The 54,178-nt window shown below is 66.7% G+C and carries 63 protein-coding genes and 2 other RNA genes (2 of these 65 cut by a window edge); 20 read left to right on the top strand and 45 right to left on the bottom strand.

Going from position 1 to position 54,178, the window contains the following annotated elements; all coding sequences use genetic code 11:
* From addB to CLG96_RS17850, 7 genes are all read right to left on the bottom strand, one after another.
* A protein-coding gene (addB, locus tag CLG96_RS17880) for a double-strand break repair protein AddB (RefSeq protein WP_107970114.1) crosses the window boundary here: on the bottom strand, positions 1-462 show its start. The gene continues 2,496 nt to the left of window position 1, outside the view; the window shows 462 of its 2,958 coding nt (coding positions 1-462); its start codon is at positions 460-462; the stop codon falls past the left edge of the window.
* Between the two features lie 58 nt (positions 463-520).
* Entirely contained in the window at positions 521-1,288 is a 768-nt protein-coding gene (locus CLG96_RS17875) for a nucleotidyltransferase family protein (protein ID WP_107970112.1), read from the bottom strand.
* On the bottom strand, positions 1,285-2,238 hold the full coding sequence (locus CLG96_RS17870) for an aminoglycoside phosphotransferase family protein (protein WP_107970110.1): 954 nt from the start codon (positions 2,236-2,238) through the stop codon (positions 1,285-1,287). The genes CLG96_RS17875 and CLG96_RS17870 overlap by 4 nt, the downstream gene beginning before the upstream one ends.
* Positions 2,235-2,681: a tRNA (adenosine(37)-N6)-threonylcarbamoyltransferase complex ATPase subunit type 1 TsaE gene (gene tsaE / locus CLG96_RS17865; protein ID WP_107970108.1), complete on the bottom strand. Its 447-nt coding sequence runs from the start codon at positions 2,679-2,681 to the stop codon at positions 2,235-2,237. The genes CLG96_RS17870 and tsaE overlap by 4 nt, the downstream gene beginning before the upstream one ends.
* On the bottom strand, positions 2,678-5,047 hold the full coding sequence (locus CLG96_RS17860) for a sensor histidine kinase (RefSeq protein ID WP_107970106.1): 2,370 nt from the start codon (positions 5,045-5,047) through the stop codon (positions 2,678-2,680). Before CLG96_RS17860 ends, tsaE begins: the two co-directional genes overlap by 4 nt.
* Positions 5,048-5,293: 246 nt before the next feature.
* The gene (ahcY, locus tag CLG96_RS17855; RefSeq protein WP_107970104.1) at positions 5,294-6,706 is read right to left on the bottom strand and encodes an adenosylhomocysteinase; all 1,413 of its coding nucleotides are present in this window, start codon (positions 6,704-6,706) and stop codon (positions 5,294-5,296) included.
* Between the two features lie 142 nt (positions 6,707-6,848).
* Positions 6,849-7,409, bottom strand: coding sequence for a YqgE/AlgH family protein (locus CLG96_RS17850; RefSeq protein ID WP_107970102.1), 561 nt, complete (start codon positions 7,407-7,409; stop codon positions 6,849-6,851).
* 168 nt (positions 7,410-7,577) lie between these two features.
* Here CLG96_RS17850 and CLG96_RS17845 point away from each other — a divergent pair, with 168 nt between their 5' ends.
* The 3 genes from CLG96_RS17845 (at position 7,578) to CLG96_RS17835 (ending at position 10,689) form a co-directional block, all read left to right on the top strand.
* On the top strand, positions 7,578-8,060 hold the full coding sequence (locus CLG96_RS17845; RefSeq protein WP_107970100.1) for a peroxiredoxin: 483 nt from the start codon (positions 7,578-7,580) through the stop codon (positions 8,058-8,060).
* An 11-nt stretch (positions 8,061-8,071) separates the two neighbouring features.
* Positions 8,072-9,520: an AMP nucleosidase gene (locus CLG96_RS17840; protein WP_107970098.1), complete on the top strand. Its 1,449-nt coding sequence runs from the start codon at positions 8,072-8,074 to the stop codon at positions 9,518-9,520.
* 113 nt (positions 9,521-9,633) lie between these two features.
* Positions 9,634-10,689 (top strand): SDR family oxidoreductase, encoded by a 1,056-nt coding sequence (locus CLG96_RS17835; protein ID WP_107970096.1) that lies wholly within the window; start codon positions 9,634-9,636, stop codon positions 10,687-10,689.
* 7 nt (positions 10,690-10,696) lie between these two features.
* On the opposite strand, the gene CLG96_RS17830 is transcribed toward CLG96_RS17835, so the two are convergent.
* From CLG96_RS17830 to CLG96_RS17785, 11 genes are all read right to left on the bottom strand, one after another.
* Positions 10,697-11,470 carry an alpha/beta fold hydrolase gene (locus CLG96_RS17830; protein ID WP_107970094.1) on the bottom strand — a complete coding sequence of 258 codons (774 nt, stop codon included), beginning with the start codon at positions 11,468-11,470 and terminating at the stop codon, positions 10,697-10,699.
* A 67-nt stretch (positions 11,471-11,537) separates the two neighbouring features.
* A complete protein-coding gene (locus tag CLG96_RS17825; protein WP_243395856.1) occupies positions 11,538-12,263 on the bottom strand; it encodes a DUF2238 domain-containing protein in 726 nt (241 codons plus the stop codon).
* Positions 12,264-12,267: 4 nt separating this feature from the next.
* Complete coding sequence (locus CLG96_RS17820) at positions 12,268-13,296, bottom strand: aspartate-semialdehyde dehydrogenase (protein ID WP_107970092.1); 1,029 nt, start codon at positions 13,294-13,296, stop codon at positions 12,268-12,270.
* Positions 13,297-13,480: 184 nt separating this feature from the next.
* Complete coding sequence (locus tag CLG96_RS17815) at positions 13,481-15,706, bottom strand: S9 family peptidase (RefSeq protein ID WP_107970090.1); 2,226 nt, start codon at positions 15,704-15,706, stop codon at positions 13,481-13,483.
* A gap of 125 nt (positions 15,707-15,831) precedes the next feature.
* A complete protein-coding gene (gene rplS, locus CLG96_RS17810) occupies positions 15,832-16,212 on the bottom strand; it encodes a 50S ribosomal protein L19 (RefSeq protein ID WP_107970088.1) in 381 nt (126 codons plus the stop codon).
* Positions 16,209-16,952 (bottom strand): tRNA (guanosine(37)-N1)-methyltransferase TrmD, encoded by a 744-nt coding sequence (trmD, locus tag CLG96_RS17805; RefSeq protein WP_107970086.1) that lies wholly within the window; start codon positions 16,950-16,952, stop codon positions 16,209-16,211. The genes rplS and trmD overlap by 4 nt, the downstream gene beginning before the upstream one ends.
* Positions 16,949-17,485: a ribosome maturation factor RimM gene (gene rimM, locus CLG96_RS17800; RefSeq protein WP_107970302.1), complete on the bottom strand. Its 537-nt coding sequence runs from the start codon at positions 17,483-17,485 to the stop codon at positions 16,949-16,951. Before rimM ends, trmD begins: the two co-directional genes overlap by 4 nt.
* On the bottom strand, positions 17,430-17,585 hold the full coding sequence (locus CLG96_RS18880; RefSeq protein WP_165799693.1) for a hypothetical protein: 156 nt from the start codon (positions 17,583-17,585) through the stop codon (positions 17,430-17,432). Before CLG96_RS18880 ends, rimM begins: the two co-directional genes overlap by 56 nt.
* A gap of 126 nt (positions 17,586-17,711) precedes the next feature.
* On the bottom strand, positions 17,712-18,089 hold the full coding sequence (gene rpsP, locus CLG96_RS17795) for a 30S ribosomal protein S16 (protein WP_107970084.1): 378 nt from the start codon (positions 18,087-18,089) through the stop codon (positions 17,712-17,714).
* Between the two features lie 42 nt (positions 18,090-18,131).
* Positions 18,132-19,610, bottom strand: a complete 1,479-nt coding sequence (gene ffh, locus CLG96_RS17790; protein ID WP_107970082.1) for a signal recognition particle protein — start codon at positions 19,608-19,610, stop codon at positions 18,132-18,134.
* Between the two features lie 151 nt (positions 19,611-19,761).
* Positions 19,762-20,340 carry a DUF924 family protein gene (locus CLG96_RS17785; RefSeq protein ID WP_107970080.1) on the bottom strand — a complete coding sequence of 193 codons (579 nt, stop codon included), beginning with the start codon at positions 20,338-20,340 and terminating at the stop codon, positions 19,762-19,764.
* Between CLG96_RS17785 and dapF the strand changes: the two genes are divergently transcribed.
* Genes dapF through CLG96_RS17765 form a run of 4 tightly spaced genes read left to right on the top strand, consistent with a single transcriptional unit; the run spans position 20,339 to position 23,964 of the window.
* On the top strand, positions 20,339-21,145 hold the full coding sequence (dapF, locus tag CLG96_RS17780; RefSeq protein WP_107970078.1) for a diaminopimelate epimerase: 807 nt from the start codon (positions 20,339-20,341) through the stop codon (positions 21,143-21,145). The genes CLG96_RS17785 and dapF overlap by 2 nt on opposite strands.
* The gene (gene mtaB / locus CLG96_RS17775; protein WP_107970076.1) at positions 21,142-22,395 is read left to right on the top strand and encodes a tRNA (N(6)-L-threonylcarbamoyladenosine(37)-C(2))-methylthiotransferase MtaB; all 1,254 of its coding nucleotides are present in this window, start codon (positions 21,142-21,144) and stop codon (positions 22,393-22,395) included. The genes dapF and mtaB overlap by 4 nt, the downstream gene beginning before the upstream one ends.
* Positions 22,392-23,330, top strand: a complete 939-nt coding sequence (gene ftsY, locus CLG96_RS17770; RefSeq protein WP_107970074.1) for a signal recognition particle-docking protein FtsY — start codon at positions 22,392-22,394, stop codon at positions 23,328-23,330. The genes mtaB and ftsY overlap by 4 nt, the downstream gene beginning before the upstream one ends.
* Before the next feature lies 1 nt (position 23,331).
* Entirely contained in the window at positions 23,332-23,964 is a 633-nt protein-coding gene (locus CLG96_RS17765) for a septation protein A (protein ID WP_107970072.1), read from the top strand.
* A 153-nt stretch (positions 23,965-24,117) separates the two neighbouring features.
* Here CLG96_RS17765 and CLG96_RS17760 read toward each other — a convergent pair whose 3' ends face one another.
* The 3 genes from CLG96_RS17760 to pspF form a co-directional block, all read right to left on the bottom strand.
* Complete coding sequence (locus CLG96_RS17760) at positions 24,118-24,747, bottom strand: superoxide dismutase (protein ID WP_107970300.1); 630 nt, start codon at positions 24,745-24,747, stop codon at positions 24,118-24,120.
* A 234-nt stretch (positions 24,748-24,981) separates the two neighbouring features.
* A complete protein-coding gene (locus tag CLG96_RS17755; protein WP_107970070.1) occupies positions 24,982-25,548 on the bottom strand; it encodes a tetratricopeptide repeat protein in 567 nt (188 codons plus the stop codon).
* A gap of 67 nt (positions 25,549-25,615) precedes the next feature.
* Positions 25,616-26,653, bottom strand: coding sequence for a phage shock protein operon transcriptional activator (gene pspF, locus CLG96_RS17750; RefSeq protein ID WP_107970068.1), 1,038 nt, complete (start codon positions 26,651-26,653; stop codon positions 25,616-25,618).
* A 179-nt stretch (positions 26,654-26,832) separates the two neighbouring features.
* Here pspF and CLG96_RS17745 point away from each other — a divergent pair, with 179 nt between their 5' ends.
* From CLG96_RS17745 to CLG96_RS17710, 8 genes are all read left to right on the top strand, one after another.
* Positions 26,833-27,348 carry an energy transducer TonB family protein gene (locus tag CLG96_RS17745; RefSeq protein ID WP_107970066.1) on the top strand — a complete coding sequence of 172 codons (516 nt, stop codon included), beginning with the start codon at positions 26,833-26,835 and terminating at the stop codon, positions 27,346-27,348.
* A gap of 81 nt (positions 27,349-27,429) precedes the next feature.
* Positions 27,430-28,098: a phage shock protein PspA gene (pspA, locus tag CLG96_RS17740; protein ID WP_107970064.1), complete on the top strand. Its 669-nt coding sequence runs from the start codon at positions 27,430-27,432 to the stop codon at positions 28,096-28,098.
* A gap of 4 nt (positions 28,099-28,102) precedes the next feature.
* Entirely contained in the window at positions 28,103-28,402 is a 300-nt protein-coding gene (pspB, locus tag CLG96_RS17735) for an envelope stress response membrane protein PspB (protein ID WP_107970062.1), read from the top strand.
* Between the two features lie 44 nt (positions 28,403-28,446).
* Entirely contained in the window at positions 28,447-28,830 is a 384-nt protein-coding gene (gene pspC, locus CLG96_RS17730; RefSeq protein WP_107970060.1) for an envelope stress response membrane protein PspC, read from the top strand.
* Positions 28,831-28,934: 104 nt separating this feature from the next.
* Positions 28,935-29,228 (top strand): hypothetical protein, encoded by a 294-nt coding sequence (locus CLG96_RS17725; protein ID WP_107970058.1) that lies wholly within the window; start codon positions 28,935-28,937, stop codon positions 29,226-29,228.
* A 24-nt stretch (positions 29,229-29,252) separates the two neighbouring features.
* Positions 29,253-29,516, top strand: coding sequence for a hypothetical protein (locus CLG96_RS17720; RefSeq protein ID WP_107970056.1), 264 nt, complete (start codon positions 29,253-29,255; stop codon positions 29,514-29,516).
* A 17-nt stretch (positions 29,517-29,533) separates the two neighbouring features.
* The gene (locus tag CLG96_RS17715; RefSeq protein WP_107970054.1) at positions 29,534-29,776 is read left to right on the top strand and encodes a hypothetical protein; all 243 of its coding nucleotides are present in this window, start codon (positions 29,534-29,536) and stop codon (positions 29,774-29,776) included.
* A 110-nt stretch (positions 29,777-29,886) separates the two neighbouring features.
* Complete coding sequence (locus tag CLG96_RS17710) at positions 29,887-30,300, top strand: SufE family protein (protein ID WP_107970052.1); 414 nt, start codon at positions 29,887-29,889, stop codon at positions 30,298-30,300.
* Between the two features lie 97 nt (positions 30,301-30,397).
* On the opposite strand, the gene CLG96_RS17705 is transcribed toward CLG96_RS17710, so the two are convergent.
* The 13 genes from CLG96_RS17705 to CLG96_RS17645 all read right to left on the bottom strand — a co-directional run bounded on the left by CLG96_RS17705 (position 30,398) and on the right by CLG96_RS17645 (position 41,862).
* On the bottom strand, positions 30,398-30,706 hold the full coding sequence (locus CLG96_RS17705; protein WP_107970050.1) for a hypothetical protein: 309 nt from the start codon (positions 30,704-30,706) through the stop codon (positions 30,398-30,400).
* Positions 30,703-31,230 carry a J domain-containing protein gene (locus CLG96_RS17700; protein WP_107970048.1) on the bottom strand — a complete coding sequence of 176 codons (528 nt, stop codon included), beginning with the start codon at positions 31,228-31,230 and terminating at the stop codon, positions 30,703-30,705. Before CLG96_RS17700 ends, CLG96_RS17705 begins: the two co-directional genes overlap by 4 nt.
* Positions 31,231-31,281: 51 nt before the next feature.
* On the bottom strand, positions 31,282-33,267 hold the full coding sequence (locus CLG96_RS17695; RefSeq protein ID WP_107970046.1) for an energy transducer TonB: 1,986 nt from the start codon (positions 33,265-33,267) through the stop codon (positions 31,282-31,284).
* Between the two features lie 64 nt (positions 33,268-33,331).
* Positions 33,332-33,709, bottom strand: an RNA gene (gene rnpB / locus CLG96_RS17690) — RNase P RNA component class A.
* A 7-nt stretch (positions 33,710-33,716) separates the two neighbouring features.
* Entirely contained in the window at positions 33,717-34,415 is a 699-nt protein-coding gene (locus tag CLG96_RS17685; protein ID WP_107970044.1) for an N-acetylmuramoyl-L-alanine amidase, read from the bottom strand.
* Positions 34,412-35,344 carry a DMT family transporter gene (locus CLG96_RS17680; protein ID WP_107970042.1) on the bottom strand — a complete coding sequence of 311 codons (933 nt, stop codon included), beginning with the start codon at positions 35,342-35,344 and terminating at the stop codon, positions 34,412-34,414. The genes CLG96_RS17685 and CLG96_RS17680 overlap by 4 nt, the downstream gene beginning before the upstream one ends.
* 52 nt (positions 35,345-35,396) lie before the next feature.
* Positions 35,397-36,248 (bottom strand): CheR family methyltransferase, encoded by an 852-nt coding sequence (locus tag CLG96_RS17675; protein WP_107970040.1) that lies wholly within the window; start codon positions 36,246-36,248, stop codon positions 35,397-35,399.
* Positions 36,239-37,348, bottom strand: coding sequence for a chemotaxis-specific protein-glutamate methyltransferase CheB (gene cheB / locus CLG96_RS17670; RefSeq protein ID WP_341476962.1), 1,110 nt, complete (start codon positions 37,346-37,348; stop codon positions 36,239-36,241). Before cheB ends, CLG96_RS17675 begins: the two co-directional genes overlap by 10 nt.
* Positions 37,349-37,353: 5 nt before the next feature.
* Positions 37,354-37,719 carry a response regulator gene (locus CLG96_RS17665; protein WP_107970038.1) on the bottom strand — a complete coding sequence of 122 codons (366 nt, stop codon included), beginning with the start codon at positions 37,717-37,719 and terminating at the stop codon, positions 37,354-37,356.
* 86 nt (positions 37,720-37,805) lie between these two features.
* Positions 37,806-38,237 (bottom strand): chemotaxis protein CheW, encoded by a 432-nt coding sequence (locus tag CLG96_RS17660; protein ID WP_107970036.1) that lies wholly within the window; start codon positions 38,235-38,237, stop codon positions 37,806-37,808.
* The gene (locus CLG96_RS17655; RefSeq protein ID WP_107970034.1) at positions 38,237-40,603 is read right to left on the bottom strand and encodes a chemotaxis protein CheA; all 2,367 of its coding nucleotides are present in this window, start codon (positions 40,601-40,603) and stop codon (positions 38,237-38,239) included. The genes CLG96_RS17660 and CLG96_RS17655 overlap by 1 nt, the downstream gene beginning before the upstream one ends.
* A 77-nt stretch (positions 40,604-40,680) precedes the next feature.
* Positions 40,681-41,313, bottom strand: a complete 633-nt coding sequence (locus CLG96_RS17650) for a histidine phosphotransferase family protein (RefSeq protein WP_107970032.1) — start codon at positions 41,311-41,313, stop codon at positions 40,681-40,683.
* Positions 41,314-41,460: 147 nt separating this feature from the next.
* A complete protein-coding gene (locus CLG96_RS17645) occupies positions 41,461-41,862 on the bottom strand; it encodes a M67 family metallopeptidase (RefSeq protein WP_107970030.1) in 402 nt (133 codons plus the stop codon).
* A gap of 17 nt (positions 41,863-41,879) precedes the next feature.
* Between CLG96_RS17645 and CLG96_RS17640 the strand changes: the two genes are divergently transcribed.
* The 3 genes from CLG96_RS17640 (at position 41,880) to mtgA (ending at position 44,705) form a co-directional block, all read left to right on the top strand.
* Positions 41,880-42,839 carry an RluA family pseudouridine synthase gene (locus CLG96_RS17640; RefSeq protein ID WP_107970028.1) on the top strand — a complete coding sequence of 320 codons (960 nt, stop codon included), beginning with the start codon at positions 41,880-41,882 and terminating at the stop codon, positions 42,837-42,839.
* Positions 42,840-42,906: 67 nt separating this feature from the next.
* Positions 42,907-43,815 (top strand): RNA polymerase sigma factor RpoH, encoded by a 909-nt coding sequence (gene rpoH / locus CLG96_RS17635; protein WP_107970297.1) that lies wholly within the window; start codon positions 42,907-42,909, stop codon positions 43,813-43,815.
* Between the two features lie 155 nt (positions 43,816-43,970).
* A complete protein-coding gene (mtgA, locus tag CLG96_RS17630; RefSeq protein WP_107970026.1) occupies positions 43,971-44,705 on the top strand; it encodes a monofunctional biosynthetic peptidoglycan transglycosylase in 735 nt (244 codons plus the stop codon).
* Positions 44,706-44,715: 10 nt separating this feature from the next.
* On the opposite strand, the gene CLG96_RS17625 is transcribed toward mtgA, so the two are convergent.
* The 7 genes from CLG96_RS17625 to CLG96_RS17595 all read right to left on the bottom strand — a co-directional run bounded on the left by CLG96_RS17625 (position 44,716) and on the right by CLG96_RS17595 (position 49,626).
* Positions 44,716-44,895: a hypothetical protein gene (locus tag CLG96_RS17625; RefSeq protein WP_107970024.1), complete on the bottom strand. Its 180-nt coding sequence runs from the start codon at positions 44,893-44,895 to the stop codon at positions 44,716-44,718.
* Between the two features lie 12 nt (positions 44,896-44,907).
* On the bottom strand, positions 44,908-45,243 hold the full coding sequence (locus CLG96_RS17620; RefSeq protein WP_107970022.1) for a YbaB/EbfC family nucleoid-associated protein: 336 nt from the start codon (positions 45,241-45,243) through the stop codon (positions 44,908-44,910).
* Positions 45,240-46,862, bottom strand: a complete 1,623-nt coding sequence (locus CLG96_RS17615; RefSeq protein ID WP_107970020.1) for a DNA polymerase III subunit gamma/tau — start codon at positions 46,860-46,862, stop codon at positions 45,240-45,242. Before CLG96_RS17615 ends, CLG96_RS17620 begins: the two co-directional genes overlap by 4 nt.
* 108 nt (positions 46,863-46,970) lie before the next feature.
* Positions 46,971-47,068: signal recognition particle sRNA small type (gene ffs / locus CLG96_RS17610), an RNA gene on the bottom strand.
* Between the two features lie 52 nt (positions 47,069-47,120).
* Positions 47,121-47,465, bottom strand: a complete 345-nt coding sequence (locus CLG96_RS17605; RefSeq protein ID WP_107970295.1) for a 2Fe-2S iron-sulfur cluster-binding protein — start codon at positions 47,463-47,465, stop codon at positions 47,121-47,123.
* Positions 47,462-48,616, bottom strand: a complete 1,155-nt coding sequence (locus tag CLG96_RS17600) for a cysteine desulfurase family protein (RefSeq protein ID WP_107970018.1) — start codon at positions 48,614-48,616, stop codon at positions 47,462-47,464. Before CLG96_RS17600 ends, CLG96_RS17605 begins: the two co-directional genes overlap by 4 nt.
* On the bottom strand, positions 48,574-49,626 hold the full coding sequence (locus CLG96_RS17595; protein ID WP_107970016.1) for a cysteine desulfurase family protein: 1,053 nt from the start codon (positions 49,624-49,626) through the stop codon (positions 48,574-48,576). Before CLG96_RS17595 ends, CLG96_RS17600 begins: the two co-directional genes overlap by 43 nt.
* Positions 49,627-49,727: 101 nt before the next feature.
* Here CLG96_RS17595 and CLG96_RS17590 point away from each other — a divergent pair, with 101 nt between their 5' ends.
* On the top strand, positions 49,728-50,375 hold the full coding sequence (locus CLG96_RS17590; protein ID WP_107970014.1) for an alpha/beta hydrolase: 648 nt from the start codon (positions 49,728-49,730) through the stop codon (positions 50,373-50,375).
* 175 nt (positions 50,376-50,550) lie between these two features.
* Here the strand turns inward: CLG96_RS17590 and CLG96_RS18875 are convergent, their stop codons facing one another.
* From CLG96_RS18875 to petA, 4 genes are all read right to left on the bottom strand, one after another.
* On the bottom strand, positions 50,551-50,721 hold the full coding sequence (locus tag CLG96_RS18875; RefSeq protein ID WP_165799697.1) for a hypothetical protein: 171 nt from the start codon (positions 50,719-50,721) through the stop codon (positions 50,551-50,553).
* Positions 50,722-50,817: 96 nt separating this feature from the next.
* Positions 50,818-51,639, bottom strand: a complete 822-nt coding sequence (locus tag CLG96_RS17585) for a cytochrome c1 (RefSeq protein ID WP_107970012.1) — start codon at positions 51,637-51,639, stop codon at positions 50,818-50,820.
* Positions 51,640-51,661: 22 nt separating this feature from the next.
* Positions 51,662-52,948 (bottom strand): cytochrome b, encoded by a 1,287-nt coding sequence (locus CLG96_RS17580; RefSeq protein ID WP_107970010.1) that lies wholly within the window; start codon positions 52,946-52,948, stop codon positions 51,662-51,664.
* Between the two features lie 11 nt (positions 52,949-52,959).
* Positions 52,960-53,553 carry a ubiquinol-cytochrome c reductase iron-sulfur subunit gene (gene petA / locus CLG96_RS17575; RefSeq protein ID WP_107970008.1) on the bottom strand — a complete coding sequence of 198 codons (594 nt, stop codon included), beginning with the start codon at positions 53,551-53,553 and terminating at the stop codon, positions 52,960-52,962.
* A 210-nt stretch (positions 53,554-53,763) separates the two neighbouring features.
* On the opposite strand from petA, the gene CLG96_RS17570 reads away from it, so the two are divergent.
* Positions 53,764-54,178 carry the 5' portion of a tRNA (cytidine(34)-2'-O)-methyltransferase gene (locus tag CLG96_RS17570; RefSeq protein ID WP_107970006.1) on the top strand. Its footprint extends 35 nt past the window's final position, so the window shows 415 of its 450 coding nt (coding positions 1-415); the start codon lies at positions 53,764-53,766; the stop codon falls past the right edge of the window.

The following is a 54,178-nucleotide window of genomic DNA, read 5'->3' as shown; positions in this document are numbered from 1 at the left end:
AACGGCATCGGCGAGGCGGCGAGGCTCGATGCCCTCGACCAGAAGCTGGTCGAGCGTGCGGGCGAGATCAGCGGCGAGACGGATCGCTTCGGCGGCATCGACGGGATCGCCGGCTTCTTCCCGCGCCTGCTCGACGAGGCGGGCAAGGAGCAACTGGCGCGCGACGGGCTCGATCGCGGGGGGAATATCCTCCTCGCCATCCGCCGCGAGCGGATCGAGCGCGGCGCCGAGCCGGTCGTCCAGCTCGGGATCGCCGATCGCGACGAGACGGGGCAGCAGCAGGCCCTGCCCGGAGCGGCGGACGAAGGCGTCGCTGATCGCGCGCGCGGCGCGGTTGTTGGGGATCAGGATCGTGCCGCGGGCAAGCGCGAGCCGATCCTGCCCATATATGTCGATCAGCCCGGCGGCGAGCGCGTCGGCAAAGGCGCGGTGCGGCGGGATGGTGAAGACGGCAGGCTGCACGACATCATCCTAGAGCATGGCGCGCGCTTTTCCAGCAAAAGCTGGAACGAAAGGAGAATCAGCCCCTTGCGAGCAGCGCCTCGGTCTTGGTGATCGCGCCGGGCGTGCCGACATCGAACCACATGCCCTGATGGACGATGCCGAAGCAGCGCCCCGCCTCGATCGCGCGGTTCCACAACAGGTTGGTGGAGAAGCTGCCTTCGGGCGCATTTTCGAACAGACGACGGGAGACGAGCTGGATGCCGGTATAGACGAAGGGCGCGACCCGGCCCTGACGCCGGCGGCTGAGGCGGCCGATCGCGTCCATGTGGAAATCGCCCGTGCCGCCATGGCAATTTGCCCGGGCAAGCGGCACGAGGAGCAGCAGCGCGTCCATCGCCTCTTCGTCCCAGCGCGCGGCGAGCAGGCGGATCGTGTCGACGGGCCCGTCTACCCAATAATTGTCGCTGTTTACGACGAGGAAGCGATCGTCGCCGATCAACGGCAGGGCGGCCGTCACGCCACCGCCCGTCTCCAACAGCCTGTTGCGCTCATCCGAAACAAGGATTTCAATATCTTTGACGCGATGATTGAGATGGGCTTCGAGCGCATCGGCGAGATAATGAACGTTGACGACGGCACGCTCGATGCCCCCCGTGCGGAGCCGGTCGAACACATGGTCGAGCAGCGGCTTGCCGGCCACCTCGACCAGCGGCTTGGGGCGCGTCGCGGTGAGCGGGCGCATGCGCTTGCCGAGGCCCGCGGCCATCACCATCGCGGTGCGAACGGGCAGGCCGCCGCCGGGATCGGGACGGAGGGCGAGCGGCTTGCGAATCTGACGGGTCATTGTTTATCCCAGGCGATGGCACGGGCGGAATGGGGCAGATTGGCCGCGAACCAGTCGGCAACCGGCGCGAGCGCCGGATGTGCGAGGTCGCGTTCCAGATAGGCCCAGACGCGCGGCTGATAGGCGAGATAGCGCGGCTTGCCGTCGCGCTTCCACAGGCGGGTGAAGATGCCGATTATCTTGGCGTTGCGCTGTGCGCCGAGCAGCGCATAGGCGGCATCGTCGAGCGGCGCCGAGGCGCGATAGCGGGCGAGCATCGCCGCTTCCAGCTCGGGCGAGACGTCGCGGCGCGCATCCTGCAGCAGCGAGACGAGATCATAGGCCGGATGGCCGGCGAGCGCGTCCTGAAAATCGAGCAGGCCGAGGCGCCCGTCGGGCAGCAGCATGATATTCTCGGCATGATAATCGCGCAGCACCGTGACCGAATGGTCGTTCCGGAGCGGTGCCAGCGCCTCTTCCCAGGCGGCGACATAGCCCGCCGTATCGACATCGAGCGACAAGGCCGGCGCATACCATTCGGGAAGCAGCAGCGCCTCGCGCCGATAGACGTCCATGTCATAGGCCGGCAGGTCGGCGGGCGCATGGCGATGGAGGTCGAGCAGCAGGTCGATCGCGGCGGAATATATGGGCTCCTCGCGCGCGGCATCGACGGCGATCATCTCGGCCATGCGCGCATCGCCGAAATCTTCGAGCAGGATCAGCCCGCGCTCGAGATCGGTGGCGAGAATATGGGGAGCGGCAAAGCCGATGCCCGTCAGATGGCGCGCGACATGGAGGAAGGGCGCGCTATCCTCATGCTCGGGCGGCGCGTCCATCAGCACGGCGGTGCGCCCGGGTGCCACCACCCGGAAATAGCGACGGAAGGAGGCGTCTCCGGCGAGCGGCAGGATCCGTCCATCCGCCCAACCATGCGCAGCGAGGAAATCAGGCGCCGCGGGCGGCGGAATCATCTGGGGGGCCATCGCCCCTCCCAAGACGGCGGCACGTTCCAAGTCAAGCGGCGCGCGCCGTCCGGACCCGCTTCGATGTGGAGCCGAAGCGCATCGGGCCACAGCCCGTGTTCCAGCCGCTCGGGCCATTCGATGAGGAGCGCGCTATCCACCCGCGCATCATCCAGCCCCAATTCCTCCGCCTCTTCCGGATCCTCGATCCGATAGAGATCGACATGCCAGAGCGGCAGGCGGACCTCGGGCGGGGCATAAGCGATGACGATCGAGAAGCTCGGGCTCTGCGCCTCCCCGGCAAGGCCGAGCTCCGCGAGCAGGCCACGCGCGAGCGTCGTCTTGCCCGCGCCGAGATCGCCCGACAGCGCCACCACGTCGCCCGGCCGGAGGAGCGCCGCCAGCTCCGCGCCGAGCGCGGCGGTAGCGAGGGGATCGGAGAGCAGCTTCATCGCACGGCGCCCGCGGACGCCGCCGCCCTGCCCGCCAGCGGCAAACGGATGGTGACGGTCGTGCCGCGCCCTTCCTCCGACTGAAGATCGAGCGTGCCGCCATGCGCCTCGACAAGCTGATGGGTGAGCGGCAGGCCGAGCCCGGGGGACGATGCGCCATCGCCCTGCGCCGGGGCGCCGCCGTTGAAGCGTTGGAGCATCCGTTCGCGCTGATGGGCGGGCATGCCGGGGCCGTTATCGGAAATGACGATCTCCACCATGCCTCCGACGATCGCGGTACGGACGAGAATCCGTCCTCCGTCCTGCGTATAGGACAAGGCGTTGCGCAATATATGATCGACGCCCTGGCGCAACCGCCGGGAATCACCGATCACGATGCTGCTATCGGCCGGGATGTTGAACGTGAGCGACAGGCCGCGCGCCCGGGCGACATCGGCGGCATCCGCGGCCGCATCTCTCACCAGCATCGCAATGGCGACGGGCTCGGCGGCGAGCGGGAGGCTGCCCGCCTCGCTCTGCGTGAGATCGAGCACGTCGCCGATCAGCGTGCTCAGCCGGGCGACCGCGCTGTTGATCGCGACGACATATTCCCGGGCAGTCTCGGGCAGATCGCCGGCATAGCCGCCCTCCAGCATCTCGGCGAAGCCCGAAATGGTGGTGAGCGGCACGCGCAACTCATAGCTGATATTGGCGACGAAGGCGGTCTTGACCCGATCGGCCTCCTCCAGCGCCTCGTTGCGATCGCGCAGCGCTTCCTCGATCACGCGGCTGGCGGTGATGTCGAGCAGGGTGAAGAGCGCATTGCCGTCCGGCATGGGCACGGCGGCGAATTCGAAATGGCGGCCGTCCACCAGCGCGATGCGCCCGCCGCGCGCCTGTCGCTCGACAGTGGCGATGCGCACCAGTTCGCGGATCAACCCGGCGCGCGAGGGATCGGCGAGCTTGGGCGCGATCCACTGGACGAGCATGTCGACGCGCGGATGACGGGCAAGCTCCTCCTCCTGCACGTTCCACACGTCGCGGAAACGGCTGTTCCAGAGATGGAGCCGGCCGTCGCCGGCGAAAACGGCGATCGCCTCGAACAGATTGTCGAAGGTGGCGGTCCGCACGCGCAGCAGCGTGTCGCGCGCGCTGGCAAGCTGGAGCTGCTCGGTACGATCCTCGAAGATCAGCAGCAGCCCGCCATCGGGCAGCGGCTGGGCGACGACGCGCAGATGCGTGCCGGCAGGAAGCAGCCAATTCTCCTCCACCGGGGCCGTCGCATTGAACCACAGTCGCCGCCCGGCCTTCCAGCCGGGAAAATCCCTGCTTTCGGGCGCGCGCTGCGCCTCACGCATACGTTCCAGGATGCGATCGAATTCGGGCCGATCGGCCAGCCACTCCGGCTCCATCTCGAAAAGGCGGAGGAAATGGCCATTGCAGAAGACGAGGCTCTGGTCCCCCGCAAACTGGGCGACGCCGGCCGACAGGCGATCGAGCATGTCGCGCTGGGCATCGACAAAGCGGCGCAGATCGGCGCGCGCCTCCTCCAGTTCCTCGACATCGAAGGCATAGCCGGCGATTCCCGCCTCGCCCAGCGGCACATCGACGATGCGGATGGTGCGCCGCGCGCCGGCGATGATCGCGGGCGCGGTCCGTACCGAAACCGCACCCAGATCGCGCGCATCGGCGGGAATGGCGAAGGGCGCGCTGTTCGCCTCGAGCAGTTCCAGCCCGCGATCGACCACCTCGGCCGCGCTATCCGCCTCGACCGCGCGGACATAGGCGCCATTGACCAGCGCGAGGCGCAGGTCGGGCCCGCGATGCCACATCGGAAAGGGTGCGGCCTCGATCAATGCGGACAGCGCGTCGAGCGCCTGCCCCAGCCGATCGGCCTCGCCTGCCAGCCGGGCGGTCTCGCGCTCGCTTTCCGTCATGTCGACGAACCAGAGCATGACCCGGCCACTGCCCAGGCCCGGGCTGCCGCGCACGAGCAGGACGCGGCCCGATGCGGGCATGGCGAGCCTGCGGGCAAAGCCCCGCGCCGAAATCGCGGTGGTGGCAACGTCCCGCGCCAGCGCCTCGACATCCGGTCGCGCGAACCCCTCCTGCTCGTCGGCCAGATCGGTGAGGGTGGCGAGCGAACGGCGCAGGCCGAGCCAGTCGGCCAGCCGCCCATCCTCCTCGATCCGCCCCGTCCCCGTCACGATCAGGGGTGCTGCGGGCGCAGCCGCGATCAGCGCCGCCAGCCGCTCCGCCTCGGCATGGGCGAAGCGGGCCTTGGCGGAACGGCGGATACCGAGGATCGTCGCCGAGACGCCCGCGACCAGCCACAGCGCCAGCACGCCCGCAACCAGGGCGGCCTCCGTCCCGTCGAGCACGATCATTCGATTATCCTCGCGGGCGGAGCGCACGCGGGACGCGGACAGGACTGCATGCGGATGTTCTAGAGCAGGAAGGGGCGCGAGGGGAATAAGGAGGTTGGAGCAAGCCGCTGGACAAGGACCGGAAACCCTTGGTCGATCTGCCGGCGACAAGAAAAAGGGCCCTCTCCGGAGGGAGAAGGCCCTTATTTTCCGTGATTCCGGCGCCCCTTCCCCGCCGGCGCACCGGCGCGGAGAGGGGTTCGGGGATCAGTAGCGATAATGATCCGGCTTGAACGGGCCCTCGGTCGAGACGCCGATATAATTGGCCTGCTTCTCGGTGAGCTTGGTGAGCTTGACGCCCAGCTTCTCGAGATGGAGCGCGGCGACCTTCTCGTCGAGATGCTTCGGCAGGACGAACACCTCATTCTTATACTGGCCCGGCTTCGTCCAAAGCTCGATCTGGGCGAGCACCTGGTTGGTGAAGCTGGAGGACATCACGAAGGAGGGATGGCCCGTCGCATTGCCGAGGTTCACGAGGCGGCCCTTGGACAGCACGATGATCTGCTTGCCGTCCGGGAACTCGACCAGATCGACCTGCGGCTTGATCTCGGTCCACTTATAGTTGGACAGCGCCGAAATCTGGATCTCGCTGTCGAAATGGCCGATGTTGCAGACGATCGCCATATTCTTCATCGCCGCCATATGCTCGGCGGTGATCACGTCGGCATTGCCCGTGGCCGTCACGAAGATGTCCGAGCGGGTGACCGCCTCCTCCATCGTCACGACCTCATAGCCCTCCATCGCCGCCTGCAGCGCGCAGATGGGGTCGATCTCGGTAACGAGCACGCGCGCACCGCCATTACGGAGCGAGGCGGCCGAGCCCTTGCCGACATCGCCGAAGCCGGCGACGGTCGCGACCTTGCCGGCGAGCATCACATCGGTCGCGCGGCGGATCGCGTCGACCAGCGATTCCTTGCAGCCATAAAGATTGTCGAACTTCGACTTGGTGACCGAATCGTTTACGTTGATCGCCGGGAAGGGCAGTTCGCCCTTCTTCGCAATCTCATAGAGACGATGGACGCCGGTGGTGGTCTCCTCCGAGACGCCGCGGATGCTCTTGACCGTCTCGGTCATATAGCCGGGCCGCTTCGCGATGAAGGATTTCACGACGCGCTGGAATTCGACTTCCTCGTCATTCTCCGGCGCGGCGAAGCTCTGCCCCGCCTCGAGCTTGGCGGCCCACAGCGCGAACATGGTGGCGTCGCCGCCATCGTCGAGGATCATGTTGGCGGTCGTGCCATCGCCCCAGTCGAAGATCTTTTCGACATAGTCCCAATATTCGGCGAGCGTCTCGCCCTTCACCGCGAAGACGGGGATGCCGGCGGCGGCGATCGCGGCGGCGGCATGATCCTGCGTCGAGAAGATGTTGCAGGAGGCCCAGCGCACTTCCGCGCCGAGCGCCACCAGCGTCTCGATCAGCACCGCCGTCTGGATCGTCATGTGGAGCGAGCCGGTGATTCGCGCGCCCTTCAGCGGCTGCGACGCGCCATATTCCTTGCGGAGCGCCATGAGGCCCGGCATCTCCGTCTCGGCGATGCGGATCTCGGCGCGGCCATATTCGGCAAGGCCGATGTCGCTGACGACATAGTCGGTGAAGCTTTCGACGGGGGCGGTGGCCACGAATATTCTCCTCGTGCGGGCGAATGCATGCAAGCCGCCGGACAGGATCCGGGCGGCCGATTGCCCTCGCACCTAATCGCCCGATCTCGCCAATGCAAATATAAAGATGTCTTTATATGTTTTCCCGGCGGCGCTCCGCGGATCAGGCACGGCCCGTGACGTTGGAGAGGAGCCGCGTGTCGACTCCCGCGCCGGCAAAGGCCCGCTTCCAGCGCGCAGCAGCGTCTTCCGTGAAGATCAGCGCCTCATTGCCCGTCGTGGCAAACCAGCCATGACGGCTCATCTCCTCGTCGAGCTGGCCCTCGCCCCAGCCCGCATAGCCCAGCGCCACCAGCCAGCGCGACGGCCCCTCCCCGCGCGCTATGGCGCGCAGCACGTCGAGCGTGCTGGTGAGCGACCAGCGATCGCCGACATGCAGCGTATCCTCCCCGCTCCAGTCGGCGGCGTGCAGCACGAAGCCGCGCTGCGGCTCGACCGGGCCGCCGACATAGACGGGCACGTCGGGCGCGACGCCGGGATCGAGATTGAGCTGCGAAAAAAGGCCATGGGTGGTGAGGCCCGGCACGGTGCGGCCGATGCCGATGCCGACGGCACCGCTTTCGTCATGCGCGCACAAGGCGATCACCGCTTTCTCGAAGCGCGGATCGCCAATGCCCGGCATGGCGAGCAGCAATTGGCCGGCAAGCGAAGCGAAGGCATCCATCGCCCTATTATAAGCACCCGCTCCGCCGCATCCAACGGCCCATGCATCGGCAATGCGCCGGGAATGCGTCGGGAATGCGTTGTTGCCACCCGCGCTTGCGGTCGCTCTTTCGGGAAGGATGCGAGGTTGATAGGAACCGATCCGACATATCGGACAAGGACCAGCGGCATGACCATCGGCATAGGCGATTCCCTCCCCGAAACGACCTTCGTCAAAATGACGGCGGAGGGCCCGGAGAAGATCGGATCGAAGGAATTTTTCGCCGGCCGCAGGGTTGCGCTCTTCTCCGTGCCCGGCGCCTTCACGCCGACCTGCTCGGCCAAGCATCTGCCCGGCTTCATCGACAAGGCGGATGCCATCAAGGCCAAGGGCGTGGACGAGATCGCCTGCACCGCCGTCAACGACGCCTTCGTGATGGGCGCCTGGAGCAAACAGGCGGGCGCGGAGAGCAAGGTGACGCTGCTTGCCGACGGCAATGGCGATTTCGTCAAGGCGATCGACCTCACGCTCGACGCCAGCGCGCATGGCATGGGCGTGCGCGGCAAGCGATTCTCGATGCTGGTGAAGGACGGCGTGGTCGAGCAGCTCAATGTCGAAGCGCCGGGCGAATTCCGGGTGAGCAGCGCCGACTATCTCCTCGGCCAGCTCTGAGCGCCCGCTACATGCCGAGCCCCTCCAGCCTCGCCATCGTCGACGAGCTCGACAGCATCTATCGCCAGTCGGTCGCGGCGCTGCGCACCGCGCTCACGCGCTATATCCAGCATGGTGAACGGCCCGATCCGGCCATGCGCGCGGCGGGCGCCTTCGCCTATCCGCAGATCCGGCTGCGCTATGACGGGGATCGCAATCCAGGGCCGCTGGGCCGCGCCTATGGCCGGCTCAACATACCGGGCGATTATGCGGTAAGCGTGACCCAGCCGGCCATGTTCCGCAACTATCTCGCCGAGCAGCTCGACATGCTGATCGATGATTTCGGCGCCACGGTGGAAACCGCGCGCGGCGACGAGGAGATTCCCTATCCCTATGTGCTCGACGCCGGGCATAATGTGGACCTGACGAGCGCCGCCGCAGTGGAGCTCGCGCGGATCTTCCCGGCGGCCGAGTTGGAGCGGATTGGCGACGAGCTGGCGGACGGGCTGTGGGTGCCAGGACCGGACGAGCCCCGTCCGCTGGCGCTGTTCGACGCGGCGCGGGTGGATTTCAGCCTGGCCCGGCTGCGCCACTATACCGGCACGCCGCCGGCGCATGTGCAGAATTACGTCCTTTTCACCAATTATCACCGCTATGTCGACGAGTTCGTCCGCTGGGCCTGCACCCAGCTTTCGGAGGACGGGCCCTATGTGATGCTGAGCGGCGCGGGCGGGCTGGAAATACGGCCGGGCGATCCCAATCCCGACGCGGCGATCGCCGACAGCGCATGGCGGCGCCACCAGATGCCGGCTTATCATCTCGTCGCCAAGGACGGATCGGGCATCACGCTGGTCAATATCGGTGTCGGGCCGTCCAACGCCAAGACGATCACCGACCATCTGGCGGTGATGCGGCCCGAGGCCTGGCTGATGATCGGCCATTGCGGGGGTCTGCGCCCCAGCCAGCGGATCGGCGACTATGTGCTGGCCCATGCCTATCTGCGCGACGACCATGTGCTGGACGATGTGCTGCCGCCGGAAATCCCGGTGCCGGCGATCGCCGAGGTGCAGCTCGCGCTCAGCAAGGCGGCGGAAATCGTATCGGGCGAGAGCCGCGAGAATCTGAAGCTGCGGATGCGGACCGGCACGGTCGTCACCACCGACGACCGCAATTGGGAGCTGCGCTACACCCAGTCCGCGCTGCGCTTCAGCCAGTCCCGCGCGGTGGCGATCGACATGGAATCGGCAACGCTCGCGGCGCAGGGTTTCCGCTTCCGCGTGCCCTATGGCACCTTGCTGTGCGTATCCGACAAGCCGATCCATGGCGAGATCAAGCTGCCGGGACAGGCCAACCGCTTCTATGAGCGGGCGATCGCGGAGCATCTGAGGATCGGCATCGCGGCGATCGACGAGCTGAAGCTGGCGGGCACGCAACTCCACAGCCGCAAGCTGCGCGCGTTCAACGAGCCGCCCTTCCGCTAGGCGGGGCGGCACAGGCCAGCCGAAAAGCCCTTCCGCTCGTCGAAAGGCCCGGAAAGACCGGGACTTCGGCCCGTTTTCCCGCGCGGATGCAACGCCCCAGCGGGAGATTGATCATGGCCGTAAAGCTGAAGCCGATCGCGCAGCAGACGATCGTCATCACCGGAGGATCGAGCGGCATCGGCCTCGCCGCCGCACGCCATGCCGCCGAGGCGGGTGCCGCCGTCCTGCTCGCCGCGCGCAACGAGGATGCATTGCAGAAGGCGGTCGACGATATCGGTGCCAAGGGCGGGCGCGCCGCCTTCGTGGCGGTGGACATTGCCGAGGAAGGCGCGGCCGAAAAGATCGCGAATGCGGCCGAGCAGCGCTTCGGCGGATTCGACACATGGGTCAATAATGCCGCCGCCGCGGTCTATGCCCGGCTGACCGACACGACGATGGAGGAGCATAAGCGGCTGTTCGACGTCGGCTATTTCGGGACGGTACAGGCATCGCTGGTCGCGGCCGATCAGCTGAGGCAGCGCGGCGGCGCGCTGATCAATATCGGCTCCGTCCTGTCGGAGCGCGCCATTCCGCTGCAAGGTGCCTATAGTGCGATGAAACATGCCCTGCGCGGCTTCACCGATACGCTGCGGATGGAGCTGGAGATGGACGAGGCCCCCATCTCGGTGACGCTGATCAAGCCCACCAGCATGGACACGCCCTATTCCGAACATGCCCGCAACAAGATGGACCAGCCCGCCCGCGTGCCTCCGATCGTCTATGATCCGAGGCTCGTCGCCAAGGCGATCTGCTTCGCGGCCGAACATCCCAGGCGCGAAATGACGGTGGGCGGCCAAGGCTATCTGATCACCAAGCTCGGCAATATCGCGCCGCGCACGGCCGATCGGATCCTGGAAAGATTCTTCGGCGAGCCGGCGCAGACGATCGCGACCGAACCCGGGCGCGGCACAGCGGACAATCTGTTCGAGGAACGGCAGGACGGACGGATCGACAGCAACCGGCCGACCTATGTGCGCCACCGCAGCCTGGCGCTCGAAGCGCAGATGCACCCGCTTGCGACCGCAGCAATCGTCGGCGGCGCGGCCGCGGGCGCGCTGTTCGGCGCGCGCAGGATGCGCGAGCGGCGGGAGCCGCACATGCCGACCGCCTATGACATGGCGGCCGAATAGGCCTCGCTCAGTCGCTGAGGAAGGAGCGGATCGCGTCGCCGAGCTCGGGCTTGAGCACCGCACTCATATGGTTGCCGGGGATTTCGACATAGAGCGCGCGCGGCAGAGTCTCCGCCAGCTCCGCTGCCGAGCCATTATCGTCATCCTCGGCGCCCGCGACCACCAGCACCGGCGTCCCGATCGCCGTCAGATCCTCCTCCGGCGTGTCGACGAAGCTGTCGAGCAAGGGCAGCAGCGCCAAAGGATCGCCGCCGGTGGTCTTCAGGAAGGCCTCGGCCATCCAGGCGGCCGATCCGCGCGGATGCGTGCCGAAGCCCCTGAGCATGTCGCGGAAGAAGGCAGCGCGCCGGCCCGTATCGAGCACGCCCCTGAGCCCCATGCCCGCCACCACCGCGCGGCGCGGCGCGGCACCCATCACCAGCATCCGCATCGTCGTCCGCCCGCCGAGCGAATAGCCGCCCAGATCATAGTCGCCAAGGCCGAGATGGCGGAGGAGCGCGAAGCCGTCCGCCGCCAGCACATCGGGCGGATAAAAGGCCGGATCATGCGGCGCGGCGCTGTCGCCATGGCCGCGCAGATCGGGCATGATCACCCGGAAGCCCTGCCCGACCAGCTTGGCGGCATGGCCGTAGCGGATCCAGTTGGTGAAGGCGTTAGAAAAAAGTCCGTGGATCAGCACCACGGGCCAGCCGCCCGCCGGCCCCATCTCATGCCAGGCGAGTTCCACCCCGTCATCGGCGGTGAAATGATGGAGGGCGGCTTCGGTCGGGAGGCTTGCCAAGGGCGTTCGTCCGCTGGTGCGAGGTCGTCCCCGCCGGTAGCCCGGAAGCGCCGGCCTGTCGAGCCGGTCAGGCTTGCTGCCGCGCCGATCGCCGGCTCCACAGCGTGGCGAGGATCGTGCCGAGGGCTGCGAGCGCCATGTCCTTCTGGCCATCGAACATATCGCCCTGCTGCCCATTATAGGCTTCGGCATCGGCGGGGCTCATGATCACCGCCACCAGCCATTCGATTATTTCGTAGAGCGCGCTGCACGTCAGGACGAACGCGGGCGCGACATAGAGCGCCGCGCGGGGGCTCATGCCGAAATGGCGGCTCGCTATCTCGCGCACCGGCCGGATGGCGAGCAGGCCGAAGCAGAGATGGACGAGCCGGTCATAATGATTGCGGGTGAAGCCGAAACTTCCGCTGATATCGTGCGCGAAGATCGCCCGCGCCCAATCGTCATAGGGCACGAAGGAATAGCTGTACCGCGCGCCGATCGAATGGAGCAGGAAGAAGACGAAGATGCAGCCGACCGCCGCATCGCTGAGCGGCCAGCGGCGGAGTACGGGAATGGCGGCGAGCAGCAGCACCGCTGTCGGCCCATGCTGGAGATAGGTGTTGCGCGGGTAGAGCGCGCCCCAGCTCGTCGCCAAGATGACGAGCGCGAGGAGCAGGATCATCCAGCGCTGGACGACGGGCAGACGCCCGCCAGCCGGCGGGGGGAGATAGGCCGAACAGGGCCGCCGGCCGGGTCGCGCCTCCGCCTGTGAAGGCGTCGAGACGGACCCGGGCGGCGACCCGTCGGAATTCACCCGATCAGGCCGCCTTCTTCAGATGGCGTCGGCCGAGCAGCTCCGCAATCTGCACCGCGTTGAGCGCGGCGCCCTTGCGGAGATTGTCCGACACGCACCAGAGGACGAGGCCGTTCTCGACGGTCGGATCCTCACGGACGCGGCTGACATAGGTGGCGAATTCGCCGACACATTCGACGGGCGTGACATATCCGCCATTCTCGCGCTTATCGACGAGCATGATGCCGGGTGCCTCGCGCAGGATCGCCTGCGCCTCAGCCGCCGAAATCTCGTTTTCGAACTCGATGTTGATCGCTTCCGAATGGCCGACGAAGACGGGCACGCGCACGCAGGTGGCGACCACCTTCACCGCCGGATCGAGGATCTTCTTCGTCTCGACCACCATCTTCCATTCTTCCTTGGTGAAGCCGTCATCAAGGAAGCTGTCGATATGCGGGATCACGTTGAAGGCGATCTGCTTGGTGAACTTCTTGGGCTCGGCCGGATCACCGACGAAGATGTTGCGGCTCTGCTCGAACAGCTCGTCCATGCCCGCCTTGCCCGCGCCGGACACCGACTGGTAGGTCGAGACGACGACGCGCTTGATCTTGGCGGCGTCGTGCAGCGGCTTCAGCGCCACCACCATCTGCGCGGTCGAACAGTTGGGATTGGCGATGATATTCTTCTTGGTATAGCCGTCGATCGCTTGAGGATTCACCTCGGGCACGATCAGCGGCACGTCCGGATCCATGCGGTAGAGCGACGAATTGTCGATCACCGTGCAACCGGCCGCAGCCGCAATCGGCGCATAGATTTTGGTCGCGTCCGATCCGATCGCGAACAGCGCGATATCCCAGCCCGCCCAGTCGAAATGCTCGATATTGCGGACCTTGAGCATCTGCCCGGTCTCGCCGAATTCGATCTCGTCACCCTGGCTGCGGGCGGAGGCGAGCACCGCCAGCTCTTTAATCGGGAATTCGCGCTCCGCCAGAATGTTGAGCATTTCGCGCCCGACATTCCCCGTGGCACCCGCGACGACGACCCGATAACCCATGAGACTCGCTCCAGTTGATAGACGCGCCGGGGTTTAGGCGCGTCTGCGCGGATGTCTAGCGTTTCCGGGCTTTCGGGTGCGATAGCTTAGGTTTTATCGTCCTATATTATTCCTTAGGGGCGTTTGCGGCCGTTTCGTCACCCCCGCCTCCGCAGGGGCGACAAATTTCCCGCTGTTCCGCGACCTACTCCGCCTTCCCCTTCACCGTACGGTCGAGGAAATTCTCGATCGTGCGCCAGACATGGATCTGCGCGCCCTCCCCGCTCACGCCATGCGTCTTGCCGGGATAGGCCATCATCTCGAACGGCCGGGATTCCGCCTGGAGCTTGGCGATGAAGGCGGTCGTATTCTCGAACACCACATTGTCGTCCGCCATGCCGTGCATGATGAGCAGCGGATCGGCGATCTTGCCCGCGTCCGGCAGCGCATCCGAGCTCTGATAGGGCGCAGGATCCGTCGCCGGATTGCCGAGATAGCGTTCGGTATAATGGGTGTCGTAAAGCTCCCATTTCGTCACCGGCGCGCCGGAGACCCCCGCCGCATAGGCGCCAGGCGCCTTTTCGAGCAGCTTCAGCGTCATATAGCCGCCATAGGACCAGCCATAGATGCCGATCCGCCTGGGATCGACGAAATCCTGCGCCTTCAGCCATGCGAGCCCGGCAAGCTGATCCTCCACCTCGACCGTGCCCATGGCATGATGGATGCCGTCCTCGAACGCCTTGCCGCGATCGGGCGAGCCGCGCCCGTCGATCGAGAAGACGATCCAGCCCTTGTCCACCAGATATTGCTGGACGGGGCTGAACCAGGCCTTGGTCACCTGCCGCCCCGCGCCGGGACCGTTATAGACCTGGACGAAGACGGGATAGCGCTTGCCCGGCTCGCGCGGGGGGCTGAGCAGCTTGTAATGGAGCTGGCTCCCGTCCTTCGCGGCGATCGTGCCGAAGATGGGGGCGACATGGCTTGCCAGATAGGGCGCATAAGGGTGCGCCGCATCCAGCCTGTTCTCCTCGATCCAGGCGATGCGCTTGCCTTCATTGTCGGCGAGATAGACTTGCGGCGGCTGGCTGGGATTGGAGCGGAAGATCAGCGCGCGCGAGGCCGTCTTGTCCATCACCGCGCCGTTCCACCAGCCCGCCTCGGTGATGCGCACGGGTTCGCCGGGCTTCTTCAGGCTGATCGAACAGAGATGCTGTTCGGTGGCGTCATCCTTGTTGGCGAGGAAATAGAGTTTTCCCGCCTCCTCATCGACACCGACCAGCTCCTTCACAGCCCAGTCGCCGCGGGTGAGCTGCGTCCATTCGCCGTCGCGCCAATGATAGAGATGCATATAGCCCGAGCGCTCGGACGACCAGATCAGGCTGCCATCCTTCAAGGGCTTCAGATTGTCGTGCAGGTTGAGCCAGGTGTCGGACGTCTCGGTGAAGAGGATGGTCGACTTGCCCGTGGCGGGATCGATCGAGCGCAGGTCGAGCCGCTTCTGGTCGCGGCTCTCGACCTGCACGAGCAGCGTCTTGCCGTCCGGCGTCCAGTCGACGCGGGCGAGATAGATGTCGGGATCGGGGCCGAGATCGGCCTTCACCCGGCCGAGCCCGTCCGCCGCGAGGATCCACAGCTCGACCGCGACATTAAGCGTGCCGGCGGCGGGATAGCGCTGCTCGAACAGCCTGGTCCCCTCCGCGCCGATCGCTGCGCGGGTGACGGTCTTCACCTTGCTTTCGTCATAGCGCTCGACCGCGAGGCGGCTGTCGTCGGGCGACCACCAATGGCCGGTGCGGCGGTCCATCTCCTCCTGGGCCACGAATTCGGCCGAGCCCCATGTGACCGTGCCGCCGCCATCGGCGGTGAGCGCGCGTTCGCGGCCGGTGGCGACCTCCGTCACGAACAGATTCTGATCGCGGACGAAGGAGACGTAGCGGCCGGCGGCGGAGACCTGCGCATCGACCTCGGTGGCGGGGCTGTTGGTGAGCTGGCGGACGCTGCCATCGAGCCCGGCGAGATAGAGATCTCCATCGATCGGCACGAGCATCGACTTGCCGTCGGGTGCCCAGTCATAGGCGGTGATGCCCTTGGTGCCGCCGATGCGGGCGCGCTCGCGGCGCATCTTCTCCGCTTCGGAGACCTCGGCACCCGAACCGACCTTGGCGGAATCGACCAGCATACGCGCGGCGCCCGTGACGGTGTCCACCGCCCATAGATCATAGCGGTCGCGATCGTCGGCGCGGTTGCGCAGCAAGGTCGCGAGACTGCCGTCGGGCGAGAGCTTGGGGCTGCGCGGCGTGGGGCCGGACAGCGAGGGGCTGGCGAAGACGCGCTCGAGCGTCAGCGGTTCGGCGGCAGCGGTGGTTGCGGTGAGCATGGTGGAGGCGGCGATCAGGCCAAGAAATTTGCGCATCGGCCGTATTAGCCACATCGAACAGTAAGGGGGAAGTACCTACGGCGTCGCCCCTGCCGAGGCAGAGGCGACGGTGAAAAAGAAAAAGGCGCGGGAAGCGTCTGCTCCCCGCGCCTTTCCTGCGGCATATCCGCGTCGAGGGATCAGGCCTCGGCGGAAAGCTTGGTGTCGCGGCGCTCGGCGATGCGGGCCGACTTGCCGGTGCGGCCGCGCAGATAATAGAGCTTCGCGCGACGCACGACGCCCTTGCGGACCACCTCGATCGAATCGATGTTCGGCGAATAGAGCGGGAAGACGCGCTCGACGCCCTCGCCGAACGAGATCTTGCGCACGGTGAAGGACGAACCCATGCCCTTGTTCGCGCGGGCGATGCACACGCCCTCATAGAACTGGACGCGGGTGCGATCGCCTTCGACGACCTTCACGCCGACCTTGAGCGTGTCGCCCGGACGGAATTCGGGAATGGACTTCGTGTTCTTGAATGCCTCGATGGCCTCGGCCTCGAGCGTCTGGATGAGGTTCATCGACCTTCCTCCTCTGTTCGCCGCGCGCCAGAGGGAGACAGGACCCGAGCACCGATATGGCGCTCCCAAAGATCCGGCCTCCTTAGCCGTGTATCATTCTCCGCCTGATGCTTGCGCCAGGCATCGATCCGCGCATGATCCCCCGATCGCAGCACTTCGGGGATCGTGCGCCCTTCCCACGATTGTGGTCGGGTATATTGCGGATATTCGAGCAGCCCCGTTTCGAAGCTCTCATCATCCCCGCTGGAAGCGGCGCCCATTACTCCGGGAAGCAGCCTGATGCAAGCATCCAGCAAGGTCAGCGCCGCCATTTCCCCGCCTGAGAGAATATAGTCGCCGATCGACACCTGCTCGATCGCGCGCGCATCGAACAGCCGCTCGTCTATCCCCTCGAAACGGCCGCATAAAATGGTGACGCCGGGCCCGGCGGCGATCTCGCGCACGCGCGCCTGCGTCAAGGGCCGGCCACGCGGCGTCATGGCGAGGAGCGGCGCATCGGGGCGGCGCTCCAGCGCATGATCGACCGCGCGGGCGAGCACGTCCGCGCGCATCACCATCCCCGCGCCACCGCCCGCCGGCGTATCGTCCACCGACCTGTGGCGATCGGTGGCGAAATCGCGGATCTGGACGGGATCGCAGATCCACCTGCCCTCGGCCAGCGCGCGGCCGGCGAGGCTGATCCCCAGCGGGCCGGGAAACATCTCGGGATAGAGAGTGAGGATGGTGGCGGCGAAGCTCATTCGACGAAGGCTGCGTCGACAACCAGCCTTTCGGGCTCGATGGTGACGGCGACGGCGATCGGGACCATGAAGCGCTTCGCGTCCGGCTTCTCGATTTCGAGAATGTCGCCCGCGCCGAAATTCTCGACCGCGACCGCCGTGCCGATCTCCTGCCCGTCATCGGTGACGCAGCGCAGGCCTATCAGATCGGCATGATAATATTCGCCCTCGGCGAGTGGCGGCAGCGCCGAGCGCGGCACGGCAAGCTCGGTGCCGCGCAGCCGCTCGGCCGCCGTGCGATCCGCGATCTCGGCGAAGCGGGCGATGGCGCCGTTGGAGCCGTCGCGCACGCTCTTCAGCGTCAGCGTGCCGCCATTGAAGCTTTGATGCGCCTCCAGTCCCGACACATCTTCCGTGAAGAGCTTGAGACGCACCTCGCCCCTGACGCCATGCGCGCCGATGATGACAGCGAGCGTGACGAGACGCTCGACAGCCGGCTCAGCCTCGCGGAGAGCCTTCGCCTCGGGGGGGAAGGTCGTCGGAGCCTTCGGCAGGCTCGGTGGCGGAGACGCCCTGCTGGTCCTTGACCTTGTCGGGCTTCTGCTGGTCACGCTGCTTGCTTTCCGTATCCGGCTGCGGCTTGCTGCTGCTCATGGCGGTGTTCCTCGACGGGTTCATGTCGAGAAAACGTTCGACCAGGCCGCAGGCTGCGCCTGGAAACGACGGCCGGAGGCGTCCGTCGCATCAGGCGACGGTGCCCCCGGCCATGCCTTCACGGGATCAGGCCTCGGCCGAAGCCTCGGCGGCGGCTTCCTGCACGGCGGCGAGCTTGGCGGCACGCTCCTCGGCGCGCTCCTTCGCCTTCTCGCCCGGCTCGGCCTTCTTCGGATTGTTGCGGGCCGCACGCTCCTTCACGCCGGCGGCGTCGAGGAAACGGGCAACGCGATCGGTCGGCTGCGCGCCGACGGCGAGCCAATGCTTGGCACGCTCGACGTCCAGCACGACGCGCTTCTCGTCATCCTTGGCGAGCAGCGGATTGTAGGTGCCGATCTTCTCGATGAAGGCGCCGTCACGGGGCGACCGCGAGTTGGCGACGACGATCCGGTAATAAGGACGCTTCTTGGCGCCGCCGCGCGACAGGCGGATGGAGACGGACATTCAATCTTCCTTTCTAACTAACTGCGTTCGTTTGATTTTACATTACTTTTTGAGAAACTTTTCGAAGCCGGGCGGGAGGCCGCCCATGCCGCCGGCGCCACCGCCGGGAAGCCCGGGCAGGCCGCCGGGAGGAAGCGGAGGCATGCCCCCCGCCCCGCCGCCGAGCATGCCGCCCAGCCCGCCGCCCTTGCCGAGCAGCGCGCCGAGCCCCTTGAGTCCGCCCATCTTCTTGAGCTTCTTCATGGCGGTGGACATTTCCTGGTGCATCTTGAGGAGGCGGTTGACCTCCTGCACCGTCGTGCCCGAACCCTTGGCAACGCGGATCTTGCGCTTGGCGTTGAGCAGTTCCGGCTTGGCGCGTTCCTTGGGCGTCATGGAGGAGATGATCGCCTCCATGCGGATCAGGACCTTGTCGTCCGCGGCGCCGCTGGCCATGGCCTGCTTCACCTGCTTGACGCCCGGCAGCATGCCCGCGAGCGCACCGAGGCCACCCATGCGACGCATCTGGCCAAGCTGGTTGCGCAGGTCGTTCATGTCGAACTGACCCTTGGCCATCTTGGCCGCGAGCGCCTCGGCCTCCTCGACCTTGATCGTCTCGGCGGCCTTTTCGACCAGGCTGACGACATCGCCCATGCCGAGGATACGGCCGGCGACGCGCTGCGGATGGAAGGTTTCGAGCCCGTCCAGCTTTTCGGCGACGCCGACGAACTTGATCGGCTTGCCCGTGACCGCGCGCATTGACAGTGCCGCGCCGCCGCGCGCATCGCCGTCCATGCGGGTGAGCACGACGCCGGTGAGCGGCACCTGCTCCGAGAAATTCTGCGCGACATTGACCGCATCCTGGCCCGTCAGCGCATCGACGACGAGGAGGATTTCATCCGGCTTCGCGATATCCGCGACCGCCTTCATCTCGTCCATCAGCGCCTGATCGACATGGAGGCGGCCGGCGGTGTCGAGGATCAGGACGTCATAGCCCTGGAGCCGGGCGGACTGGAGCGCACGCCGCGCGATATCGACCGGCTGCTGGCCGGCGACGATCGGGAGCGTCGCGACCTTGGCCTGCGTGCCGAGCGTCGCAAGCTGCTCCTGCGCAGCGGGACGATTGACGTCGAGCGACGCCATCATCACCTTCTTGCGCTTCTGCTCGGTGAGGCGCTTGGCGATCTTCGCGGTGGTGGTCGTCTTGCCCGAGCCCTGGAGGCCAACCATCATCACGACGGCGGGCGGCGTCACGTCCAGCTCGAGATCGACGGCTTCCGCGCCCAGCATCTCGATCAGCGCGTCATTGACGATCTTGACGACCTGCTGGCCGGGCGTGACCGATTTCAGGACGGACTGGCCGATGGCCTGCTCGGTCGCCTTCTCGACGAAATCGCGGACGACGGGCAGCGCCACATCCGCTTCGAGCAGCGCGATCCGCACCTCGCGCATGGCAGCGCGGACATCGCCTTCGTTGAGCGCGCCACGACCGCGCAGGCGCTCGAACACGCCGCCCAATCGATCGCTAAGACTCTCGAACATAAGGCCTAACTCCGTTGCGTACATCCCAAACGCAAAATGCGCCGGCGGACGAAACCTCGTCGGCCGGCGTGCGACCTTGGCCGCGCGCATTCATCACGTTCGGGTGAACGATCGGGGCGGCGGATAGCTCATAAATGGTGGCAGGGCAAGATCAGAAGCGGCTGCCCGGCTCCTCCAGAAAGGCCTCCTCCGCCGCCGTGCTTTCGCGGCCGAGGATCGCATTGCGCTGGGGGAAGCGGCCGAAGCGGGCGATCTGGGCGGCGTGGCGATGGGCATAGTCGATCGAAAGCTCGTCGCCCTCCGCCTCGAACAGGGCGATCGAGAGGAGTTGGTCCGCCATCGCCTCGCTGTGCATGAAGGGCATATAGAGAAATGCCCGCTCGTCCGCGTCGAGCCCCCTGTCCCAGCCCTTAGCGAGCGCCTCGCGTGCCAGCGCCCGGGCGAGCGGATCGCCCGCACAGGCGCGTTCGTCGTCGCGATAGATATTGCGCGAGAATTGATCAAGCAGGATCACCGCGGCGCGCAGCGTGACGGGATCGGCCCGCCAGACCGCTGCATGACTGCGAAGCACCGCCTGATGGAGATGGACGAAGCGGCGGGCAATCTCCCGATCCAACGCGGGATCGCGGGCGAAACGCTTTCTCGGGGCTGTTTCTTCCAGCCAGAATGACAGCAGTTCCCGTGCCGCTCGGTGGACTTCCTTCGGGTCAGGGCCTAGATCGCGCGCCATGGCTTTTCGCTTTCACAAGATGCACGGTCTGGGCAATGATTTTGTCGTCATCGACGCGCGCGAAGGCGCGGTCGAGATGAGCAACGCCCGCGCCCGCGCGATCGCCGACCGCCGCACGGGCATAGGCTGCGACCAGCTCATCATCGTCGAACCCTCCGAGGTGGCGGATGCGCGCATGCGGATCTTCAACGCGGATGGCGGCGAGGTGGAGGCGTGCGGCAACGCCTCGCGCTGCGTGGCGCTGCTCTTGGGCGACAGATCGACGATCGAGACGCTGGGCGGCACGATCCGGGGCGAGGCCGGCCAGGGCGGCGCGACGGTCGACATGGGGCATCCCCGCTTCGACTGGGACGCGATCCCGCTCGCTTATCCGATGGACACGCGGGCGATGCCGGTCGCCTGGGAAGAACTGGAAAGCCCCGCCGCCGTCAATGTCGGCAATCCGCACGTCATCTTCTTCGTGCCCGATACGGACGCGGTCGATCTGGAGCGGCTGGGGCCGATCATCGAGACGGACCCGCTCTTTCCCGAGCGGATCAACGTAAATGTCGCCACCATCGTCTCGCGCGACCGGCTGCGGCTGCGCGTGTGGGAGCGTGGCGTGGGGCTGACGCGCGCCTGCGGCACGGGCGCCTGCGCGACCGCGGTCGCCGCGATCCGCGCGGGCCATGTCGAAGGACCGGTGACGGTGGAGCTGCCGGGCGGACCGCTCGTCATCGACTGGCGCGCGGGCGAGGCGATCCGGATGACGGGCCCGGCCACCCATGTCTTCACCGCAGAAGCGGACATGGACGCATTTGGATGAGCGGACCGGAGCTGATCACGCTCGGCTGCCGTCTCAATATCGCCGAGAGCGAGGCGATGCGCGCGCTCGCGGCCGGGGCGGACGATCTGGTGATCGTCAATAGCTGCGCGGTGACGGCCGAGGCGGTGCGCCAGGCGCGCAAGGCGATCCGCAAAGCGAAGCGGGCGCGGCCCGAGGCGCGGATCGTGGTGACGGGCTGCGCCGCGCAGGTGGAGCCCGAGACGTTCGCGGCAATGCCCGAAGTAGCGCGCGTGCTGGGCAATAGGGAGAAGATGTCGGCGGAAAATTTCCGTTTCCCGGCCCCGGCCGAGGCGGAGGTCCGCGTTTCCGACATCATGGCAGTGCGCGAGACGGCGCCACATCTCGTCACGGGCTTCGCGGACCATGCCCGCGCCTTTGTCGAGGTGCAGAATGGCTGCGACCATCGCTGCACCTTCTGCATCATTCCCTATGGCCGGGGAAACAGCCGCTCCGCCCCCGCCGGCGCCGTCATCGACCGGATCAAGGCGCTGGTGGACCAGGGCTATGGCGAGATCGTGCTGACCGGGGTGGACGTCACCAGCTATGGCCCCGACCTGCCCGGCACCCCTTCGCTCGGGCTGCTGATCGAGCGCATATTGCGCCATGTGCCCGATCTGCCGCGCCTGCGCCTCTCCTCGCTCGATTCAGTGGAGATTGACGATCGGTTGTTCGATCTGGTGACGGGCGAGCCGCGCGTCATGCCGCATCTCCACCTGTCGCTTCAGGCGGGCGACGACATGATCCTCAAGCGCATGAAGCGGCGCCACAGCCGCGCCCAGGCGGTGGAGATGGTCGCGCGGCTGAAGGCGGCCCGGCCGGAAATCGCAATCGGCGCGGACCTGATCGCGGGCTTCCCGACCGAGACGGAGGCGATGCACGCCAATTCTCTGGCATTGATCGAGGAGTGCGATATCGTCTTCGGCCATATCTTCCCCTATTCGCCGCGGGCGGGCACGCCGGCGGCGCGGATGCCGCAGGTCGGGCCGGACGCGATAAAGGCGCGCGCCAAGGCGCTGCGCGAGGCGACGGCGCGCCGGCGCGTGGCCTGGCTGAAGGACATGATCGGGAGCGTGCAACAAGTGCTTGTGGAACGCGACGGCCGGACGGGCCATGCGGAGAATTTCGTGGGCGTGCGCCTTCAGCACGAGGATCGAGATGTTGCGGGCCGGATCGTCGCGGCGCGCATCGACGCGGTCGAGGGCGACATGCTGGTGGGAGCGGCCGCATGAACGAGATTTCCTGGCATGAGCGGCTGCTCGGCGGGTTCCGGCGCACATCGGACCGGCTGGGCGAGAATATTTCCGGCCTGTTCGGCAAAGCGGCGCTCGACGAAGCGACGCTGGATGCGATCGAGGAGGCGCTGATCGCGTCCGACCTCGGCCCCGCCACCGCCGCGCGGGTACGCGACCGGCTGGCCGAGGAGCGGTTCGAGCTGGGGCTGGACGAGCCCCGCCTGCGCGAGATCGTGGCGCAGGAAGTGGCGAAGATCCTCTCGCCCGTCGCCAAGCCACTGGAGATAGAGGCATTTCCGCGCCCGCAGGTGATCCTCGTCATCGGCGTCAACGGATCGGGCAAGACCACCACCATCGCCAAGCTCGCCCATCTGTTCCAGGAACAGGATTATGGCGTGATGCTGGTGGCGGGCGACACGTTCCGCGCCGCCGCGATCGGCCAGCTCAAAGTGTGGGCGGATCGGATCGGCGTACCGATCATTTCCGGCAAGGAAGGCGGCGACGCGGCCAGCCTCGTCTTCGAAGGCGTCAAGCGCGGCACCGCCGAGGGCATAGATGTGCTGATCGTCGACACTGCCGGCCGGCTGCAGAACAAGGCCGGGCTGATGGACGAACTCGCCAAGATCCGGCGCGTTCTGGGCCGGCTGAACCCCGCGGCGCCACATGATGTGGTGCTGGTGCTCGACGCGACGACGGGACAGAACGCTTTGTCCCAGATCGAGGTGTTCAAGGAAGTGGCGGGCGTTACCGGCCTTGTCATGACCAAGCTGGACGGCACCGCGCGCGGCGGCGTGCTGGTGGCGGCGGCGGAGAAATATGGCCTGCCGATCCATGCGATCGGCGTGGGCGAGGCGGTGGACGATCTGCGCCCCTTCGATCCCAGCGAAGTGGCGCGCGCCATTGCGGGCGTAGAACGTATCGGGATGAAATAGAATGAATGCCAGCATCAAGCCCGCCCCGGACGAGGGCAATCCCATCGTTAAGCTGCTGATCGACGTCGGGCCGCTGATCGTCTTCTTCCTCGCCAACCAATTGGCACCGGGCGAGCCGCTGCAGCGCATATTGACGGCGACCTTCGCCTTCATGGTGGCGACCCTCGCGGCGATGATCTGGGCGAAGCTGCGCCATGGCCGCATCTCCGCGATGCTCGCGATTTCAGGCGTGATGGTGCTGGTCTTCGGCGGCCTGACGCTGTGGCTGCACAGCGAGACCTTCATCAAGATCAAACCGACCGTCTATTATGCGACGGTTTCCACCATCCTGCTCTTCGGCCTGTGGACCAACCGGCCGACGCTCAAGCTGGTGCTGGGCAATATCTATCCGGGGCTCACCGATCAGGGATGGGCGCTGCTGTCGCGCAACTGGGCCTTGTTCTTCATCCTGCTGGGCATCGCCAATGAAGTGGTGTGGCGGACGAGCAGCACCGATTTCTGGCTCGGCTACAAATTATGGGGCGCCTTGCCGGCGACACTGATCTTTGCGGCCGCCAATGTGCCGATGCTGCTGAAACATGGGCTGACGGCCGAGACGGTGGAGCATGATCCGCCCGTGCCGCCGCAGCAGTAAGCGCTTCCGCCGGCGCTCAGCCTGAGCACGGTGGTGCGATGTCGGCTGAAATCGGTTCAGTTCAGGCATGTACCGCCTGATCGGGCATCGAGCCCGATCAGGCGATCTCCCTCACCCCTGCCCTCTCCCCATGGGGAGAGGGAGAGACGGGGCTCAACCCTGCTGCTGGTCGGCGCGCGAGGCGCCCAGGCCGTCGAGATTCTGGGAGACGAAATCCCAGTTGATCACCTTGCCGAGCACGCTTTCCGCGAATTTCGGCCGGGCGTTGCGATAGTCGATATAATAAGCATGCTCCCACACATCGAGCGTGAAGAGCGGCTTGACGCCTTCATAGACGATCGGCGTGTCGGCATCATGATAGGAGGTGACCTTGAGCGCGTCGCCTTCCAGCACCAGCCAGGCCCAGCCGCTGGCGAAATGGCCGACGGCCTCCGCCGCAAGCTTATCGAGCAGCGCCGCGGTCGAGCCGAAGCCGCTGTCGATCAGCGCCTGGAGCTTTTCCGAAGGCTTGGTGGAGCCTTCCGGTGCCAAGCTGCTCCAGAAGAAACTGTGGTTCCAGATCTGCGCGGCATTGTTGAACAGGCCCTTGTCGCCCGTGTCCTTGGCCTTCTTCACCACGTCGATCAGCGACAGGCCGGCAAGGCCCTTCTCGTCGATCCAGCCATTGGTCTTGTCGACATAGGCCTTGTGATGCTTGCCATGATGGAAGTCGAACGTCTCGGCCGACAGAACGGGCTCGAGCGCGGTCTTGTCGAAGGGCAGCGGGGGGAGTTCGAAGGCCATATGCTTGCTCCTCTGCATTTGAGTCCCGACCGCCCTAACGCGGTGCGCGCCAAAATGTGACCTGAAATCGACTGTTGCGAAACGTTCGCGATACTGCGGCGTAATGAGTTGAGCGCGGCTCATCGATGACGCCCAATTTTCGCGTAACATCAATAGATTGGGATAGGGGACAGAGCGAACATGCCGCCCCGGCACCGGGCCGAGGCGGCGGCTCATGATGGGGATGGGCGCGAATCAGCCCTTGGCCATCAGCTTGAAACGCGCCAGTTCGCGCGCCGGCTCGGCCCATTCGGGATCAAGTTCCAGCGCACGGCGATAGTCCGCATAGGCCGCGCGCACATTGCCGATATGCTCCTCGACGATGCCGCGACCGAAATGTGCGAGCGCGGGCTTGCGCGTGCCCTTCGCGATCGCCTGATCGAATTCGGCGCGAGCCGCATGCCAGCTGCTTTCCTGCCGCATCAGCGCCAGCCCCTTGTTGAGATAGGCCTCCGCCTGATCATGATCGCGCGCGATCGCCGCATCGAAATCGGCGATGGCGCCGGTAAGATCGCTGCCGCGCATGCGGACGATGCCGCGATTGACATGGCTGGCCGTGATGTCCGAAGCGCTCAGCGCCTCGGTGCCCGCAAGCGCCGCGTCGCAGGCGGCGAGCGCGGCAACATCGGACTCATGCCGCTCGGCCGCTTCATAGCATAGCCGCGCCGAACTCTTGCCGACCACGGTGACGGCGCCGATCGCGGCCCCTCCACCCAAAGTGACCGCCAAGATAGCGATGGCGATATTCATGCTCTTCTTCATGGCACGTTCCTCTCCCGAAAGAACGGCACAAGAATAGCATGAGTCGGATAATTTGCAGAACGCGCTTTCAGCTCGATTTTTCAAGAAGATCGTGGCGGCGGAGCGCATGGCGGAGCTGATCGTAGCTGAGCTTGAGCGCGGCCGCCGTGGCGCGCTGGTTGAAGCGGCAGCGCGCGAGCGCGGCCTCCAGCAGCGCGCGCTCATAGGCATGGCAGGCCGCGCGCAGATCGTCGCACTCCAGCGGAAAGGTGGGTGATAGCGAAGCTTGGGGCGCAGGCGGCGCGGATGTTTCCGCTTCCGCCTTGGCCAGAGGGGCCGTGGCGGCAAGCCTCCAGGGTGAGGCGAAGGGATCGAACTGGATCGCATCGACCGGCCGCTCGGGATCTTCCCAGCGATAGACGGCGCGCTCGACGGCATTGCGCAACTCGCGGACATTGCCCGGCCAGTCATGCGCCACGAGCGCGGCCGAGGCCGCAGCGCCGAAGCCCGGCCAATAGGGCCATTCCAGCTCGGCAGCCATGCGCCGGCCGAAATGATCGGCGAGCAGCAGCACATCCCCTTCGCGCACCCGCAACGGCGGAAGCGTGATGACCTCGAAGGACAGGCGGTCGAGCAGGTCGGCGCGGAAGCGGCCCTGCTCCACCAGCGCGGGCAGATGCTCGTTGGTGGCGGCGACGATCCGCACGTCGACGCGCACCGGCCGGCTCGCGCCGATCCGCGTCACCTCGCCATATTCGGTGGCGCGCAGCAGTCTTTCCTGCGCGCCGGACGACAGGGTGGCGAGCTCGTCGAGGAACAAGGTGCCGCCATCCGCCTCCTCGAAGCGACCGGCGCGCGCCTTGGTGGCGCCGGTGAAGGCACCCGCCTCATGGCCGAACAGCTCGGCCTCGATCAACGTTTCGGGAAGCGCCGCACAGTTCATCGTCACGAGTGGCCCGTCCCAACGCGGCGAGAGACGATGAAGCCGCTCGGCGACCAGTTCCTTGCCGGTGCCGCGTTCTCCGATCACGAGCACCGGACGGTTGAGCGCCGCCGCCCGGCTGGCGCGCTCCACCGAGTCCAGAAAGGCGCCCGACTGGCCGATGAATTGAGTGCCCCTATCCATGGCCGAGAGTTGGCGGATTTTGCCAATATCTGGCAAGCACAATTTGCCAACCGCCCATGCCAACCGGCCAAAAGCCCCGATTTTCCAGGCGTTTCTGCAATTGGCACGGTCCCTGCAAATATTCGGGCAACACCGCCGAGTGACGGTGACTTGAAAGCAAGGATTTAGGGAGTTCAGCCATGATCAAGTTCGACGCCACCGATTTCCAGCGCATCGCGGTTTCCTCCGTCGGCGCGCTCCTGCTCTCCGCCACCTGCGTCGTCGCCGCGGTCGCCCCGGCCCGCGCAGCCACGCCCAAGGCGCCCGCCGACATCACCGAATGGCAGGCGCAGGTGGAACGGCAGATCGATCAGACGCTGCGTACGCCCGTGGATGAAAATGTGGCGGGCCGCTACGCCGCCGCCACCGTCGATGTCAGCCTGGCCGCCGATGGCAGCGTCACCGGCAGCCGCATCGCCAAATCGTCCGGCAGCCGCGGCCTCGACCGGGAAGCGCTGCGCACCGCGCGCGCGGTCAATTATCCGGCGCTGCCTGGCAGCCTCGCCGGCAAGCCCCGCACCGTCGCCATGAAGATCTTCTTCGGCCGCAGCCAGCAAGCGGTGGCGCCGGCGCTCAAGACCGCTTCGGATGCGGCCGTCGCCCATAATCAGCGTATTGCGACGGATGCGGAGCGCACCCGGCTCGCCCAGCGCTGAAAGTAGCATCGTCGGCCGGGGCGGGATAATCTTCCCCCAAAGCCCGCCCCGGCTTCGAGCAACCCCAAGGAGTGAGTTCATATGGGAATCTTCTCCCGCACCCGAGACATCATCGCCGCCAACGTCACCGACCTGCTCGACCGCGCCGAAGATCCGGCCAAGATGATCCGCATGATCATCCTCGAAATGGAGGAGACGCTGGTCGAGGTGCGCGCCTCTGCCGCACGCACCATCGCCGACCAGAAGGAGATGCGCCGCCAGATCGGCAAGCTGGAACAGGTGCAGGCAAGCTGGGTGGAGAAAGCCGAGCTCGCGCTTTCCAAGGGCCGCGAGGATCTCGCCAAGGCGGCGCTCGTCGAAAAGCAGAAGGCGGCCGACCTGGCCGAGCAGCTCAATGAGGAGATTGGCGCACTGGACGAGTCGCTAAGGGCGTCCGAGGCGGATATCGCCAAGCTGCAGGCCAAGCTGCGCGAGGCGCGCGCGCGCCAGAATTCGATCGTCACCCGGCTGGAATCGGCCAATAACCGCGCGCGGATGCGCGAAATCTATGCCGGGCCGAAGATTGACGAGGCCTTCTCCCGCTTCGAGCTGCTGGAACGCCGCGTCGATTATGCCGAGGGCCGCGCCGAAGCCGCCGGCCTGGGCGCCGTGAAGTCGCTCGAGGAGGAAATCGCCGAGCTGCGTTCGGCCGAGAAGGTCGAGGCCGAGCTCGCCGCGCTGAAGGCGAAAGCCGCGAGCCGGGAGGGCTGAGGCGATGGAAGAGGTGTTCGTCCCCATCGCCGTCGTCGGCATGCTGTTCATCGGCCTGCCCTGGCTGATCTTCCATTATGTCTCGCAATGGAAGCGCTCGGGCAGCCTGAGCATGGAGGATGAGAAGCTGCTCGACGAGCTGCACGATCTCGCCCGCCGGCTCGACGACCGCCTCGCCACGATCGAGCGGATCATGGCCGCCGACGATCCCAGCTGGCGCAGCCGCACGCAAGCCGCCGTCGCCCGGGACTATCGCGCCGACGATGAGCCCCGCCCCGGCCAGGAATGGCGCCGGGACAATTGATCCCGCGCACCTGCCGGAAAGAAATTTAGGGAAGGAAAAGAACAATGTCCGCGCGTCGCACCAAATATTATCTCGACAAGCGCAACGGCAAGATCATGGGCGTCTGCTCCGGCATCGCCGACTATACGGGGGTGGATGTCACGCTCGTCCGTGTCGCGGTGGCGCTGCTCACCATCTTCGCGCTGAACTTCGTGGGCGTCGTCGCTTATGTCGTGATCGGTCTGGTCGCCAGCGACAAGCCGCGCCAATTCTACAGCGAGGATCGCGAGGACGCCAAGTTCTGGCAGGGCGTGCGCGCCAAGCCGAGCAATTCGATCCGCGACGTCCGTGCCCGCTTCCGCGACATCGATCGTCGCCTGGCCGATGTCGAGACGCATGTCACCTCGCAGAACAGCCAGCTCGCCCGGGAGATCGAAGCTCTACGCTGATCGAAATCCCACGGCGGTTCGTCGAACGGATGCGCCGCTCATGAAAAAAGGCTTGATGGAGTGGTCCGATGCATGATCCGATTTTGATTACGCAAATATCCAAAATGCTTCCGCTCGTCGCACTGATCGCTGCGATCGCGATCGGGGGCTGGGTGCTCACCACCTGGCTCCGCGTCAAGAATGGCTATCCGCTCGACGGCGCCTGGGGACAGGCTGTCTATCCCAGGAACAGCGACGAGACGCTGGAACGGGTGAAGCTGCTGACGTCGGAAAATGCGCAGCTCCGCGCGGAACTCGGCTCGATCAAGGATCGGCTCGCGACCGTCGAGCGGATCGTGACGGACGGCGCCTATCGCCTCGATCGCGAGATCGAGAGCCTGCGCGGCCCCGCCAACTGACCGGCGCCAACAGGAGTAAGGGAAATGAACCCGTTCGAAATGGTGGTGCTGATCGTCGCGATCACCGCGGTCGCCAGCATTTTCCGGGCCAAATATGGGGTCCGCAAGGATAAATGGGGCAATGAACAGCCGCTTCATGCGGCCGATCCGGATGCCGAGCGGCTGCGCGACGAGGTCCGTACGCTCAAGGAGCGGATCGTGGTGCTCGAACGCATCGTCACCGACAGCGACCGCAACCGCAGCATCGCGCTGGAGCGCGAGATCGACGCGCTGCGCCAGCGCGACTAAGGACAAGGAGATTGGACATGACCGATCCGACCCTCTGGATGACCATCGCCGCCGCATCGCTGCTCGGCCTCGTCATCACCACTCAGGCCGCGCTCAAGGGCTGGCGCGGCTGGCTCGACCTGCGCCGGCTGGAGATCGAGCAGCATCGCGAGACGCGCGACGACCGTTCAGCCCCCAGCCCTGCCGCGCGCATCGAGATAGCCGACCTCAAGGAACGCGTCCGTAAGCTGGAAGCGATCGCGGCGGGCGTGGAGCTCTGACACGAATGACCTCTCTGCCGGCACGAGCCGGGATCTTCCCCAACCTCACAGCTTGAACGGGCAAGATCCCGGCTTCCGCCCACCCGCCCCTTCTGCTAGCGCCCGGCGCCATGACTGCCCGGACGATCGATGACATTCTCGAAGAATATGAGTTCCTCGAAGCGGACGACCGCTATCGGCTGCTGATCGATCTCGGCCGCGCGCTGGAGCCGATGCCCGATCCGCTCAAGACCGATGCGACACTGGTGCGCGGATGCTCGGCCGCCGTCTGGGTCTATCCCATGGTGCGGGACGATGGCCGGCTGCATTTCCTGGCGGATTCCAACGCGGCGATCACCAAGGGCATCATCGCGCTGGTGCTGACGACGGTGCAGGACCGTAGCCCCGCCGAGATCGCCGCGACCGACATGGAAGCGGCGCTCGCCCCCTTCGACCTCAAGAAGCAGCTCAGCTCCAACCGGACGCAGGGCATCCCCAACATGATCGCGCTGATCCGCGCGACGGCGCAGCGATATGCGGGCTGAGGCTGATTCTTCGGAATCGAGGCCCCCTGTCTCTCGCCACGAAAGCCAGTCCTGACGTCGGGAGACATAGGCCGCGGCCTTCGCAGGAGCGACAGTCCTAAGAAAGAGGATCGAGACCCAATTCCCCGACCAACTCGTCGATCGATGTGCCGGGCCTGACCACAAGCCATTCGCCGGGCCGCGCGCCGTTCACCACCGTCACCGCGCGTTTGGGACATATTTTGAGGCAGCCGACCTCGATTATGCCGAGCTTCGCCTTGCGGCCCTTGCCGCCGCCCGCATGGCGGCGCAACGCCTTGGCCAACCGCTCGTCGCCGTCCGGCCCGAAGCCGCCGCCGAGCTTCTTCTCGCATTTGCGGCAGACGAGGATCGCCGCCTGCCAATCCGAACGGACCTTCTTCGTCACGCCGCGCGACGTTCCTCGGCGCGGCGCAGTACTTCGAACGCCGCCTGCACCGCCTGGAAACGCTCGGCGGCGGCCGGATCGTCGGGCCTCACATCGGGATGATTGGCCTTGGCAAGCCGGCGCCAGGCAGCCTTGATCTCCTCGAAATCGGCATCCGCCTCCAGATCGAGCACATCGAGCGCGCGCATCTCGTCGCCCGAGCGGCTGCCGTCGCCTGGCCCGCCCCAGCCATAATGGGACGATCCTGCATAGCCCGATGCGGTGCGCCGCTCGCCCGCCTCGCGCGCGGCGGCCTCCTCGGCGGAAAGGCCCTCAAAGTAATTCCAGTTGCGATTATATTCGGCGGCATGCGCCTCGCAGAAATACCAGCGTTCCGGGCTGTTGGGCGATTTGGGCGCAGGCCGGTCCCCCGGCTGATCACAGCCATGCCGGTCGCACATGCGCACCTTCGTGGCACCACGATCGGCGCCATAGCCGCGCCAGCGGGGAAAGCCCCAGTCATTGGATCGGGAAGAACGAGCCATAAGCGGTCATGATAGCGTGCGAAGGACCGGACGGCCACGCCGGAATGATCGCTATCTCATCCAGTCAGGCAGGCTGAAGCGCACCCCTACCTGCTGTCCGCCGCAGCCTAGCGCGCCCTGCGGCCGATAGCTCTGCTCATAGATCGCATTGCCCAACATCTTCTGTGCCGCCGCGCCGAATATGAAGGGTGGATAGGCGATCACCGTGCGCGCGCCGATCGTCCGCCCATTGGCGGCGATGTCGAACTCCGTCTTGGCCCAGCCGGCGAAACCCCAGCGCAACGCCTCGTCTGGAAAGTCAGCGGAGGATGCATTGGTGCGCCGTAAGGACGGCTTGGCATCGACGAGCGCACATTCCTGCGCGCTGAGCCCGGTCCGCTCATAGGCCGAACGAGCGGCAACCATATCCTTCCGGGCCAGCTCGACCGACGCGAGACGCATCAGCGCAGCAACCCGGAACGGATCGCGCGGGCCCAGCCGGCCGTCGCCGATGACCACGCCAAGCCCTTCCTTCGCCGCATCATATTTACGGTCTTCGGCCAGCCTATCGACGATCAGCAGACGGATGGCGGCGGAGCCGGCCGCATCCGAGGCGATCGCCGGGTCCTCCAGAGCGCGCCCGAGCCGCGACAAAAATTCCGCCGTGGTGCGCCCTCGACCATATCGCGACGCACGCCTCGCACTGTTCGCCGCCAGGATCGTTACAGCCGCGCGCGCGCCGCCGGGCGCATTGCCGGTCTCGAGAATGGTACGCATCCGCTCCGCCAGCAACAATCTCTCGTCGAATGGAATGACGGGATTGACTGCCAGCACCCACAAGACAGGCACGAGCGCCGGGGAATTGGGGCCGGAAAGCGCCTCGCGGCTGGCCAGTTCCGACCGGAGGCGCGCCACGTCCCGCGCGGACGAGCCAGCGCCATCCTCGACCGGAGCAACGCCCCTGGCCGCGAGCCAACTCTCCAAGCCATTACCCAGCAGGGCCGCAATGTCCGGCCGCTGGCTCGAGGTGGAGCAACGCAATTCCAGCCGTGTCATCGCGCGGAACAAGGGCGGGATGTCCTTTACCTTGTCCGGCGTCCAGGACCAATCAGCCACGGCACGGGCGAAGGCGAGCGCCACGGGACCGGAACGCGATGCATAGATGGGCGCCACATGGCCGACGCCGCCATCGTCACTGATGCTGAATTCGATCACGGCAACGTCGTCGGGACGCAGCCCGTCGGGACCGCCGCAGGACGGCAGCGCATTGTCCACGGCCGGCATCAGCCCGCCGTCCTTCAACCGCCCAGCGCCGGTATAGGCCAGATAGCGGCGAGCATCGTCCGGATCGCCCGCCAGCATGGCGGCGATGGCGAGATCGGAGCGGGCGGCGATGTCTCCGCTATCGACCTTCAGGGTAAGCCCGCCCAACTCCTGCATCGCGCGCTGTAATTCGGCACGTGCCGCCGGCAATTCGCCCTTCTGGAGCAATGCCCGGCCGCGCAAGGTGCGCAGACGCGCCCGCACATCTTTGGTTTCGCCCTGCAGCGTCGCGACATCGGTTAGTGCGCGATCGGCAAGCGCGACCGCTGCGGCCGGATCGTCGAACATCGTCGTCCGGATCAGCCCGCCATCGGCCCCGAGGCGCAGGGGGATATCGTCGGTCGTGGCCCGTGCTTCCGCATAATCGCGTCGGGCCGCGGCATAATCGAGTGCGCGTTCGGCTATCGCGCCCAGATTGAACAAAGCGAAGAAGCGATCCTCCCTGAGATTGGCATCGCCGGCCGGGAGTCCCTCGACCGCCAAGCGCAGCACTATGGCCGCCTCGGCATCGCGACGCAGGGCCACGAGCACCCTGCCCTTGCGCGCCCGGGCGAGCGCCAGGCTGCGGCGACTGCCGTTCGGGCCGAGCTTCTTCTCGATCGCCTCATAGCCCGCCAGCGCCTCGGGCAGGTCCTGCCGGTCGAAGGCGGCGGTGGCGGTATCGAAAAGCTGCTGCACCGTCGGCCCCGCCGGCGTGCCCGCGGCCAGCATCATGGCCGCCATCAATTCCATCATCCGCTGAATTCCCCTTTGCGGCCATGCCCCGGCCTTGAGAGAAGATCAGCATATCAGGAAGATGAGCGCCAGAGGGTCTGTAAGCCGGGTTCTGTCCACCGGCCCGAAGGCCGGATGGGCGACCATTCCTCTAGGGCCGCAGTCGCCTGCGGCCTCCAGCAACCAACCCGGACGACGGGGCGGAGCAGGCCCATATGCCGTCCCTATTCGGTCTTGCTCCCGGTGGGGTTTGCCATGCCGCCGATGTTGCCATCCGCGCGGTGCGCTCTTGCCGCACCGTTTCGCCCTTACCCGGAGCCGTTGCCGGCCCGCCGGGCGGTTTATTTTCTGTGGCACTTTCCCTGGGGTCACCCCCGCCGGGCGTTACCCGGCACCGCCGCTCCTCGGAGCCCGGACTTTCCTCCCGCACGATAAACGCGCCGGCGGCCGCCCGACCCTCTGGCAGGCGCCTAAGTAGCGATTCCACGCTCGCGATCAAGCAGAAGGGAGAGAAGGATCGCGCGGCATTCGCCATCCGCTATGCCGTCGATCGTCTCCGGCCGGAAACGGCGCTGGAAGGCACGCACCGCCGCCGGCCCGTCCGATACATCATAGCCGAACCGTTCCAGCGCCATCAGGAATCCGCCGGGCGTCCAGTGCGGGTCCTGAAGATTGCGTCGCGGCCGGGCGAGCGCGAGGCGCAGCCTGGCCAGCCTTTCCCATTCGAACAGCTCGCCCGGATCGACCTTGCGCGCCGGCGCCACGTCCGAATGGCCGACCACATTGTCGGGCGCGATGCCGTGCCGCCGCACGATATCCGCCACCAGCGGAATGACCGACGACATCTGCGCTTCCGGGAAGGGCCGATAGCCATGGTCATGGCCGGGATTGACGATCTCGATCCCGATGCTCGCCGAATTGACGTCGCTTATCCCGCGCCAGTGCGAGCGGCCGGCATGCCAGGCACGCTTCTCCTCCCCCACCATGCGCAGCACCTGCCCGTCCTCCGCCACCAGATAATGGCAGGAAACCTTGGCCTCGGCATCGCATAGCCGCGTGATCGCGGAAGGCGCATCCTCCATGCCCGTATAATGGAGAACGAGCATCGAGACGGAGAGCGTCCGCTCGTCGAAATTGGGGGACGGACAATTGATGATGAAGTCCTTCATGCCGGCCTTGTCCTGCCCCCGCCCTTGCGCACCGTTCGGAAGGTTATGATCGCGACGCCCGTCATGGCCATCACTCCGCCCGCGATCATCACCGGCGTCAAGACCGTTCCGAACATCAGCGACGAAGCGATCACCGCGACGATCGGCGAAGCGAGCGTCAACGGCATCACCGTCTCCATCGGATGGCGCTGGAGCAGCCAGGCCATGCCGCCATGGCCGACCAACGTGGAGCCGATCGCCGAGAAGAGAATCCAGGAAAAGTCGCCGAGGCGCAGATCGGGCAGCGCCGCGACCCGCGCCGGCTCGATCCAGATGGTGAGCGGTGCCAGCAGCAGACCGCCGATCAGCCCGATCCAGGCATAGATTGTGAGCACGGGCACGCCCGCCAGCCGGCGCAGCAGCAAGGATCCGATCGCCCAGAAGATGGCCGCGAGCGCGGTGAGCAGCAGGCCCGGAATCTCGCGCGCGACGAGCGGATCGAAGACGAGCAGGGCCACGCCCGCGAAGGTGAAGGCGATGCCCAATGTCCGCGTGAGCGCGATCCGTTCCTTCAGGAACAGCACGGCGAGGATCAACGAGAAGGGCACGCCGAGCTGGCTCGCGATCGCGAGCGCCGAGACGTTGGTGCTGACGAGCAGCGAAAGATTGTTCGCCGCCAGCCATAGCGCGCCGTTGATCAGGCCGACGAGCAGCAGCGTCCCCATCCGGCCGGGCACGAGGCGAAGAAAGGGCAGGCAGATGACAAGCACGACGATCTGCCGCAGCCAGCCTGCGGTGAAGGGCCCGGCCGCGACGACCGCCATCTTCACCGCGACGATGTTAAGCCCCCAGCAGATGTTCATCACGATCGCGACGAACAGGTCGCGCGGGCCGAGGCCGGATGGCCTGACCTGCGGTTTCGGGGCCTGAAGTTCGGTTCGGGGACTCATCGCCCGGGGGCCATAGCCGGGCCATGAACCGGGCCGCCAGCGATTTCGCGGTTCAGGCGACGCGCTTCGTCGCCGCGCCGCCATAGCCCTCGCGCGGACGATAGAGGCCGCGCAGCTCCTCATCCGCCACGAAGGCGTCCGTTTGGCCGAGCAATGTCTCCCCCGCGCCCAGCATCAGCACGCCATCGGGCGCGATCGCGCCGGCGATCCGATCGAGCGCGATGCGCCGCTTCTCCGTGGCGAAATAGAGGAGCACGTTGCGGCACAGCACGACATCCGGCCGCCTGCCCGGCGGCGGCGCATCGAGCAGATTATGGACGGTGAACGCCACGCGTCCGCGCAATGAAGGCTTCACCCGCCAATGATCGCCTTCCTGATCGAAGCAGCGCATCATCTGCATCACGGGCAGGCCGCGCTGTATCTCGAACTGGGAATAGCGCCCGATGCGCGCCTGGGCGATCGCGGCGCGGGACACGTCCGTGCCCAATATCTCGATCCGCCAGCCGGCCCAGCGTTCGGGCTGCGCGGCGAAGCTCATCGCCAGCGAATAGACTTCTTGCCCCGTCGAGCAGGCGGCCGACCAGATGGTGAGGCTGCGTTCGGCCGCCCGCGCCCGTGCCAGCATGTCGAGCGCCTGATCGGTGAGCAGCGAGAAGGCCGCCCGATCGCGGAAGAAGAAGGTCTCGTTGTTGAGCAACGCCTCGACCACCTCGTCCAACAGCCGGGGATCGCCGCGCGAACCGAGTATCGCCACCAGATTGTCCAGCGAGGGGATGTTGCGCCGGCGCAGCAGCGGGCCCAGCGCCGTGCCGATCCGCCAGCGCCGATCGGCTGCGAGCTGCTGCCCACTGCGCTCCTCCAGCAGCGTACCGAGGATCCGCGCCGCGACCGGGCTCATCTCCATGGCATGGTCCCGGCCCGGCCGGCGATGCGGCTGGCCAGATAATGGCCGATGCCCGCGGGGGGCAGCACTTCCGATGCGAGCCCCGCGCCCGCCACCACGCCCGGCATGCCCCAGACGACCGAGCTTGCCGCATCCTGCGCGATCAGCTCGCCGCCCGCCGCGACCAGCGCCTCCGCGCCCAGCGCGCCGTCGCGCCCCATGCCGCTCAGCACCAGGCCGACGCCGCCCGCGCCGAAAATCTCGGCCACCGCCGCGAACATCGGATCGACCGAGGGCAGGCAACCCGAAGCCGCCGGCGTGCGATCGAGCCGGACGCGCACCGTGCCGCCGAGACGGCGCAGCGAGATATGCGCATCGCCCGGCGCGATCAGCAGCTCGTTCGCCACCAGCGGCGCGCCATCGGTCGCGACGCGCGCGGGCCGCCGGGCGATCTCCTGCATCTGGGCTGCGAAATAGGGCATGAACACCGCCGGCAGATGCTGCGTCACCAGGATCGGCACGTCGCAACTGGCGGGAAAGGCGGCGAAGAAGGCGGAAAGTGCGTGGATCCCGCCGGTGGAGGCGCCGATCGCGATGCAATCCATCCGCGCCGTGCCGATCCGGGAGCGCTGATGCGACATGGCAGGCGCCGCCGGCGCGTGGGGCTGCGGCGCATGGCCGATGCGCAGGAGGCGATCGGCCAATATTTCCGCGAAACGGCCGGCAAAATGGCCCGCGCCGGGCTTGGGCAGCGTATCCGCGGCGCCCAGCGCCAGCGCGCGCAGCGTCGCGGCCGCGCCATCCTCGCAGGCGGAGGAGACGATCAGCACGCGCGCGCCATGGCTCCGTTCGATCAGCAGCGGCAGCGCGGTCAGCCCGTCCGTGCCCGGCATCTCGACATCGAGCAGGATGATGTCGACGCGATGGCGGCCGAGCTCGGCCAGCGCCTGATCCGCCGTGGCGGCCTGGGCGACGACCTCGAAGGCTGCACGTTCGGACAGCATCCGGCCGAGCACGGTGCGCGCGACGAGCGAATCGTCGACGATCATCACGCGGATCGGCCGCCCGCCCATCCGATCGCCGCCGAAGCGAAGCGAAGGCTGGAGGAGCAGCCCGTTCATGGGGCTCAGGCGAGGCCCATAATCTGCATCTTGCTTTCCAGCGTCTCGCGATCGAAGGGCTTCATCACATATTCGTCCGCGCCGGCATCGATCGCCGCGCGGATATGGCCCGCGCTGTTTTCCGTGGTGCAGAACACCACTTTGGGCCGGCGCGGCAGCGGCGTCGTGCCGAGCGCGCGGAGAAATTCGATCCCGCTCATCACCGGCATGTTCCAGTCGAGCAGCACCACGTCGGGCGTCGAGACGGTGCAATGTTCCAAGGCCTCGCGGCCATCGCCCGCCTCCGCCACGGTGAAGTCGAGCGTTTCGAGAATGTGCCGCGCGACCCTGCGGATCACCTTGGAATCGTCGACCACCAGACAGCTTTTCATCACACGCCCCATAATAGGCTACGCCGGAGACGATCAGCATAGGGACGGCGGGTAATCAGCACGTTAACGAGCGGGATTTTCTGCGCTCAGGCGGCGATCGCCGGCGGCCCCGCGACCAGCGCCGCCGGATCGATCAGCAGCAGCGGTTCGCCCTCATGCTCGATCATGCCGCGCGCGGCGCGCGCCCATTCGGGCGACAGCACCGCACAGGGCGGCTGCGGCCGCGGCGCCCTCACCACATCCTCCACGCTTTCCACCAGCAGCGCATAGGGATGGCCGTCGCAGCCGACGATCACCGCCTGCATCAACCCGCCGATCGGCGTGCGGCCGAGCCCCAGCGCGGCAAGGCTGTCGATCACGGTCAGCACCCGGCTGCGCAGCGCGAACAGGCCGGCAATATGCGGCACGACCAGCGGCACGGGCGTGACCGATTCCATCTCCACGACCGATTCGACATGATAGGCAGGCAAGGCGACCCGCTGGCCGGCGATGCTGGCGATCAGGAACAGCGTTTCCATCAATATCTCCTGCCCGATGCGCGGCGCGCCTCGATCCGGTAGCGGAGCGCATCGAGCAGGCCGGTGCGGTCGTAGCGATAGATGCTGTCATCATCCTCGCCGCGTCCCTGCACCTCGGAACGGATGCGCACGACGGGCACGGCCAGCCCGAGCGGCGGAGGCGCGCTGCCCGTCGCGATCACGACATCGGCCTCGGCGCCGCCCTCATCACCCTGGAACGCCACGCGATAGCCGGCGGCGGAGACGAGCGGCCCCAGCACCTGCCGCGTCCAGGGGTCGGAGGCATCGACGATCAGGCAGAGCGGCCCCGTCTCGCGCGATACCGCCTGCGCCACGCCTTCCGCGAACAGCCAATAAGGGTCGAGCAGCTCCACCGGCCGTCCTTCGACCAGCGCCACGCCCGCGATCGGACCGGGCTCGGCTGCCATCCCCTGTGCGCTGCCGATCGAGACGATGTCGATCACGCTGTCGATCGCATAAGCGAGCTGGGTGGTGCCGTCATTCATGCGCAGGATGCGGATGCAGTCCGGCGGTAGCGGCGCGCCGCAGCCGAACAGCGGCAGGATGCGCCCGTCATGCGCCAGCCGCATCCGACCGGCGGATCGGCTCGCGGCGGCGGCGGGCACATCCTCGATCCGCTCGACCAGCGCGAGGCCGATCGCCCGCTCGACGCAGTCCAGATCGCGGAACAGCAGCGCGGGCAGCAGCTCCTCCTCGGCAGCGTCCACCTCCGCCGGCGCATCGGCCGCCTCCTCGCCCGCCGCGACGCCCGCCGCGTCGGCAATGCCGGACACGTCGAGCAACAGCATCGGCCGACTGTTGTCGGGCAGGGTCGCGCCGGCATAGATGCCCGCCGCCATCACGCCCGGCGCGGCCGGCTTGACCACCAGTTCCTCATGATCATGGACGGCGTCGACGCCGAGCACATAGCGCTCGCCCCCGCCCGCCTTCAGCACCACCAATATCGCCCGTTCGTCCGCCCGGCCGGGCTCGCCCGCCAGCACCGCGCCGAGATCGACCAGCGGCAGCCGCTCGCCCCGGATGCTGGCGACCAGCCCGCCGCCCATCCGGTCGATCCGCACCGCGCGCCCGCCGCGCCGGACAATCTCCTCGATCGCGGAGCGGGGAATGGCGAAATATGTCTCAGCCAGGCTGATGGTGAGCGCGGGGATGATGGTGAGCGTGAGCGGCACGCGCAGCGTGAGGCGCAGGCCGGCGCCCGGGCGGCTGTCCACATCCACCAGTCCGCCGATCCGCTCGACATTGGCGCGCACCACGTCCATGCCCACGCCGCGCCCGGAAATGGCGCTCACCTCGCGCGCGGTGGAAAGGCCGGCGGTGAAGATCAGGTCCAGCTTGCGCGACCAGCTCATCGAAGCGGCCTGATCGGCGCCGACAAGCCCCGCGTCGATCGCCTTCTGCACCAGCCGGTCGCCATCGATACCGCGCCCGTCGTCGATCGCGTCGATCAATATCTGGTTGCCCGCCTGGCGCGCGGAGATGCGCAGCCGGCCAACAGGCGGTTTTCCGGCGCGCTTGCGCTCCTCCGGGCTTTCTATGCCATGGTCGATCGCGTTGCGGACGATATGGGTCAAGGGATCGCGGATCATCTCGATCATCTCGCGATCGAGCTCCACATCGCCGCCCTCCACCTCCAGGCAGACGAGCTTGCCCAGATCGGCGGAAAGATCGCGCACCAGACGCGGCAGGGCGGAAAAGAGCGTGTCGATCCGCGCCATGCGCGTGCGGCTGATCGCGTCGCGCATCTCGCCGATGCACTGGGACAGCCGCTCGAACGCCGCCTCTATGCCCAGCCCGCCATCTCCGCCCTCTCCGTCGCGCAGGCTGCGGGCCAGTTCGTTGCGCGCGAGCACCATGTCCGAAACGCCGGCCATCATCCGATCGAGCAGTTCCACGGGCAGGCGGATGCTGCGCGAAACGGCGCGCGGCCCGGCGCTGGGCGAGGAGGCCGCGAGCGTTACGGCGCGCGCATCGCCAGCCCCCGGGGCGAGCGCCGCGATCAGCATCGCATCCTCGCCGTCGGACAGCGATTCGCCGGTTTCGATCGCGTCGGTCAGCTCGCCGATCCGATCGATCACCGCGAGCACCGCGCTCACCAGCGCGGCATCGGGCTTGCGGCGATCCGCGCGCACATCGGCGAGCGCATCTTCCGCGGCATGGCTCAGCCGTTCGAGCCGGGGGAGATCGAGGAAGCCGCAACTTCCCTTCACCGTATGGACGAACCGGAAAATGGCATCGAGCCGGGCACGGTCTTCGGGTGCGGCTTCCCAGGCGACGACCTCGCCCGCCAGCGCATCGAGCGTCTCGCGCGTCTCGGCAATGAATTCACCCAGCAGGTCGTCCATCGGGCCCCATTCCGCTTCCGGTACGGAGCCGCGATCGCACGCCAAGGGTAAAGGCTTGGTTTACCTCGCCCCGCAACTCAGGATCGGGGAAGCGCGGCGCCCAGCAACAGCACGCCCGGTTCGCCGTCCGAGACAATGACGCTGCCTCCCTGCCCGGCGGCCAGATTATGGACCAGCCATGCCGCCGCCGTGCGCGGGGAGAGTTCCGCCTCCCCCATCTCGCCCAGCAGCGCCTGGCGCAGCTCGGGCGCGAAGGCCAGGCGCGGCCCTTCCGCGCGGACGACGACCTCGCCGCCTTCCGCGCCGATATCGAGCCGCCCGCCGCGCACCAGCGCGTCGCCGGCGATCAGCGCAAGGTTGAGCAATATCTTGAGCTGGCCCTTGGGGAGCGTCGGTTCGGCCACCATCCAGCCGAGCTGGATACGGTCATCTCCGCCGAACAGCCCCTGAATCGCCTCCTCGGCATCGCGCGCGGGCACCGCCTCGTCGAAGCCGCTCGCCGCGCCGAATGCGAGCCGGAAGAATTTGAGCTTGGCGGTCGAGACGCGCACGCTTTCCGCCAGCAGCTCCAGCACGCGCTCGCGCATGGCGGGATCGTCCTCATCGGTCAGAAGCTCGATCCCGTTGCTGATCGCGCCGACCGGGCTCAGCAGGTCATGACACAGGCGCGAACAGAGCAGGCTGGCGAACTCCACCGACATGTCGGTCATATTGGGCGATCCTCGGAAGGCATATAGGGTCGGAAAGGGCGGCCCTTCTGACGATCCGCGAAGCCGAGCGCAACCGCCCTTATCCCCTTCGACGCACATCCGGGCCGACCTGTCCCATCGACCCTCTCTCGCCCCGCGACGAAAACCCTATTCCGGCCGCAGCGCCATCGGCCGGAAGCTTATGCCGCCTGCCCCGTCCGCCTCCGCCCGCCATAGCAGCGCCTCCTCCCCGCCGACGATCAGCCAGTAGCGGCCGGGCTCCGCTGCCGCTGCGTCGCGCGCGGACGGGCGGGCGCTGCCATTCGGATGGGAATGGTAATGGCCGATCAGGCGCGGCCCCCCGCCCCGCTCCGCGCGGATCGCCGCGAACAGCGCCTGCGGATCGATCTCGAAACTGTCGGCGGGATGGGCGGCGACATTGGCGGCGGACGCCGCCGCCTCGATCCGGTCGCATCGGCCGAACAACAGGCCGCATACCTCGCGCGCCGGATTTTCCCGTGCCTCGTCCACTATTTGCCCGAGCAGGCTGCTTGATATCCGGACGGCCATTCCCATATCGCTAGGACATGGACGTGGGGGTGTCGATACAAAGAGCGGTAGTACCGCAGGAAGCGGCCGGCTGGCGCCTGGACCGCGCGCTGGCCTGCGCGCTTCCCACGCTTTCGCGCGAACGGCTGAAGGCGCTCATCTCCTCCGGCAATGTCATCACCGATACGGGCGGCGTGGTGCGCGATCCGGCGGTGAAGGTGGCGCCCGGCAGCGCCTTCGACGTTACGATCCCGAACCCGGCGCCGGCGCATAATGTGGCGCAGGAAATCCCGCTCACCGTCGTTTATGAGGATGAGCATCTGATCGTGGTCGACAAGCCCGCCGGGCTGGTCGTCCATCCCGCCGCGGGCAATGCGGACGGAACGCTGGTCAATGCGCTGCTGCACCATTGCGCGGGCTCGCTCTCGGGCATTGGCGGGGTCGAGCGGCCGGGCATCGTCCATCGCATCGACAAGGACACGTCGGGGCTGATGGTCGCAGCCAAGACCGATCCCGCGCATGTCGGCCTCGCCGCGCAATTCGCCCGGCACAGCATCGAGCGCCGCTATCTGGCGATCGTCTCCGGCCGGCCGCGCCCGGCCTCGGGCACGGTCGATGCGCCGCTTGGCCGATCGAGCACGAACCGGCAGAAGATGGCGATCGTCGAGGAAGGCCGCGGCAAGCGCGCCGTCACCCATTATCGCACGCTGGAGCCTCTCGATCATGCGGCGCTGATCGAATGCCGCCTGGAAACGGGGCGGACGCATCAGGTGCGCGTGCACATGGCCTCGCTCGGCCATCCGCTGCTCGGCGATCCGGTCTATTCGCGCCCGTCCAAGGAACATCGCGAGCGGCTGGGCCGTTTGGATTTCCGCCGGCAGGCCCTTCATGCGGCGCATCTCGGCTTTGTCCATCCGGTGACAAGCCACGCTTTAGCGTTCGATAGCAAGATTCCGGCAGATATGCAGCAACTGTTAACCGAAATTACGATAGTATGAATGACGACTGGACTACGGAAAGATTCGGGTCCGTATCAAAGGTCTTCTGACCAGGGAGTATATGATCATGGCAAGCGGCAAGAACGTCCCGGCGACGGTTCCCGCACTCGGCGGCGAGCAGGGTCTCAACCGCTATCTCGCCGAGATCCGGAAGTTCCCCCTCCTGACACCGGAGGAGGAATATATGCTGGCGAAGCGCTTTCAGGAACATCAGGATCCTGATGCGGCGGCGCGCCTGGTCACCTCGCATCTGCGCCTCGTGGCGAAGATCGCGATGGGCTATCGCGGCTATGGCCTGCCCACGTCGGAGCTCATCTCCGAAGGCAATATCGGCCTGATGCAGGGCGTGAAGAAATTCGAGCCCGATCGCGGCTTCCGCCTCGCCACCTATGCGATGTGGTGGATCCGCGCCTCGATCCAGGAATATATTCTGCGTTCGTGGAGCCTGGTGAAGATGGGCACCACCGCCGCGCAGAAGAAGCTGTTCTTCAACCTGCGGCGGATGAAATCCAAGCTCGACGCGTTCGAGGATGGCGACCTGCGTCCCGAGGACCTCAAGAAGATCGCGACCGACCTCGGCGTGAGCGAGGAGGAAGTGACCACCATGAACCGCCGCATGGCGATGGGGGGCGATACCTCGCTCAACGTCGCGGTGCGCGAGGATGGCGAGGGCCAGTGGCAGGACTGGCTGGTCGATACCGATCCGCTGCAGGACGAGCGCCTCGCCGAATCGGAGGAGCGCGACGTGCGCCACGGCATGCTGCTGGAGGCGATGAACGCGCTCAACGATCGCGAGAAGCATATCCTCGCCGAGCGCCGCCTGGCGGAGGATCCCAAGACGCTCGAGGAGTTGAGCCAGGTCTATGGCGTGTCGCGCGAGCGCGTCCGCCAGATCGAGGTCCGCGCCTTCGACAAGCTGCAAAAGGCGATGATGCGCATCGCGGGCGAGAAGCGGCTGCTCCCCTCGCTGACCTGAGCCGAACGGAACGATCCGTCATCCCCTCGTCATTTCCGCCCACGCGGGAATGACGAGCTTGTTCGGCGCGAATGGAAGCCGCCCCAACGGCCGGAAGCAAAGATCATTCCGCCGAGGGATGACGGCGCGAAAAAGCCCGGCTATCCAAGCCGATCATGGCGACCACCCTCAACAAACCCCTCCGCAAGAAAAAAGGCACCCGCCGCTCACCCGCCTATCGCATCGGCTGGTTCTTCGGCCGCGCGATCATCTTCTTCGTCGCGGGCTCGGCACTATGGGTTCTGCTCTACCGCTTCGTCCCGCCGCCCATCACCTTCACCATGATCGGCGATCTCGCCGGCGGGCGGGAGATATCGAAGGACTGGATGAGCCTGTCGGAAATGGATCCCGACATGGCGCGCGCCGCGATCGGCGCGGAGGACTGGAATTTCTGCACGCATAACGGCTTCGAATTCGGCGCGATCCGCGATGCCTATCTGAGCAACGCCAAGGGCAACAAGCGCATCCGCGGCGGATCGACGATCAGCCAGCAGACCGCCAAGAACGCCTTTCTCTGGCAGGGCGGCGGCTATTTCCGCAAGGGGCTGGAAGCCTGGTTCACCGTGCTGATCGAGGCGATCTGGCCCAAGCAGCGGATCATGGAAGTCTATCTCAACATCGCCGAGACGGGCATCGCCACCTATGGCGCCAATGCCGGCGCGATGCGCTATTTCCACCATGATGCCTCGCGGCTTTCGACCACCGAGGCCGCCCGCATCGCCGCCGTCCTGCCGCTTCCGAAAAAACGCGGCGCAGTCGCGCCCAGGGGCTTCACCCGCCGCTATGGCAACAGCATCGCCAGCCGCATCGGCGTCGTCCGCCGGGGCGCGATGGACGCCTGCCTGCGATAAGCCAGGACGATCAGCGCAGCTTGGCGATATTGATCCGGTCGATCTTCGCCCGATCCTTCACCGATTCCTCGCTGCGCGTCAGCGCCTTGGCTATGGCCTTCAGCGCCATGCCTTTTTCGGCGAGGCGGCGCAGCTTGGCCACCTCATCCGATTTCCATGGCTGGCGATGCCTGACAAATTCTTCGGCCATCGACGATAGGCCTCAGAAGGGCAACTTGAAGCCCGGCGGCAGCGGCAGCCCCGCCGTCATCTTGCTCATTTCCGCATTGCCCGCCGCATCCGCCTTGGTACGCGCATCGTTGAGGGCGGCGGCGATCAGATCCTCCAGCATCTGCTTTTCGGAGACGTTGAGCAGCGAATCGTCGATATCGACGCCCAGGATGCGGCCCTTGGCGGTGGCGCGGATCTTCACCAGACCGCCGCCGGCAGCCCCCTCGACCTCGATCTTGTCGAGCCCGGCCTGCGCGTCGGCCATCTGCGCCTGGATATTCTGCGCGGCTTCCTGCGCCGCCTTCAGCATGTCCTCGATACTGTTCATGACGTGGCACTCCTTGCTTCTGGCCGGCTGTAGTCGATCAGCTCGGCCTCCGGAAAGGCCTCGAACGCCGCCTTCACGACGGGCGATGCCAATATAGCGTCGCGCGCCGCGATTTCCGCAGCCTTCTGCTGATCGAGCAGGCTGGGCTCGGCCGGCCCGTCGCCGATCGAGACCTCCCATTGCGCCCCCGTGATCATCTTGAGCGCGACGGCGAGATCGCGCGTGAAATCCCCCGACATCGGCTTTTGCGGGCGGATCACCAGCTCGGGCGGGGCATAGCGCACCAGCCCGACATAGTCGTGAAGCTGCTGCGACAATAGCTTCTTCCCGTTCGTATCGAGCAGATCGATCATCGCCGGAAAATCGGTAGGCAGAGCGAGGAGCGGCGCCTGTTCCTCCGCCGGCGCGACCGGAGATGGAGGCGGCGATGCGGGCGCGGCGGGCATCGGCTCGCCGCTCTGGAGCCGGCGGATCAGCTCGCCCGGATCGGGCATCTGGCTGGCATGGACGATACGCAGCAGCGCCATCTCCGCCGCCTCGCGCGGCAGCGCCGCCGTCTGCACCTCGCCATGTCCCTTGAGCAGCAGCTGCCACAGGCGATGGAGCGTCGCATAGCCGAGCCGACCCGCCCATTCGGCATAGGCCTCGCGCTCCTCGGTGGACAGCGCCGGATCTTCCGCCCCGCCCGCCTTGGCGCGCGTGACGCCATGTGCCGTTTCGAGCAGCCCGCGGAACAGAGCGGAGGGGTCCACGCCCAGATCATGCTGCTGCTGCACCGCCGCCAGCACGGCGGGCGCATCGCCTTCCAGCAGATGGCCGAACAGCCGCCGGATCGCGCCGCGATCGGAAAGGCCCAGCATGTCGCGCACCTGCGCCGCGGTCACGCCCTCGCCATCCGCCAATCCGGCATGGGCGATCGCCTGATCGAGGATCGAAAGGCCGTCGCGCGCGGAGCCTTCCGCTGCGCGCGCGATCAGCGCCAGCGCCTCGGGCTCGGCCGCCACGCCCTCCGCCTCGACCACGCCCGCGAAATGCGCCTGGAGCGTCTCGGCCGGGATACGGCGGAGGTCGAAGCGCTGACAGCGCGACAGGACGGTGACGGGCACCTTGTTCACCTCGGTCGTGGCGAACAGGAATTTCACATGCGCCGGCGGCTCCTCCAGCGTCTTCAGGAGCGCGTTGAAGGCATTCTTGGAGAGCATATGGACTTCGTCGATGATATAGACCTTGTAGCGCGCCGAGACGGCGGCATAGCGCACCGCCTCGATAATCTCGCGAATATCGTCGACGCCGGTATGGCTGGCGGCGTCCATCTCCACCACGTCGATATGGCGGCCCTCGGCGATGGCGAGGCAGGGTTCGCACTGGCCGCAGGGCGCGATGGTCGGCCCGCCCTGCCCGTCCGGCCCGACGCAATTCAGCGCCTTGGCGATCAGCCGCGCGGTCGAGGTCTTGCCCACGCCGCGCACGCCGGTCAGCAGGAAGGCATGGGCCAGCCGGTCGCGCCTGATCGCATTGCCGAGCGTCGTGACCATCGCATCCTGGCCGATCAGCTCGGAAAATTTCTGCGGCCGATATTTGCGCGCGAGCACGCGATAGGGGGTCGAAGATTCGGACATGGGACCGTTATCTAGACCAACGCCGCCGCCGCGTCATGCCGCTGAACGGGGCCCTGGCCCCGCAGGGCCGAATGGCCTGCCACCGCAGCGTGCGAACGGATTGTGGCAAGGGGTGGGAGCCGGAACGACCCGATACGAAATCGTTGCGGCTGCTTCCTTCCGGACCTGACCGGGTTGGCGACGGCACCGTCCGCCCGACTCCCGTGGCGCATATGGGGAAGTTTGCGCCGAAGCGCAACAGCCCGCTGCCGGAGACGCTCAGCGCCCCTGCATGTTGCGCGCATCGGGCGGTATGCGCACCGTCAGCGAATCGATCCCTTCCAGCCGGATCTGGCAGGCGAGGCGCGAGGTGCGCGTCACATGCGCGGCGAGATCGAGCAGATCCTCCTCCTCCTCGCTCGCCGGGGGCAGCTTCGCGAAATCGGCGGGATCGACGATCACATGGCAGGTGGAACAGGCCATCTGCCCCTCGCACGTCCCTTCCAGCGGCTGATCCGCGCCCTGCGCGACATCGAGCAGCCGATCACCCTCGCCCGCCGTCACATCCCTTATGTCGTGGCCGTCGGCGGCCACGAAGCGCACCCTGATCGTCTTTTGCGTCATGCCCATTCCCGCTGGCGCGCCGCCGCCTTCGCGATCGCGCCCAGACCCTGTTCCAGTTCGTCCATCGTCGTATAGCGGCCGAAGCCCAGCCGGATGCTGGAACGCGCCGCGCTATCGCTCAGGCCCAATGCGCTCAGCACATGGCTCAGCCGGCCTGATCCGCTGGCGCAGGCCGATCCCGCCGAAAAGACGATGTCGCGCAGTTCGGAGATCAGCCGCGCCGCATCCACGCCCTCCCGCCATATGTTGAGATTGCCGCGATAGCGCCGATCGGGGCTGCCGTTGAGCGTCCAGCCCTCGCCGAGCAATTCCCAGCCGCGCGTCCAGAGCGCGGCGACATGCGCCGCATCCGCTTGCCCTCGCTCCGCGAGCAGCGCCGCCGCCGCGCCGAAGCCCGCGCAGAGCGCCGGCGAGAGCGTTCCCGAGCGCAAGCCCGCCTGCTGCCCGCCGCCGAACAGCAAGGGCGGCAGATCGATGCCGTCGCGCAGCCACAGCGCGCCGATCCCCTTCGGCCCATGCACCTTATGCGCGGAGATGGCGACCATGTCGCAGGCATCAAGCGGCACGGGCACGCGGCCATAGGCCTGCACCGCATCGCAGAAGAAGAGCGCGCCCGCTTCATGCGCCAGCGCCGCCAGCGCCTCGACCGGCTGGATCACGCCGATCTCATTATTGACCAGCATCGCGGCGACCAGCGCCGTATCGCCGTCGATCGCGGCCGCCGCCGCCTCCAGATCGACCAGCCCTTCCGCATCGACCGGCAGGATAATGAGCTCGCCGCCCCACGCCGCCACGGCCCGCGCCGTATCGAGCACGCAGGCATGTTCGGTGGCGATGGTGACGATGCGCCCACGCCGGCCCCGGAGCGCGCCCTGAATGGCCCAATTGGCCGATTCGGTGGCGCCCGAGGTGAAGATCAGCCGGCCCGCCTCATGGCCCTGCCCCAGCGCCGCCGAGACGCGCGCCGCCGCCACCTCGACCGCCGCTGCCGCCTCGCGCCCCATGCGGTGCGGCGAATGGGGATTGCCGAACTTCTCAGTGAGGAAGGGCAGCATCGCCGCGCGCGCCTCGGGCGCCAGCGGGGTCGTCGCCTGATAATCGAGATAGATCATGCCGCGCGCGCCCGCGCCCGATCGGCCATGCGCGTCCATTCGGCGACGAAACGATCGACGGCCGTCATGTCCGTATTCGCGCCGAAGCTGACGCGCACCACCTCGCGTGCCGCCATCTCGTCCCAGCCCATGGCGGCGAGGACATGGCTCGGCTTCAGGCTGCCCGAGGAACAGGCGCTGCCCGCCGAAACGGCGATGCCCGCCGCGTCGAACTGGATCAGCTGCGCCGCCGCCGGCACGCCCGGCATGCGATAGGAGCCGATCTCCGCAAGGCGCGGCGATCCATCCGCCACGACCATGCCGCCGCCCGCGCGAATCACCGCATCGAGCCGGTCGCGCAGTGCCGCCATATGATCGCGAGCCCCCCGCGCCTCCAGCGCTGCCGCGAAGCCGATCGCGGCCGGCAGATTTTCGGTGCCCGCGCGATAGCCCTGCTCCTGCCCGCCGGAGGGCGTAAGCGTCGCCAGATCGCGCACCAGCAACGCGCCGATCCCCGGTGGCCCGCCCAGCTTGTGCGCCGAAACCGCGATGAAATCCGCGTCCGGCAGCGGCAGCTTGCCCGCCGACTGGGCGCAGTCCGCCAGCAGCAGCCCGCCCGCCGCGCGCACGGCCCCGGCAATGGCTTCCAGCGGCTGGATCACTCCCGTCTCATTATTGACCGCCTGCACCGCGACGAGCGCGCCCGCCGGCACATCGCCGAGCAGTATCAGCCCGTCTGCGCCCACCGGCACGGGTGCGGCATCCTTCGCGACGCGGCGCACCGCATCATGCTCAACGGTCGAAATGCGCCGTTCGCCCGCCTTCGCCCGGCCGAGCGCGATCGCCAGCGCCTCGCTCGCTCCGCTGGTGAAGATCAGCGCGCCCTGCCAGCCGAGCGCCGCCACGATCCGCGCGCGCGCCTCCTCCAGCGCGGCGCGCGCCGCGCGTCCCTCGCGATGCGGCGAGGAGGGATTGGCCCAGCGGCCGAGCGCATCCGCCATGGCTTCGCGCGCCGCCGGCAGCATGGGCGTCGTCGCGGCATGATCGAGATAGAGGCGTGGGTTCAGCAAAGCGTCTCCAAAGTTGCGCAAAAGGCGCGGCTTTCTATATAGGCTGCCGATCCCGCGAGCGCCAACCGGCGCGCGCGTAACCCATTCCGTCAGCAGGTGCGATGCCAGAAGTCATCTTCCCCGGCCCCGAAGGTCGCCTCGAAGGCCGTTTCAATCCTGGGCCCCGGCCCCGCGCTCCGGTCGCGATGATCCTCCATCCGCATCCCCAGGCCGGCGGCACGATGAACAACCGCATCGTCCAGGCGCTGTACCAGACGTTCGTCCGGCGCGGCTTCGCCACGCTGCGCTTCAATTTCCGCGGCGTCGGCAAGTCGCAGGGCGCGTTCGACAATGGCGTGGGCGAATTGTCCGACGCCGCCTCGGCGCTCGACTGGGTGCAGTCGATCCATCCCGAGGCGCAGACCACCTGGATCGCGGGCGTCAGCTTCGGCGCCTGGATCGGCATGCAGCTTCTCATGCGCCGGCCGGAGATCAAGGGCTTCATCTCGATCGCTCCGCCGGCCAACATGTATGATTTCACCTTCCTCGCCCCCTGCCCCTCCTCGGGCATCATCATCCAGGGCGAGGCGGACGAGGTGGTGACGCCGTCCGCGGTGCAGAAGCTGGTCGACAAGCTGCGTACCCAGCGCCACATCACCATCCACCACGACACCATCCCCGGCGCCAACCATTTCTTCGAGCATGAGATGCCGCAGCTCATGAAATCGGTGGACGATTATCTCGACATGCGGCTCGCCGGCGACCGCTGAAGCTTCGAAGCCCTCTCCCCACCATAGGGAGAGGGCTTTTTCTGCCCTACCGAAGCTATCATCGCTCCTGCGGAGGCAGGGACGAGGATAAAATCCTCTCCGCTGGACTGGATCACCGCGCTCGGGCTGAGCGCGGTCGGGTGAAAACGCTCTAAAATGGCCCAAATGCCGAGCCTCACACCGGCATCGCCCAGATCACCACATTGAAGACGATCACCGCCGCCGCGACAAGCATCAGCACGCCGCGGCGCCGATCCTGCGCGGTCGCGATCAGCCGGCCGCCGCCGAGCGCGAGCGCGAGCGCCGCGATCATCGCGATCGAGAGGATGATGGGAGATGCCTGCATGATCTTTTCCGTTTCCGTCTGATTTGCCGTCCCGAAAGGGAAAGGGCGGGAACGGCCTTGCCGCCCCGCCCCCCTGTTCATGCCCGATCAGCGCGATCAGTGCTTCTGGTCGGCCCAGATGTTCCGATAGGAAAGATAGGCCAGCGTCGTCGCGATGATCAGGAAGATGACGACCGCGACACCCGTGCGATGGCGGTTCTCCAGCTTGGGCTCCGCCGTCCAGACGAGGAAGGCCGAGACGTCGGTCGCCATCTGGTCGACGCTCGCGCTGGTGCCGTCGGCATAGCTGACCTGGCCGTCGGCGACGAGCGGCGGCGGCATGGCGATATTCAGGTTCGCGAAATAGGGATTGTAATAGAGGCTCGGTCCCGGGCGCGCATCCGCGGGCAGGTCCGCCGGCGGATCGCGATAGCCGGTCAGCAGCGAATGGACATAAGGGGCACCGCCCTCGCGCGCCTTGGCCATCAGCGAGAGATCCGGCGGCAGCGCATTATTGTTCGCGGCGCGCGCGGCGGTCTCATTGGCATAGGGGCTCGGGAAATAGTCGGACGGCATCGCCTTGCGCGTCGTCGCCTCGCCCGTGTCGGGGTTGATCGCGGGAACCTCGATCGCCCACTGATTGGCGATCGCCTTCACCTCCGGCTTGGTGAAGCCGATGCCTTCCAGATCGCGGAACGCCACGAAGCGCAGCGAATGGCAGGCGGCGCAGACTTCCTTATAGACTTGGAAGCCGCGCTGGAGCTGCTGCCGGTCGAACTTGCCGAGCGGGCCGTCGCTCGCAAGCTTGAGCGCTTTCGGATGGAGGTGGAATTTGTGCGCCACCGTTTCCTCCGCCGCCTCGCGCGGCACGAGGAAGGCGGTCAGCAGCGCCAGGACGAAGACCAGGCCTATCAGGAAGGCGCCGAAACGGACGACCATCTATCCAAACTCCCCCTGAAGCTCAGGCCTGCACGCCGATCGGCGCGGCTTCCGCCTTTTCGCCGTGCAACACCGATTCGGAGATCGAGTTGGGCAGCGGCAAAGGCTTTTCGACGCGCGAGACGATCGGCAGGATGATGAGAAAATGGGCGAAATAATAAGCCGCGGCGAACTGGCTGATGCGCACCCAGGGTTCTTCGGCCGGCATCACGCCGCAATAGCCGAGCACCAGCACGTCGAGCACGAGCAGCCAGAAGAACTTTCTGTAGAGCGGGCGATAATTGGCCGAGCGGACCGGCGAGGCATCGAGCCAGGGCAGCACGAACAGCAGCGCGATCGCCGAGAACATCGCCACCACGCCCCACAGCTTCGCCGGGATCCAGAAGAAGTTGACGGTGAAGGCGCGCAGGATCGCGTAGAAGGGCCAGAAATACCATTCGGGCACGATATGCGCGGGCGTCGAGAGCGGGTTGGCCGGGATATAATTGTCGGCATGGCCCAGCGCATTGGGCGCGAAAAACAGCATCAGCGAGAAGGCCGTCAGGAACACGCCCAACCCGAAGCCGTCCTTGGCGGTGTAATAAGGATGGAAGGGCACCGTATCCTGCGGCCCCTTCACATCCACGCCGGTCGGGTTGTTGGAGCCGGGAATGTGCAGCGCCCAGATATGGAGCACGACCACGCCCGCGATCACGAACGGCAGCAGATAGTGGAGCGAGAAGAAGCGGTTGAGCGCGGCATTGTCCGGCGCGAAGCCGCCGAGCAACCAGACGCGGATCGGCTCGCCCACCACGGGGATGGCGGAGAAGAAACCGGTGATCACCTGCGCGCCCCAGAAGCTCATTTGCCCCCAGGGCAGCACATAGCCCATGAAGGCGGTCGCCATCATCAGCAGGAAGATGACCACGCCGAGCAGCCACACCATCTCGCGCGGCGCCTTGTAGGATCCGTAATAAAGGCCGCGGAAGATGTGGAGATAGACGACGATGAAGAAGAAGCTCGCGCCATTGGCGTGCGCATAGCGCAGCAGCCAGCCCGAATTCACGTCGCGCATGATGCTTTCGACCGACTGGAAGGCGATGTCGCCATGCGCGGCATAATGCATCGCCAATATGATGCCGGTGATGATCTGGATGGCGAGCGCGGCGCCCGCCAGCACGCCGAAATTCCAGAAATAATTGAGGTTGCGCGGCACGGGATAGCCCGCACCGATCGCATTATAGACCAGACGCGGCAGCGGCAGGCGGCTGTCGATCCACTTGGTCAGCGGATGTTTCGGCGCATAATGCTCAGCCCAGGGAAAGCTCATCTCTGTCTACCTCAGCCGATCTGCACGACGGTGTCGGATTTGAAGGCATATTCGGGAACCTGAAGGTTCAGCGGCGCCGGCCCCTTCCGGACACGCGCGGCCGTATCGTAATGCGATCCATGGCAGGGACAGAAATAGCCACCGAAATCACCCTTGGCCTCGCCCTCGCCCGCGCCGAGCGGCACGCAACCGAGATGGGTGCAGACGCCCAGCGTGATGAGCCAGTTGATATGGCCTTCCTTGGTGCGATCGGCCAGCGTCTGCGGATCGCGCAGCGCGGAAAGCGGGACGGCATTGGCCTCCCCTATCTCCTTCGGCGTCAGGTTGCGGATGAAGACGGGCTGCTTACGCCACATCGTCTTGATCGCCTGGCCGGGCGCGATCTTGGACAGGTCCACCTCGATCGAGGCGAGCGCCAGCACGTCGGCCGAAGGGTTCATCTGGTTGACGAGCGGGATCAGCACCGTGGCCGCGCCCACGCCCGCGAAGCTCAAGGCGGCGATATTGATGAAGTCGCGGCGACGAACCCCGTCTCCGGCCTCCTCGGCCGGGCCGGTCAGCGGCGGCTGCTGAGTGGGATTTTCAACATAATCAGGCGTTGCCATCTCGCATCCCTTGGGCTGGTACCCGTGTCCCCACGCGAACCCGAAAGGCGGAGCGTCCCCTCCCATATCCCCCCGGCATCACGCATCCGTCATGTTCCCTGACAGTTTAGTCCGGTGAATAACCTTGCAACAGCGAATTTGCCAACTGCAATTTGCACGCGCAAGCCATTGCCAAAGGCCCGCGAAGCGCGCGGCCCCACAAGGATTTTCATGCGAATTGCCCTTTATCAGCCCGACATCGCCGGCAATGTCGGCACGATCCTGCGCCTCGGCGCCTGCTTCGGCGTGGCCACGGACATAATCGAACCATGCGGTTTTCCCTTCTCCGAACGCGCCCTGCGTCGTTCCGCCATGGATTATGCGGCGGCCGCGATGGTGGCGCGTCATGCCGACTGGGCCGCCTTCCTCGCCGCGCGGCAGGGCCGCATCATCCTGTTCACGACGCGGGGGGAGACGCGGCTGCCCGACATGGCGTTCCACGCCGACGATCATCTCCTGTTCGGCTCGGAAAGCGCCGGCGTGCCCGGCTTCGTCCATGAGGCGGCGGACGTCACCGTGCGCATTCCGATCGCGGAGGGATTGCGATCCTTGAATATTGCCGTCGCGGCGGGCATCGCGCTCGGCG

This window comes from Sphingomonas oleivorans, assembly GCF_003050615.1.
Taxonomy (GTDB): Bacteria; Pseudomonadota; Alphaproteobacteria; order Sphingomonadales; family Sphingomonadaceae; genus Sphingomonas_H; species Sphingomonas_H oleivorans.
The sequence above is the reverse complement of the archived record's forward strand: the minus strand, read 5'-3'. Positions and strand labels throughout refer to the sequence as shown.

Coding starts and splice junctions, on each gene's coding strand:
- CLG96_RS17875 (WP_107970112.1), bottom strand. CDS start 1,288: ATGACCCGTCAGATTCGCAAGCCGCTCGCCCTCCGTCCCGATCCCGGC.
- CLG96_RS17870 (WP_107970110.1), bottom strand. CDS start 2,238: ATGATTCCGCCGCCCGCGGCGCCTGATTTCCTCGCTGCGCATGGTTGG.
- tsaE (WP_107970108.1), bottom strand. CDS start 2,681: ATGAAGCTGCTCTCCGATCCCCTCGCTACCGCCGCGCTCGGCGCGGAG.
- CLG96_RS17860 (WP_107970106.1), bottom strand. CDS start 5,047: ATGATCGTGCTCGACGGGACGGAGGCCGCCCTGGTTGCGGGCGTGCTG.
- CLG96_RS17850 (WP_107970102.1), bottom strand. CDS start 7,409: ATGGATGCCTTCGCTTCGCTTGCCGGCCAATTGCTGCTCGCCATGCCG.
- CLG96_RS17845 (WP_107970100.1), top strand. CDS start 7,578: ATGACCATCGGCATAGGCGATTCCCTCCCCGAAACGACCTTCGTCAAA.
- CLG96_RS17840 (WP_107970098.1), top strand. CDS start 8,072: ATGCCGAGCCCCTCCAGCCTCGCCATCGTCGACGAGCTCGACAGCATC.
- CLG96_RS17835 (WP_107970096.1), top strand. CDS start 9,634: ATGGCCGTAAAGCTGAAGCCGATCGCGCAGCAGACGATCGTCATCACC.
- CLG96_RS17820 (WP_107970092.1), bottom strand. CDS start 13,296: ATGGGTTATCGGGTCGTCGTCGCGGGTGCCACGGGGAATGTCGGGCGC.
- CLG96_RS17815 (WP_107970090.1), bottom strand. CDS start 15,706: ATGTGGCTAATACGGCCGATGCGCAAATTTCTTGGCCTGATCGCCGCC.
- rplS (WP_107970088.1), bottom strand. CDS start 16,212: ATGAACCTCATCCAGACGCTCGAGGCCGAGGCCATCGAGGCATTCAAG.
- trmD (WP_107970086.1), bottom strand. CDS start 16,952: ATGAGCTTCGCCGCCACCATCCTCACTCTCTATCCCGAGATGTTTCCC.
- CLG96_RS18880 (WP_165799693.1), bottom strand. CDS start 17,585: ATGAGCAGCAGCAAGCCGCAGCCGGATACGGAAAGCAAGCAGCGTGAC.
- rpsP (WP_107970084.1), bottom strand. CDS start 18,089: ATGTCCGTCTCCATCCGCCTGTCGCGCGGCGGCGCCAAGAAGCGTCCT.
- ffh (WP_107970082.1), bottom strand. CDS start 19,610: ATGTTCGAGAGTCTTAGCGATCGATTGGGCGGCGTGTTCGAGCGCCTG.
- dapF (WP_107970078.1), top strand. CDS start 20,339: ATGGCTTTTCGCTTTCACAAGATGCACGGTCTGGGCAATGATTTTGTC.
- CLG96_RS17785 (WP_107970080.1), bottom strand. CDS start 20,340: ATGGCGCGCGATCTAGGCCCTGACCCGAAGGAAGTCCACCGAGCGGCA.
- mtaB (WP_107970076.1), top strand. CDS start 21,142: ATGAGCGGACCGGAGCTGATCACGCTCGGCTGCCGTCTCAATATCGCC.
- ftsY (WP_107970074.1), top strand. CDS start 22,392: ATGAACGAGATTTCCTGGCATGAGCGGCTGCTCGGCGGGTTCCGGCGC.
- CLG96_RS17765 (WP_107970072.1), top strand. CDS start 23,332: ATGAATGCCAGCATCAAGCCCGCCCCGGACGAGGGCAATCCCATCGTT.
- CLG96_RS17760 (WP_107970300.1), bottom strand. CDS start 24,747: ATGGCCTTCGAACTCCCCCCGCTGCCCTTCGACAAGACCGCGCTCGAG.
- CLG96_RS17755 (WP_107970070.1), bottom strand. CDS start 25,548: ATGAAGAAGAGCATGAATATCGCCATCGCTATCTTGGCGGTCACTTTG.
- pspF (WP_107970068.1), bottom strand. CDS start 26,653: ATGGATAGGGGCACTCAATTCATCGGCCAGTCGGGCGCCTTTCTGGAC.
- CLG96_RS17745 (WP_107970066.1), top strand. CDS start 26,833: ATGATCAAGTTCGACGCCACCGATTTCCAGCGCATCGCGGTTTCCTCC.
- pspA (WP_107970064.1), top strand. CDS start 27,430: ATGGGAATCTTCTCCCGCACCCGAGACATCATCGCCGCCAACGTCACC.
- pspB (WP_107970062.1), top strand. CDS start 28,103: ATGGAAGAGGTGTTCGTCCCCATCGCCGTCGTCGGCATGCTGTTCATC.
- pspC (WP_107970060.1), top strand. CDS start 28,447: ATGTCCGCGCGTCGCACCAAATATTATCTCGACAAGCGCAACGGCAAG.
- CLG96_RS17725 (WP_107970058.1), top strand. CDS start 28,935: ATGCTTCCGCTCGTCGCACTGATCGCTGCGATCGCGATCGGGGGCTGG.
- CLG96_RS17720 (WP_107970056.1), top strand. CDS start 29,253: ATGAACCCGTTCGAAATGGTGGTGCTGATCGTCGCGATCACCGCGGTC.
- CLG96_RS17715 (WP_107970054.1), top strand. CDS start 29,534: ATGACCGATCCGACCCTCTGGATGACCATCGCCGCCGCATCGCTGCTC.
- CLG96_RS17710 (WP_107970052.1), top strand. CDS start 29,887: ATGACTGCCCGGACGATCGATGACATTCTCGAAGAATATGAGTTCCTC.
- CLG96_RS17700 (WP_107970048.1), bottom strand. CDS start 31,230: ATGGCTCGTTCTTCCCGATCCAATGACTGGGGCTTTCCCCGCTGGCGC.
- CLG96_RS17695 (WP_107970046.1), bottom strand. CDS start 33,267: ATGATGGAATTGATGGCGGCCATGATGCTGGCCGCGGGCACGCCGGCG.
- CLG96_RS17685 (WP_107970044.1), bottom strand. CDS start 34,415: ATGAAGGACTTCATCATCAATTGTCCGTCCCCCAATTTCGACGAGCGG.
- CLG96_RS17680 (WP_107970042.1), bottom strand. CDS start 35,344: ATGAGTCCCCGAACCGAACTTCAGGCCCCGAAACCGCAGGTCAGGCCA.
- CLG96_RS17675 (WP_107970040.1), bottom strand. CDS start 36,248: ATGGAGATGAGCCCGGTCGCGGCGCGGATCCTCGGTACGCTGCTGGAG.
- cheB (WP_341476962.1), bottom strand. CDS start 37,348: ATGAACGGGCTGCTCCTCCAGCCTTCGCTTCGCTTCGGCGGCGATCGG.
- CLG96_RS17665 (WP_107970038.1), bottom strand. CDS start 37,719: ATGAAAAGCTGTCTGGTGGTCGACGATTCCAAGGTGATCCGCAGGGTC.
- CLG96_RS17660 (WP_107970036.1), bottom strand. CDS start 38,237: ATGGAAACGCTGTTCCTGATCGCCAGCATCGCCGGCCAGCGGGTCGCC.
- CLG96_RS17655 (WP_107970034.1), bottom strand. CDS start 40,603: ATGGACGACCTGCTGGGTGAATTCATTGCCGAGACGCGCGAGACGCTC.
- CLG96_RS17650 (WP_107970032.1), bottom strand. CDS start 41,313: ATGACCGACATGTCGGTGGAGTTCGCCAGCCTGCTCTGTTCGCGCCTG.
- CLG96_RS17645 (WP_107970030.1), bottom strand. CDS start 41,862: ATGGCCGTCCGGATATCAAGCAGCCTGCTCGGGCAAATAGTGGACGAG.
- CLG96_RS17640 (WP_107970028.1), top strand. CDS start 41,880: ATGGACGTGGGGGTGTCGATACAAAGAGCGGTAGTACCGCAGGAAGCG.
- rpoH (WP_107970297.1), top strand. CDS start 42,907: ATGGCAAGCGGCAAGAACGTCCCGGCGACGGTTCCCGCACTCGGCGGC.
- mtgA (WP_107970026.1), top strand. CDS start 43,971: ATGGCGACCACCCTCAACAAACCCCTCCGCAAGAAAAAAGGCACCCGC.
- CLG96_RS17625 (WP_107970024.1), bottom strand. CDS start 44,895: ATGGCCGAAGAATTTGTCAGGCATCGCCAGCCATGGAAATCGGATGAG.
- CLG96_RS17620 (WP_107970022.1), bottom strand. CDS start 45,243: ATGAACAGTATCGAGGACATGCTGAAGGCGGCGCAGGAAGCCGCGCAG.
- CLG96_RS17615 (WP_107970020.1), bottom strand. CDS start 46,862: ATGTCCGAATCTTCGACCCCCTATCGCGTGCTCGCGCGCAAATATCGG.
- CLG96_RS17605 (WP_107970295.1), bottom strand. CDS start 47,465: ATGACGCAAAAGACGATCAGGGTGCGCTTCGTGGCCGCCGACGGCCAC.
- CLG96_RS17600 (WP_107970018.1), bottom strand. CDS start 48,616: ATGGACGCGCATGGCCGATCGGGCGCGGGCGCGCGCGGCATGATCTAT.
- CLG96_RS17590 (WP_107970014.1), top strand. CDS start 49,728: ATGCCAGAAGTCATCTTCCCCGGCCCCGAAGGTCGCCTCGAAGGCCGT.
- CLG96_RS18875 (WP_165799697.1), bottom strand. CDS start 50,721: ATGCAGGCATCTCCCATCATCCTCTCGATCGCGATGATCGCGGCGCTC.
- CLG96_RS17585 (WP_107970012.1), bottom strand. CDS start 51,639: ATGGTCGTCCGTTTCGGCGCCTTCCTGATAGGCCTGGTCTTCGTCCTG.
- CLG96_RS17580 (WP_107970010.1), bottom strand. CDS start 52,948: ATGAGCTTTCCCTGGGCTGAGCATTATGCGCCGAAACATCCGCTGACC.
- petA (WP_107970008.1), bottom strand. CDS start 53,553: ATGGCAACGCCTGATTATGTTGAAAATCCCACTCAGCAGCCGCCGCTG.